Consider the following 56909-nt stretch of genomic DNA (forward strand, 5'->3'; position numbering starts at 1 on the left):
TCACCGACGGAACCGTCTTGATCAATGTTTCATTCCGGTTGGAGAAGGACGGCACGGAAGCACTCAATGAGGTGCGTAACGCGGTCGATACCGCGAGAGCCGATCTTCCTGCCCAGATGGAAACGCCGAGCGTCACCAGGGTGACGACGCGGAGCTCAGCCCTGGTGACATACGCAGTCCGCTCATCCCACCTGAATGAGACGGAGCTTTCCTGGTTCATCGACAACGATATGTCCAAGGCATTGTTAGCGGTACCGGGTGTCGGTCAGGTGGGCCGCATCGGAGGCGTGGATCGACAGATTCACGTCGACCTCAATCCGACCACGATGGCCCAATACGGCGTTACCGCGGCGACGGTCTCGGCGCGCTTGGGAGCAGTTCAAGCCAACACCTCGGGCGGGATCGGAGAAGTCGGAGGTAGCCGGCAGTCCATACGCACACTTGGAGCCGTCGCGTCCGTCGAAGAGCTCGGGGCGCTCCGGATACCTTTGCCAAACGGCGAGGAAATCCGGCTCGACGAGGTTGGAACTGTCTCGGATAGCTTCGCCGAACGATCTTCAAGGGCATACTTCGACGGTCAATCTGTCATCGCGGTCGAGATCAAGCGATCAAATGGTTTTTCGGATACCGGCGTGGCCGCCGCCCTCCAAAGTGCAATCGAAAAATTCGCCATCGCTCATCCCGAAGTGCAGATTGACGAAGCTTACAGCGTCACTGGGCCAATCCTGGAAAATTACGACGGTTCGATGCATATGCTGTACGAAGGTGCAGCTCTCGCCGTGGTCGTTGTCTGGCTTTTTTTGAGGGATTGGCGAGCCACCATACTGTCTGCCGTGGCTCTGCCCTTGTCAGTCATTCCGACGTTTCTCGTCATGTACATGGCGGGATACAGCCTAAATACCTTCACGCTTCTCGCCTTGTCACTTGTTGTCGGCATCCTGGTCGACGACGCCATCGTCGAGATCGAGAATATCGCCCGTCACCTCAAACAGGGAAAACCACCTCTTGAGGCGGCACTCGAAGCGGCAAACGAGATCGGTCTTGCTGTCATTGCCACCACGTTCACTTTGGTCGCGGTGTTCTTGCCAACAGCCTTCATGGGGGGGATTCCAGGCCTTCTTTTCCGCCAGTTTGGCATTACCGCAGCCGTGGCCGTCCTGGCCTCGCTCGTCGTTGCCCGTCTACTGACCCCAATGATGGCCGCATACTTCATGAAGGCGCATCCGGCCCTAGAGAGGGATGGAGGTGTCATGCGGGCCTACATGGGCCTCGTGAAGGCTTCCCTGACCCACAGAAAGACGGCCATTCTGCTGACAATTGTCGCTGTCGCACTATCGTTTGGCTCAATTCCCTTCCTGACGACGGGCTTCGTTCCCGCTTCCGACGACGCTCGTGCACAAGTGACACTGACCTTGCAGCCGGGTGTGACGCTCGACCAAACGGACGCCATTGCGAGGAAGGCGGCAGATATTGTGCGCGATCTTCCGAACGTGACGCATGTCTTCTCATCCGTGGGGTCGGCTTCGTCTGGCGGTGGGCCAAATACCACCACAACGAGCGATGTTTCATCCGCCGTACTGGTTGTGACGCTAACGCCCATCGCTGAAAGAGATCGAAAGCAATTTGAAATCGAAAATGAAATTCGACAGGCTCTTACTTCGCTTCCAGGAGTAAGGATTGCGGTTGGCAGCGGCGGCAACGGAACAAAGCTCGATATCACGCTCGCCAGTGACGACGCGGGCGCCCTCGATTCCGCCGCGTCGGCTCTCGAAGATCAACTTCGTACCCTGAGTGGCGTTGGAGCTGTGTCGTCCACAGCCTCTCGGCAGGCTCCCGAGATCCAGATCATCCCCGATTTGTCGCGCGCGGCCGCTCTCGGAGTCACCTCAAGCGCCCTCGCGGAGGCGGTACGTGTGGCGACCGGCGGCGACTATTCTTCTGCCCTGTCAAAGCTGAACTTGTCACAGAGGCAAGTCCCCATTGTCGTCCGCTTCGATTCCGGAACGCGCACCAATCTCGACGACATGAAGAACATCAGAGTGGCCGGTACGAACGGTAGCGTCGATCTCGGGTCTGTCGCCGATGTCCATATCGGCGGCGGCCCCTCACAAATCGACCGCATTGACCGGATGCGCAACGTGACTCTGTCGGTCGAGCTGAACGGCCGTATCCTGGGCGATGTCTATCGTGAAGCGCAAGCACTACCGGCATTTCAACATCTGCCACCCAGCGTAACGACAGTCGAACAGGGCGAACTCCAGCTCAGTTCCGACCTTTTCGAGAGCTTTGGCGTCGCCATGGCTATCGGCGTTCTCTGCATCTACTCTGTGCTTGTGATGCTCTTCCACGACTTCCTTCAGCCCTTCACCATCTTGATGGCGCTGCCACTTTCCCTGGGAGGCGCACTGGTGCCGCTCGTGATTACCGGGACCAGCTTTTCGCTGCCGGTCGTCATCGGCCTTCTCATGCTGATGGGGGTGGTTACGAAGAACTCCATCTTGCTTGTCGAGTACGCCATCATGTCACGGCGAAGAGGCCTGTCGAGGTTCGACGCCCTCATCGACGCATGTCACAAGAGAGCCCGCCCCATTGTGATGACCACGATCGCCATGGCATCGGGCATGCTTCCGATCGCGCTCAACCTAACGGGCGGAGACCCGAGTGTTCGGCAACCGATGGCAATCGTCGTCATTGGTGGCGTTATGACCTCTACCTTGCTGAGCCTCGTCGTCATCCCCGTCATCTTCACGTTCGTCGATGACCTGCTCAACGCTCTCAAGCGACTCCTGCACTTGATGGATACTCAAAGGACAACGGATCCGATGGTGCCGACGTCCCAAAGTGACGAGCGATCCTCGATGCAACATGGGGCCGAACTCGGCGGACGCTAACGCACCTCATGCAAGGTAAACGTTGGCTAGGATAGGACGCTTCGTTATGTACCAATCGTCATCGCAGCGCATCGTCGTCATGACCGGGGCAACAAGCGGCTTCGGCGCACACACCGTGAAGCACATCGCCGCGCAGCCGGACACGATGGTCCTTGTTGGAGCAAGAGGAAGCGGTCGAAGCTCACCATCGGGTGTGCAAATCTTGCCGCTCGACTTAGCGTCTCTTACGAGCGTCCGAGAGTTTGCCGAGACCGTTATTCGTAAGATCGGCGACGCCCAGATCGACATTCTGATCCTCAACGCCGGTATACACGGATCGGAGGCAGATCAACGAAGTGCTGACGGCTACGGCCTCACGTTCGCCGTCAATCATCTTGCCCACTATCTGCTCGCTCGCCTACTGTTGCCATACATCGCCGATCAGGGCCGACTCGTCATCACATCGAGCAACATGCACAATCCTCCACTGAAGCGGATCGCCCCCAGGAAGCTCGATCTGCAAGAGTGGGCCTATCCCACAAAAGATGGCTCCGGCACAGGGATCCGTTCCTACACGGCCTCAAAACTCTGCAACCTCATGACCGCCATCTCGCTGTCCCGGCTAGAAGACGTGAGAGTTCGTCGGCTTAGCATAGTTGCCTTCAATCCCGGTCTCACCGGCGGCAGCTCCGGACGTGATGCATCGCCTCTGCAGCACGCACTCGTCGCACTTATGATGCGCACGATTTTCCCACTGATCGGTCTGTTTCGCCCGGAGTTCGTGATGAATAGTCCCGAGCACTCGGGAAAAATGTTGGCAGACGTCGCGTTGGGTTCTATCGCCCCGCCTCGTGACAAGATCTATGTTTCCCTGGTCAAGGGGAAGCCGACGTTTCCGGACCCATCAGAACTGGCCAGAAGCCGGTTTGACCAGGAAAGGCTCTGGCGTGAAAGCGCAGCTATGGTTGGGCTTACGGAAGACATTTGATGCAAGGTGAGGTGGTTCACAAAGCTGTTCTGGCCTGCGCGCCCAGGCGCTGACGCCTCAAGCCAGACACTGCGCTCCGCTCAATAAATCAACAGAGGTGTTCGGCCCACAAACTGAGGCTGGGTGACCTGTGAAAGGATGAAATCCGCAACATCCTCACGCGAGATTCGACCGCCATGAACCCCCTGCAAGTCCGTCAACGCACGATAATGCCGCGTCCTTGGTCCGTTACCCAGAAAACCCGGTCGAACAATGATCCAGTTCGCAATGTCGCGCGTGATGATTTGTTCCTGACGGTCTTTGTCGTCATACATTCGCCGAAGCACGAGTGGCATAAAGAGATAATCATACAGTACCCCTCCATGGCCTTTGCTGTCTCCCGCGCCGATGCCCGTCACCGCGATTAAAAGCTGCTCAGGCTTGAGCGCTTTCGCGAGATTTTGGGCGCATTGGGAGAACATGGTGAGCTTCTGCGTTACGTTTGTGGTTCCCAGGCAGTCGCACACCACCGCCTGCCCAGCCGTGACTTCCAAAACCGAACTCGGATCCAGGGCGTCGCCTGCAACAATGTGCAGGTTTGGGTTGCTAATCGTCATTCGCCCCGGGTTGCGAGCAAGCACCGTCACTTCATGACCATCGGCCAGCGCCAGCCGGGCTAGTGCCAATCCAATTCCTCTTGTCGCACCTATAATTGCGATTTTCATGTTGCCTCCAGTTAACCTATCTGCAGGCCGAATGATGGCCGGCGGAGAGCTTCTTGCGACCTATGCGCCACTAGATCTTGGGCTAGTACTTTCTATGGCAGGCGAGCTCGTGGGCGCGTCTCCAAGGTATGAAGCCGGTCTTCGTAGATGTTCATTGTGCAAGCGCGCAGATTGTTCTCTTTCCCGCATTGGTTCAGACGCACGCGCCATGCTCGATGCTCGGCCAGCAAATCGACGACTTCGCTTGCATTTGCCTGAGCTAGCAATTGGGCAAAGGTGCTCGCAAGCCGCATATCGAGCGAGGCGAGCAAGTCATCCCCACAGATGAGACTCTCGACAGAGGACAGAGTGCGATCGCAATCGAAACTTGGCGTCGTGGAGTTGGCCGGCGTCGTCATGATGGCGATGCAAAGAGTGGTTCTCACGCCGGGGTTTCCGGTCATTACATGCACCCCTGATCGCCAGCTCGCTTTGTGCCTAAGGACACAGTGGGACGTCGGCCGTTCCGAACGGGCATCCCTTCCCCGCGACCGCGCAGGTGGGCATTAGAGATGACAAAACACGCAAACACGAAAAAGCGTGTTCCGGCAGCACGGCCAAGAAAAGTGTCCACGGTGAGTTCTGCCCCGCCTCGCTCACAACTCAGATTAGGTTATGCGTTTTTGGTAGCGCTCAGGCTATAACTACCAATCCAAGTGTAAAGCTCGGTCAAGTTAGCGTTAACTTCCGTAAATCTGATCCCTTTTCAGCACTAATGGCGCTAATATCAAAGCTGTGGTGACGCCCTCTCTGGAGCTGCAGGAAGCAATTTGTAGGCTTGACCGCATCGGCAGACCGTCCTCGCACATTTTCTCAATTAGCAATCGAGAGAAATACGGCATGTTCGATCTTGAGAATCGCGTCGCGTTGGTAACAGGGAGTTCGCGCGGCATAGGCGAGGGAGTTGCATTGGCACTTGCGGAAGCAGGTGCGGCGGTCGCCGTGAATTATCGCAGTCGAGCCGCCGAGGCAGAGGCTGTCGTCGATACCATAAAGGCAGTAGGTGGCCGCGCTGCGGCTTTCCGCGGCGACGTATCGCTGCACGACGACGTGCAAGCGATGGTTCGGGCAATCGAAGAACAGCTCGGTTCGATCGACATCTTGGTCAACAACGCCGGCATGGTTATGATGCGCGGGCTGGACAATGTGACAGAAGAAGATTTCGATCGCGATCTCGCGGTCAACCTAAAATCAGCCTTTCTATGTACGCAGGCTGTCCTACCGGGGATGCGTGCAAGGAACTGGGGACGCGTCGTATTCATATCTTCCATTGGAGCACATACGGGCAACGGCCCTCCGAGCCTAGGATATGTCGCATCGAAAGCAGGGCTTGAAGGATTAATGCGTGGTTATGCTCAGCGCCTTGCATCGGAAGGTGTGACTGCCAACGCGGTTGCACCCGGATTAATCGAAACGGAAATGGCGAAGCCGCTGATTAACGAGAACCTAATCGCTCACATACCTGTAGGCCGTGCGGGGCAGCCTGAGGATATCGCGCTGGCCGTCTTAATGCTCGTACACAATGGCTACATGACCGGACAGACCATAGCGGTGAACGGTGGGGTGCTGCTTTCATAGAAGCGAACTAGCTCGTTCCTTTCTCGAGGATCATTATTAGGCTGGCCCGAGCTTCACTTATGGGCAATCATGTATAGAAGAGCCGGGATAGCACCGAAGCCATCCCGGACTTTTTCCTTTCGTCGCTTTATCAACCCGCCTTGCGGAGCATCTGGCCACGTTCGGCCGAGGCCTGGGCGAACTGATCGTCCAACTCACCAGCCCGAACTGCCTCGATCAGCTTGTCGATGATGCCGGGCAGGCTCGCGAACTCGCCGACGGTGACGGCATTCTTGTCCTTGGCGAACTCGATGGTCTTACCCGCATAGCGAAGGCCGAAGAAGAACTGACCGCTGGCGTCGGTGAACCATCCGGCACGCAAACGCTTCGGCGCTTCGACCTGAACGCGCTGGCCATCTGCATCCTTACGCCACACCTTGTGCGTCGGTGCGAAATGCTGACCGGCAATCTTGGCTTCGGCCATAGCCTTCTGTTCGGCGAGGGCAGAAATCACCTTGTCGCGGGCACGTTCGACGGGGTTGTCGCTCGTGCGCACGGGCTTGGCATTGGTCAGCTTCAGGCTCTTCAGGATGCTCATTGTCGGGACCTCCATGTGTAAAGTCCCATCCCATCTACAGCCGTTTTCCAAACTCGCAACCAGAACTACCAACAATGCGAATGCGAGAACGCACCGGACCGTATTTCGGTTGTTGAGCGAAATAGAAACGGCGAACAAGCTCATTCTCTTCTGTTATCTCCTGCAACAATTACTGCCGTCAAAATCGAGAAGAAATTTAGCACAGACTTAGCACGAATAATATTGACGCTTTGATTTCATTAATGTTATTATGGATTACCCAGTCTTGGTAAGGGAGAGGTCGAGAGTTCAATCCTCTCTCGCAGCACCATTTTTCCTCAACAAATCGGTCGGCGGCTGAAGCATCAGTTTCGATGCCTTGCGCTGCATCATGCAGGGCACAGCATGAACATGCGGGCAGTTCGGCACGATAGGGACGTGTCGATTCCCGCTCTGTTCGGTCAGGGTATCTGCAGCTCTTCCCGAAGTACCGAGGCGATCATAGGTAGCCTCGACGGGTTCCTGGCCTGCTTGCGGATCTCCGCTCCACGATGGCGATGGCCGGAAGCTGTCGCTTCCCTCCATCCTCAGGCATGATAGACTGCCGAGCACCGCGTTCCCGACGCACGACCGATGCGGGCGTGGTCCCGAGGAGAGCGACCTGCATGGGAGGCGCCGTTGCCATCAGCTATCTTGGCGGGAACCGCAATTGCCAGCCGGCAACCGCTGCGGCGGCCTTTCTCATGGGCCGTCGGACTGACGGCGCTGGGGCTTCTGGCGCTCGTAGGCGCCGCCGCTGCGGACGATACAGCTTCGGCGAATGGCCCCACCGTCGTCCCACTTCTTGATGCCGTCACTCACGGTGACGGCATCCCGCTTGCCTATCCCTCGGGCAAGCCGGAGGTAACGGCGCGCCTCATCGAGATCAAGCCCGGCGTGGAGACCAATCATCACCGCCATCCGGTCCCGCTGTTCGCCTATATTCTGGAGGGAGAGTTGACGCTGCACGATGAGCGTGGAGGCATACGCAAGGTGAAGGCTGGCGATGCTTTCATGGAATCGAGTGGCTGGCATTTCGGGCGCAACGAAGGCAGCGAGACCGTGCGCTTGCTGGCGGTATACCTCGGCGCACAGGGAACCCCGCTATCGGTGCAGAAGCCGGACTGACCCGGTACGCAGGTATCCGCGTTAGCGCCGCGCTCGTGCGACGACCGGCCCGGGAGCGTCAAGCTGCTCGCTCCACCTTGGCTCCCCCACTCGTCAGCGCCGGTGCGATCGGCGGATCGGGACGACGTGTTCAGCGGGATGTCCCTCACCGACCCGATGCTGGCAGCATCATGGCCCCATGTCCCATGCGCGCCATTTCTTGCGACAAAGGTCGTAGCTCCGAAACGGCCCTTCGGGGCATATGTCTCGCTAAATGTCCCATCCCTTCCAGCCTCTCAACGCGCCACGAGGCCTAAACAATCCCGATCAGCAAATCGATGGTCGCATTTTTCTAGGTTCAATGAGCACCCCTCGGGTAAGGTTCCAGAAATGCCCATCTCAGGACGCCGGGATGTCGGCATTCGGATAATTGTCCTTTCAGGACAAAGTTCATGTCACAGACGTTAATTTCGAGACATCTCCTGTCCCGGCGTGCAGGCCCGATTGGTTGACAGGGGCCAGATGACCGGCAATCCTTGCCCGCGAACGGAGGCCGAAGCGAGCCCCGGAGGGCGGGTAAGTGGTCACGCTGAGAGACATTGCGAACGAGGTTGGTGTGTCCGCCAAGACCGTGTCGCGCGTGGTCAACCACGATCCGGCGGTCAGCGATGCCACGCGCGATGCCGTCATGGCGGTGGTGCGCCGCCGCCGCTATCTGCCGGACAACGCCGCCAAGGCGATGCGGGCGGACGTGGCGCCAGCCGTGGGCTTCATCGCCGATCGCATCACGACGACCCCCTTTTCGGTCGACATCATTCGTGGCGCCCAGGCTGCGCTGAAAGCCCAGTCCCGCAGCATGGTGATCATGGATCACGAAGGCGACCGCGACACCGAGGAGACATCCTGGCAGATGTTCCGCTCCTACAACGTGTCCGGCGTCATCTATGCCACCATGTTTCACCGTCCGGTCGAATTCGACCAGCCGGCCTACTTCCGCAACATCGTGCTGGCCAACTGCTACTCGATGAAGCGCAACCACCCATCGGTCTTGCCGGACGACGAAGGCGGAGGCTATCGCCAGGCCCGACATCTGATCGAGCTCGGCCACCGGCGCATCGGCGCCATCACGCTGAACCCGGCCATCCGGGCGACAGTTCTGCGCGGCGGCGGCTATCGCAGCGCCTTCGCCGAGGCGGGGCTCTCGTTCGACCCGTCGCTGGAGGTCCCCGGCTCGCGGGGGCCGGTCGGCAACGACCACATGATCGCCACCGAAGTAGCCACGGCGATGCTGTCGCAGAAGGACCGGCCGACGGCCATCATCTGCGGCAACGATCAGACCGCCGTGCAGGTCTACGCGGCCGCGGCCAACCTCGGCCTTTCGATTCCCGACGATCTCTCCGTCATCGGCTTCGATGACATGCAGGTCATCTCGACGACCCTGCGCCCGATGCTGACCTCGGTTGCGCTTCCCTATTTCGACATCGGTCGGATCGCCGCCGAGGTGATGGCCATGCTTGGCGAGGAAACCGAAGGACCGATGGCCCGACAGATCCTCGTCCCCTGTCCGCTCGTAGAGCGGAAGTCCTGTCGCCCTCTGGTCTAGGGACGGCAGCCAAAGTCCGTATCGCAGGGAGCGAGGCGGGCACCGAGATCGCCGCCGGGAGTGTGTTTCACGGCGACGATCCCTTGAAACGACGTCTGACTCGCCAGACCCGGCAGCGCAGCGCTGCCGGGATGGGTTGATCATTGCCTTGAAGAACGAGGCCGGCCGCGTAGCAAAACCTGCGTCAGGCCCGCCGACAAAGCGGAGGAGAAACTATGGGACGGTTCGCAAAACTAACTGGGATTCTAGCCCTGACGACGGCTCTCGCCGGACCGGCGCTGGCCGCCACCGAGCTGTCGATGTGGTATCACGGCGCGGGCGGCGACAGCGCCGAGCGCGATACGTTTGCCCGCATCATCAAGGAGTTCAACGAGTCCCAGAGCGACTGGGAAGTGAAGCTGCAGGCCTTCCCCCAGATCGCCTACAACGACGCCATCACCGCCGCCGCCGTTGCCGGCAAGCTGCCCGACATCATCGACGTCGATGGTCCGATCATGCCGAACTGGGCCTGGTCGAAGTACATGCAGCCACTGCCCATTCCCGAGGAGAAGTTCGCCAAGTTCCTGCCCGGCACGCTCGGCCACTGGGACGGCAAGCTCTACTCGGTCGGCCTGTGGGACGCCGCCGTTGCGATGTATGCCCGCAAGTCGGTGCTCGAAGAGAATGGCATCCGCATTCCGACGCTGGACAAGCCCTGGACGCTTGAAGAGTTCGACGCCGCGCTGGTCAAGCTCAAGGACAGCGGCAAGTTCGACTACCCGCTCGATCTCGCCATGAACGACAAGGGCGAGTGGTATCCCTACGCCTTCAGCCCGTTCCTGCAATCCTTCGGCGGCGACATCGTCGATCGGTCGACCTACAAGACCGCCGAGGGCGCCCTCAACGGCGAGGCTGCCGTGAAGTTCGGCAACTGGTGGCAGAGTCTGTTCGAGCGCAAGCTGGCGCCGGGAACCTCGCAGGATACTGCCGACCACGACACCGGCTTCCTCGAAGGCAAATACGCGCTGCAGTGGAACGGCAACTGGGCAGCGCTGAAGCCGCTCGACAAGTTCGGCGACGACATGCTGTTCCTGCCGGCCCCTGACTTCGGCCACGGCCCGAAGATCGGCGCGGCGTCCTGGCAGCTCGGCATCTCCGCTTCCAGCGAGCATGCCGACGGCGCCGCCAAGTTCATCGAGTTCGCGACGCAGGACAAGTATCTCGCCGCCTTCTCCAACGCCATCGGCCTGATCCCGGCCACCGCCGAGGCGGCGCAGATGACCGAGAACTACAAGGACGGCGGCAAGCTCGCCGTGTTCTACGACCTCTCGGCCAAGCAGGCGCTCGTCCGACCGGTGACGCCTGGTTACGTCTTCGCCGCCAAGGAGTTCCGCAAGGCGCTGAGCGACATCGCCGACGGCGCCGACGTGCAGGACACCCTCGACGCGGCCGCTGACGCCATCACCGCCGACATCGAGAAGAACAGCGGCTACGGCCACTGACAGAACGACCGGGGCCGGCATGTGCCGGCTCCGGCACCCCACCGTTCGACAAATGAAGCGCCCGTCGGGCGTCTCCAGCAAGGCCGAGGATCTTGACCCAACGATCTCAATCCCGGTTCGGCAGGAACACGGTGGCCGGTTGGCTGATGGCCGGCCCCAGCCTCGCCATACTCGCCATCTTCCTCATCCTGCCGTTCTTTCTGGCCTTCGGGCTGTCGTTCACCAACCAGCGGCTGATCTCGCCCAACCCGACCGAGTATGTCGGGATGCGCAATTTCGAAAGCCTGCTCGGCGTCGGGACGCTGACGCTCGAACCCTTGCGCGGCGAGAATGGCGACCTCATCCTCGAGGACGGCGCACCGACCTATCCGCGACTGCGCGGGTACACGCGCAACAACCCCGACTATCCGCATCTCAACGGCATGCGCGAATGGATCTCTTGGACGTGGGGGGAGAACCGCGTCTACGTGCTCGCCTCGGACGTCGTGTTCATGCGGGCGCTCGTCAACACCTTCATGTTCGTGCTGATCGTCGCCCCGCTCCAGGGCGCCCTTGCACTCGGCCTCGCTCTCCTGGTCAACCAGAAGCTCAAGGGCATCAACGCCTTCCGGGCGATCTTCTTCATGCCGGTCGTGGTGTCGATGGTGGTGGTGGCCCTGTTGTGGCGCTTCATCTACGACGGGCAGAACGGCCTGCTCAACACGCTGCTCGCCTTCCTCACCTTCGGCGGCTTCAAGCCGGTCGACTGGCTCGGCAACACTTCGACCGCCTTCGGCGCCATGATCGCCATGTCGATCTGGCAGGCCGTGGGTTTCCACATGGTGATCTGGCTGTCGGGTCTTCAGACCATTCCCGAGCATCTCTACGAGGCGGCGCGCATCGAAGGCGCCAGCCGATGGCAGACCTTCGTCCACGTCACCTGGCCGGGCCTCAGGAACACCGCCGTGCTGGTGCTGATCGTCATCACCATGCAAGCCTTCGCCCTGTTCACCCAGGTCGACGTGATGACCAACGGCGGACCGATCGACAGCACCCAGTCGCTTGTCTACCAGGCCGTCCAGCGTGGCTACGGCCAGCAGGATATCGCCGGCGGTTCGGCCATCTCGGTGCTGCTGTTCCTCATCGTGCTCTCCATCTCGCTGATCCAGCGCTATCTCACGAGGGAGCGGACCTGATGCCATCCCGCACGCCCGAAACCCGCGCGACGTCTCTGTTCATGCGCTATGCCATCCTCGTTCTGGTGGCGTTGATCTTCGTCTTCCCGCTGGTGTTCATGCTGGTATCGTCGCTGAAGCCGTCCATGCAGCTTCTGTCCGACACCTCCTCCATCCGCGCCTTCCTGCCGGTGGGCGACATCTCGCTCGACAATTACACGGCAAGCTTTGCCCGCGCGCCGGTGGCTCTCTTCATCTTCAACTCGATCTTCGTCACCTCGGTAACGGTGGTGCTCAACCTCGTCATCTGTTCGATGGCCGGCTTCTCCTTCGCTTTCCTGGACTGGAAGGGCAAGGACGTGATGCTGTCGATCGTCATCGCCACGCTGATCGTTCCGCTCGAAACCATCGCCATCCCGCTTCTTCTGGTGGTCAACAACCTGCCCTGGATCGGCGCCGACGGCATCGAGTGGGGCTGGCTCAACAGCTACCGCGTCCAGATCGTGCCTTTCCTGTCGGATGCGCTCACCGTCTTCCTGTTCGTGCAGTATTTCCGCGATCTGCCGCGCGACCTGATCGAGGCGGCCCGGATCGACGGCGCCTCCTGGTTCCAGATCTACGCCAAGGTGATCATGCCGATCTCCGGCCCGGTGATCGCCACCGCCGCCATCCTGCGCTTCCTCGCCATGTACAACCAGTATCTGTGGCCGCTGATGGTGACCCAGTCGGAGCAGTACCGGCCGGTGATGGTGGGCCTGCAGTACTTCTTCCAGCTCAACACCGACTGGGGGCAGGTCATGGCCTACCTGTCGATGATCACCGTGCCGGTGCTGGCCTTCTACCTCGCCCTGCAACGCGCCTTCATTACCTCGATCGCCTCCACCGGCATCAAGGGATGACGTGGCGCGCTTGACCCCTCCCGCCGACCCGGCCTCTGTCGGATCGGCTCAACATGGAACACTGACTGTGACTCTTTCTCTCGACGATAAATGGATCTGGGACTTCTGGCTGGCCAGGGATGGGGACGAGTGGCACATCTTTCACCTGCAGGCCCCGAAGTCGCTGATCGACCCGCACAAGCGCCATCGCAACGCCAGCTATGGCCACGCCACCTCGCGGGACCTTCGCAACTGGATCCACCATGGCACCTGCTTCGGTCCATCGACCGACGGGCCGGCCTGGGACGACCTCTGCACCTGGACCGGTTCGGTGGTGAAGGGCGACGATGGCCTCTGGCACCAGTTCTACACCGCCAACCGGCGTGACGAGGACTGCATGTACCAGCGTATCGGGCACGCCATCTCGCCCGACCTCTTTACCTGGACGCGCGTCGGCAACGGCCTCATCCTCGACATCGACACCCGCTGGTACGAGGAGTGGGAGCCGGGCATCTGGGGCGACCGGGCGATGCGCGACCCCTGGGTGATGCGCGACCCCACCGGCGAGGGCTGGGTGATGTACTTCACCGCCCGCGTGCCGATCGGCGACGAGATGAACGCCCGCGGCGCCATCGGCTTTGCCCGCTCACCCGATCTCTTCACCTGGACGCTCGAACCGCCGATCTACGCCGGCGGCGACTTCGGCCAGTTGGAGGTCCCGCAGGTCTTCGAGATCGAAGGCAAGTGGTACATGCTGTTCTGCACCGCCAGCGTGCACTGGTCCAAGGCCTATGCGGCCGGCGCCCCGACTGCTCCGGTCAGCGGCACGCACTATCTTATCGCCGACAGCCATCTCGGCCCCTGGACGGTCGCACCCGGTCCGTTCCTCGACGGGGCGACGAACAGCGGCCAGCGCTATGCCGGCAAGATCGTGGTCGCCGACGAGGGGCTGCTGTTCATGAGTTTTGCCAACCATCCGACGCCGGACACGTTCGGCGGCTACGTCGGCGATCCCGTACCGGTGACACGCGATCCGAAGACCGGCCTCCTCCACGTCGAAGGCTGAGGCGGCAGGGCGGCCGGCCAAAGGATCGGCCGGTTGCCGCAACGAACGGACATTCCAGGGAGACTATCGCATCATGGCCAGCCTCAGCATGAAGTCGGTGCGCAAGAGTTATGGTGCCGTCGAGGTCATCAAGGGGGTCGATCTCGACATCGCCGATGGCGAGTTCGTCGTGTTCGTTGGCCCGTCGGGCTGCGGCAAGTCGACGCTCTTGCGCATGGTGGCGGGGCTAGAGGAGATCACCGCCGGAACGATGGAAATCGGCGGCCGGGTGGTCAACGACCTTGAGCCCAAGGATCGCGGCATCGCCATGGTGTTCCAGTCCTACGCGCTCTATCCGCACAAGACGGTCTACGACAACATGGCCTTCGGCCTGCATATCGCCAAGGCGCCCAGGGCCGAGGTGGACGCCAAGGTCAGGAAGGCCGCCGAGATCCTGAAGCTCGAGCCCTATCTCGACCGGTTGCCGAAGCAGCTTTCCGGCGGCCAGCGCCAGCGGGTCGCCATCGGCCGCGCCATCGTGCGCAATCCGGAGGTGTTCCTGTTCGACGAGCCGCTCTCCAACCTCGATGCCGCCCTGCGCGTCAACACCCGCGCCGAGATCGCCAAACTGCACCGCGACCTCGGCGCGACGATGATCTACGTCACCCACGATCAGGTGGAAGCAATGACCCTGGCCGACAAGATCGTCGTCCTGGAAGGCGGCTACGCCCAGCAGATCGGCACGCCGATGGAGCTCTACCATACGCCGGCCAACCTGTTCGTCGCCGGCTTCATCGGTTCGCCCAAGATGAACTATATCGAGGTGACGGTGGCGGGGGTGTCGACAGACGGTGTCAAGGTGGCGGCCCCGGACATCGGCGAGGCTCTCCTGCCCATCGACCCCGGCAAGGCAGCGGTCGGCGACCGGGCGACGCTTGGGATTCGGCCGGAGGACATGCGCCACGGCAAGACGGACGGCATCACCGTCAGCGGTAACGTCGAACTGGTGGAGCGGCTTGGACACGAGACGTTGGTCGAGATCACCACCACCAACGGCCTCGACCTCAAGGGCATCATTGACGGCACGACACTGATCTCGCTGGGCGACACGACGGACCTGAGCTTTGCCGCCGCGTCCTGTCACCTGTTCGACAGCGCAGGCAAGGCCTTCACGCGGCGCGAGGTGCCGGAAGTCGTGCGAGCCCGACGCGGGACCTGACGGACGGGGCGCGCATCGCCGTTAGGTTGTCCAGCCGCGCCCTGCCCCGCTGCAAGGTAATCTGTCCTTCTGGAGCAATTTCAGCGCCGAGCCGGACAGCTGTCCGAAGAAATGGCTACATCTTCATCAATACGACCATTGCCGCTGAATACATGAAAAGGCCGCAATGGTAGGATAAGTTATTCGCGGACTGCGATGCCGTACCGGAAGCGGCGATACGATTGGCGCTTGGCTCGCATTCATCGCTGTCAATCATCCCGAGAGACCAAACTTCGAGGAGCAAGCCATATCGAGGGCTTGAACTATTATTGACCTCATCACGCCAAATCTTCCGCTCAGCCCGCAAGCGTACGAGCGGGGTCACGGCCGCGCCAAACACGACCTCCGACAGCCCAAAACGCCGATATGAGCAGTATGTGCGGCTCGCCCGGCAAAGCGCCCAGGCGGGCGACGAGATCGAGGCGGAAAATCTCCTTCAGCATGCCGAGCACTATTATCGCGTGGCAGCCCTAGGGAAGGCAGGTCACCAACCATGACCGCGGATACGATCTCCAAAATCCCCGATGGGTCGGAGAAAGCCTGGCTCAAGCGCCTGTCGAACTACCGCACGCCCCATATGGGCCGCAGCATGTTCGAACTGGCCGTGACGGCCCTGCCTTTTGTCGGCCTGTGGCTGCTGACCTGGGCCGCTGTCCATTACGGCTACTGGTGGGGGCTGATCCTGATCGTTCCGGCGGCCGGCTTCCTTGTGCGTCTGTTCATGATCCAGCACGATTGCGGCCACGGCTCCTTCTTTGCCAGGCGGAGCATCGATGACTGGACGGGGCGCATCCTCGGCGTCCTCACGCTTACCCCTTATGATTACTGGCGAAGGGCCCATGCAACGCATCACGCCTCGGCCGGCAATCTCGACGAGCGTGGCGTCGGCGACATCACGACCTTTACCGTGAGCGAGTATTACGCGCGGTCCCGCTGGGGACGGATCGGATACCGCCTTTATCGGCATCCGATCGTGATGTTCGGCATTGGGCCCGCTTGGCTGTTCCTGATCCAGCAACGCCTGCCATTGGGCATGATGCGCTCCGGGGTTCTGCCTTGGGTGTCGACCATGGCGACCAACGCCGCGGTCATCATGGCCGCCTTGCTGGTGATCTGGGCGATCGGGCCCGTGTCCTTCTTCGTCGTTCACCTGCCGATCGTCTTGCTGGCCGGATCCATCGGTGTCTGGCTTTTCTACGTGCAGCATCAGTTCGAAGAAACGCACTGGTCGAAAGAGCCGGAGTGGCAGTTTCCAAAAGCCGCGCTGCACGGGGCCTCCCATTACGACCTGCCACCCGTGTTGCGCTGGATGACCGCCAATATCGGCATCCACCATGTGCATCACCTCTCGAGCAAGGTTCCCTATTATCGCCTACCGGAGGTTCTCCGAAACCATCCCGAACTTGCTGAAATCGGCAGGATCACGCTCCTGCAGAGCCTGAAATGCGTGAAGCTGGTCTTGTGGGACGAGCAGAGCCGAAAACTGATCTCGTTTCGCCAGGCCGCCGGTGTTCCAAGGGCTGCCTAGGGGATACGCCATGAGCCATTCTTGAGGGCGGGCATCCCAATCAAGCAGCGTGCGAGGCCAGCCGACACCGCGATTGCACTGCCGAAGGAGGTATCCGGATTGCTACTTTGAACTGCATTGGCATCCCTCTTGCTCTGAATGGGAGCATGACGTGTCCATGTGTTTCAAAGAAAGGCATTTCCAATGCTTGATCGACGCAGAGAGCATCGGGGGCGTACCTATTTGGGAGGTCAGGTCGCCTTCAACAACCGCTGGTGTACCATCGACTGCCTCGTCCGGAACATGTCGGAAAGCGGAGCGAAGCTCGATTTCTCCGATCCTGTGCAGGTTCCCAGCGAGTTGGATCTGCTTATCCCGCTGAAGGGACACAGTCGCCGGGTGAAGGTGGTCTGGCGGCAGGCAAAGTCGCTGGGCGTGTCGTTCGTTGAGAAAAAGGACACCGGCACGGTCGTTCCTATCGAAGTCGCACGCCAGGTACGGAAGCTGAAAGAGGAACGCGACATGCTGGCCCGACGGGTCAGGGAGCTGACCGAGCCGGTGATATGATCAGGTGGCTTCTGACACTCGTCGTCAACCGACTCATTCTGATGGCGGTCTTCCTGTTCGCCCTGAACGCGTTCTCGCAAAACGCCAGTGGTCCGAATGGCGTTAACGCGCAAGAGCTTCTGCGGACGTTGTCCGGCTTGCCCGAAGCGCTGAAGACCCTTAGCAACTCATTCCGCTGATGGCGGCCTTCTCCGGCAAAACCGAGTGGGTCGCCGAATGGCCTCGAGGCGCTGCGAGCGGGAACTACTCGTGGAAATGGCGGATCGCGTATTTCCGAAGGTCCCGGACGCTCAGCGGCAGATCCAACTTCTCACTGATACGGGCATAATAGGTCTCGACCGTTCGCACGCTGATGCCGAGCGTTGCCGCGATGCCGATGTTGCTTTCCCCCTGCCCCATCAAGGCCAGGACTTGCCGTTCGCGTTCGCTGAGCTCCTTACCTTGCGTTGCCCCGTCCGCTTCGCGCAGCGCACCGGCTGCCCGGGCGGACAGGTAGGTCTCGCCACGGCGAACCCGATCCACAGCTTCGAGAAGACAGGCAGGATCGTCGCGCTTGGTGACGTAGCCGAGAACTCCATATTGGAGCGAACGCCTGATCGTCCGCGCATCTTCGAACATCGAGTAGACAATCACCCGAGCGCCGCGACCGGCAAGATCCGGGACGAGATCCAGGCCATCGCCACGCTCGAGCGAGAGGTCGATGACGGCGAGGTCGATCTCGGTCTCGCGGGCAATCGCGCGTGCCTCCTCCATCGTCGAAGCTTGAAGAGGAGGTGGGAGCCCGCTCGATGCAAGAAGGGCTGCGAGCCCTTGCAGAACGGCGGGATGATCATCGACCAGCAGAACCGTGCAGGCAACGGATGCTTCCATCACGGCACTCCCTGTGAACCGGTGGCATCATGGCACTGGGCGCAACATCTGACGACCGTTCCGCCGCCAGGCGCATCGTCAATCGAAAACTCCGCTCCGATGGCACTGGCCCGATGACGCATGATCCGAAGTCCAAGGCCGCCAGGCCCGGCGGGGGCCACCTCAGGCGGTCGGCCCGCACCATTGTCCCTGACCTCAAGCCTGGTCGCACCGTTCTTGCAGGCCAGTGAAACGTCGATGCGCGTCGCGCCGGCATGCCGCACCGCATTGGCAAGCGCTTCCTGGGCAATCCGCTGCAAAACACCGAGGTTCTCGCCTGCACAACTCGCGCAGGGCCAGTTCTGGCTGAGGTTGATCTCTATGCCGCTCGCCCGCCTCGCGCTTTCCACCAGTTCGCCGATTGTCGGACCGGTGAGAGCGGCGTCGTGCTCGACCGGCCACATCCCTCGCGACAGGGCATAGGCATCCTCGGCTGCGGCTGACAGAACCCGCCCGAGCTCGACCATTTGCGGAGAGTCCTTCACGGAGGAAAGACCGGACAACATGGAATACCTAAGGCGCGCCGCCGTGAGCTGCTGACAAAGGCCGTCATGGATCTGGTAGCTGACGCGGCGACGCTCTTCCTCGCTGACCCTGACGACTTCCGCTTCGAGTTCGCGACGCCGGCTCATTTCCGCCTTGAGCGCATGGAGATTGCGGTGAAGGTCTACGGACAGCCGCTCGACCGTCTGAAAGCTGTGCGCATATCGCAGAGCCAATGCCGACGACTGAAAGAGGACGAGCGCGAACAGCCCATGGAGGATCATGTACTCGCCTTCGACAGCGTCGACATGAACGAGTACGTCGTGGATGCTGGCGGTTGCCAGCAAGACCGCGCCGGAGAACAGCAAGATCGCACCCGGTCGCCGCTTGATGACGCAGACGGACAACCGGGCAAGGAAGTAGGCCGTGAACAGCAAGCCGGCCAGCATCAGCAGCACGATCAGCCAGGACCGCCAAACCGGCGGCAGCGCGAGTTCGGCCAGCAGGAACACGACGGCACGCAGATCGGAAACGACTTGCAGGCGTCGGGATATGTCGGATGGGAAAAGGCACCGATAGAAGCGATAGATGATCGCGCCTGAAACGGCATAGCAGACAAGGGCAAGCTCATCGAGAGTGGCGGGATTGATCCACCCGGGTACGACGGCGCGCGAAAGCCAATAGGTCGAGTTCGAGTTGGCCGCATATCCGAAAATCAGAAGGCAGTACGTTCCGAAGTAAAGGAAGGAAATCTCCCCGGGTCGCAGGAAATGGATCAGCAGGTGATACGTGCCCGCGACAAGCAGAACGCCGCAGAAGAAGGCAGAGAAGATCCATACCCGGTCACGCGCAGTCTGAAGGATGCCCGCCTTGGCAAGCAGGATGGGATCGCCAACGCCTCCTTCTCGAAATCCATGGTTGGACATCTGAAGAACGAGGTCCACCGGCTGCCCGGTCGTCTCGACGGGAGCAAGGACGAGCGACCGGTCGGGCTGCTCCGTCGCAGCATCCAGTCCAGGCTTGCCACTTTCGGCAACAAGCATCCCGTTGGCCCACAGCCGATAGGCAAGGCGCAGATCGAACAGGCGAAGCGTCAGCGTTCGCTTGCCCGCGGGAGGGTCAAGGCGGAGGCGAAACGTGGCCGCTCCCGTTCCGCCCGCGACATCATCGCCGAAACGATGCCCACGCCAGGCCCCCGGGAATCGGAGTGTCCCGTTCGGCTTCGGCGCGTCCGGACCCAGAAGCTCCTCAGGCGTGAGCAGATGCCCCCAGTAAACCTGCCACGGGCCACTTACGACAAAGATCGCGCCATGATCGAAGAGCTCTTCCGGAATGGTCGCCACTCCGCCCTTGGCATCGAGTTCGGCGACGGTCCGATTGTCGGTTGCGCTGAATATCAGCCAAAGGATGGCACAGAAGAGGAGGACAACGCATGCAAGTGCAATCTCGAGTCGCCTTTCCCCTTGCACCAGGTTCGCCCCGTCTTTCATGCCGCCCGCCTCGTCACCGTCGCCAAGCCATAGGACGCAGGTTGCCGGCCAACAAGAGCCGAGCGGCAGAATAGCTTAAATATTTCATCGTGTTGTCCGCCAACTCCCGGACAGACAACGGCGCATCCATCGGTCTAGGTGTCGTCCGCGACGCGTCGATGGAATTGCCACCATCGAGAGGGCGCTGGCTTGGGTGGCCTCATGAAAGGCTTCGAAGGTTCTGGCCAGTGCTGTCCAAACTGGAGAAGAATATGAAGACCATCATGATCACGGCCGTCTCGCTGGCCTGTCTGGCGACCCTTCCGACCATCGCTTATGCCGGGCAGAAAGTGGACATGGCCGAGCTCACCTGCAAGGAGTTCATGGCCGATCCCGACGGCATCATGCCGACCATTTTCTGGATCGACGGCTATCTCAGCAACGCTTCCGGCAACACCGTCATCGATCCGGACCAGATGGGCCAGAACGTCCAGGACGTGGCCAAGGAATGCAACGGCAACCCCGACCAGAAGATTCTCGACCTCTTCAACTGAGCCGAAGACTCTGAGCGAGACGGCTGCCTCGACGGGGCGCCGTCTCCTTTTGCCGGAAAGGGCTGGATGTGGCCATTCGCTCTCTTACGATACTACTGCCGGTCGCCCTGTCGCTTGTTGCTGGAAGCGCCGCGGCGGCAGACAGACATGTCACCATCATCAACTCGACATCGACGACCATGAAGATGTTCTTCGCATCCAATGTCGACACGAAGAAATGGGAGGAGGACATCCTGGGCGACGAGGTCGTTCTGCCCGGCGACTCCATCGATATCGACATCGACGATGGAACGGGACACTGCGAATACGACTTTCGAGCTTTGTTCAACGATGGCGTTGAGAGCATCAAGCACAGCGTGAATGTGTGCAAGGTCGGCAACTTCTATTTCAACGACTGAGCCCTTGGCTCGCAATCGCGGATCGAAAGGCATCAACGCGACGCGCGCCTGGAACGAGATGTCCGCCGTTCGCTCGCTCGTTGCAGTCGAGCCATTGTCGTCCGCCGCCTCCTGGAGGCGGCTCGAACCTCGGCATCTGGCGGCTCCAGCCCGACGCCGACTTCGGCTCGCAGCATCGGCAATTGATGCCGGCCGGGCCCGCCTCGTCGTCCCCCGACGAGATCCTCTCCTTCCTGAACGCAGCCGCGAAGGGGCCGAAGCGCCTGGCTCGGCCCGGACCGTCCTGCCCATCATTGGCGTGGGCTGGCCGGCACTCGTTTGAGCAACCGGCCCGCCCCCCCGAAGCGGCACGGTTGGACATCACCTCCCTGCACCATCAAAGATCCTGCTTTCATAGAATTACGCTTTTTAGGCGAACCCTAAGTTCACTCTTTTCCATCATCGTCATTATGTGTTTGTCTGGATCGAAGTTATGACCATTCCCTCGGCCGGGGGACCTCGAAAACCGGACCACCAACGCCGAGCCAGAAGCGCGTCGCGGCCTGCCTCCCCCGTTTGATCGGTTCCACTGGAGAAGCACGAGTTTGTCGAGATGAAGTCACGTCGTATCGGATAGGACCCAGACGCGATGCGCGCGTTGATCATTGATGACAGCAAATCGGTCTTGATGTGGATGGGCGCGGCATTGACCGAGGTGCCAGACCTGATCCTCGATCTGTGCGACCGGCCGGAAGATGCGTTGACCCTCGCCTCGACGCGGCAATACGATCTTGTGGTCGTCGACTATCTGATGCCGAACCTCACTGGCATCGACGTGACCGAAGCCCTTCGCCTTCGTCCGGACTATCACGCCATTCCCATTGTCATGATCACCGCCGAACGGGATAGCGAAATCAGGCTCAAGGCGCTGCTTGCCGGCGTCAACGACTTCCTCAACAAGCCCTTCGACCCGATCGAGCTGCGGGCCCGGATCACCAACCTGATGTCGCTGCGGCGCACCCAGGTGGAGCTGGCCACCCAGGCCCACCGGCTGGAAGAAGCGGTGAGCCAGGCCACCGCCGATCTGGTTTTGCGCGAGGAAGAAATGATCTGGCGGCTGGCGCGGGCCATCGAGATGCGCGACGGCGGCACCGGCGCCCATATTTCACGCGTGGCGGCAATCAGCAGGCTGATAGCGGAGGGGCTGTCGCTCGATCCGCACTTCTGTCGGATGATCTACCTCGCGGCGCCGCTGCACGACATCGGCAAGATCGGCGTCCCCGACGCGATCCTGAACAAACCGGGCCGGCTCACCGCCGAAGAGATGACCTCGGTCCGCGAGCACGTCAACTACGGCGCAAGAATGCTGGAAAACGGCACCTCCGACCTCATACGGGTGGCGGCGGCAATCGTCGGCGGGCATCACGAGAAATGGGACGGCAGCGGATACCCGCGTGGTTTGTCGGGCCGAGCCATTCCCATCGAGGCGCGCATCACCGCCGTCGCCGACGTGTTCGACGCCCTGAGTTCGGCAAGACCCTACAAGGAAGCCTGGAGCCCGGAGCGGGCGTATGACGAGATCGTCCGAGGTTCGGGAAGTCATTTCGATCCGGAATGCGTGCGCGTGTTCCGCGAGAAATGGCAGGATATCGAGGAAGTGGCACGCACCCTCCGCGACGAGGAGGAAGGACCGGCGGCTTGGGCCAAAGAGAGCGAGGCTCCCATCGCCGGCGGATAGGTTCTTCGGAGAGCGGGTCGGAAAGGCACCCGTCAGATGCGTCGCCCGCTCAGGCCCGGAGCGAGAAATAGCGCCGCCGTCCATCGGGTTAAATACTTACGTATTTGTACTTAAAATAACAGCTTTCCTCGGAAAATCTGCGGTGGGGGCCAACAACTCTCACGAGTCGGGATTCCAATGAGGCGCGGATTCTAGTGAGTGTTGCGCGCGATTCCGGCAATTTGACGCAAGTCCAGTACTCGCAGAACGAGTCTCGTGACTCTTGAGTATTAACATCTCAGCCCGCTCTTTACTGAATTTATTTCATGCCTTTTGAATCAATTTTACACTGTAAAAATGCAGTTTATGGAAATTTAGCATTTGTCTTACAGAACTTCATGGCCAGCAGGAGCTGCTTCCATGGAGAACTCAATCGTCATTCGGATGCACTCAAATCTATGTGTTTCTGACATCAAGACGTCTTACTCTACCTTGGTCGAAGCGATGGATAAGTTTCCGAGTATTCGCCTCGCCATCCCGACCGACGCAATCGTCGATCTCAGCTTTCTGCAGCTCATCGAAGCCGCCAGGCAACGAGCTGCCGAACAGGGCAAATCCCTGTCTCTTCTTGAACCGGCCAACGGCGAGCTTCGGCGCGCGCTGGACCGAAGCGGCCTCATGACGGCCGCGACAGTTGCCGATCGTTCATTCTGGCTCCACGAGGAGACCGCCCAGTGACCGCGAGTATTCTGACCGTCGACGACTCGGTTTCGGTGCGCATGACGACGCGTATCGCTCTGACCGGCGCCGGCTACAAGGTGACGGAGGCCGTCGACGGCCTCGACGGCCTCAACAAGGCCAAGGCGACCCGCTTCGATCTCGTCATCACCGATCTCAACATGCCGAACATGGACGGCTTGCGCATGATCGAGGAAGTTCGGCGCCTGCCGAACCAGATCGGCGTCCCGATCCTGTTCCTGACCACCGAATCCGATGCCGCCCTCAAGGGGCGCGCCAAGGCCGCCGGCGCCACAGGCTGGCTGACCAAGCCCTTTGAGTCCGACCAGCTGGTCCGCCTCGTACAGAAGGTGCTGGCCAAATGAGCACTCCCGACCCAGCAGACATCTTCCGCATCGAAGCGGCCGAACTGCTCGAGCAGATGGAACAAGGGCTGCTCGACCTCGAACATCGCCTTGATGACCGCACGTTGGTCGACGCCGTGTTTCGTGCCCTTCACACCCTCAAGGGGTCGGGCGCCATGTTCGGCTTCGATCGTCTCGCCGCGTTCACCCATCATTGTGAAACCGCTTTCGACCGGGTTCGCAAAGGAGTGGCCGACGCGACGCCGGACCTTGTTTCCGCGGTGCTCGATGCCCGCGACCATATGCGCGCCCTCGTGGAGGATCCCAGCGGCGATCATGCCGACGAGGAGCGCTATCTCCTTGAACGCCTCCAGGCAGCCGTTTCGGGGGCGCCGACTTCCCCGGTCGCGACAATCATCGAGGCTCCCAAGCCCGCAATTCCCGATGCGCCGACGACCTGGCACATTCGGTTCGGTCTGCCGGAGAACACCTTCGTCAACGGCACCAATCCCCTGAGCTTCCTCGACGAACTGAGGGACATGGGCGAATGCCGTGTCGTGCTCGACAGATCGGCCTTGCCGCCCCTGGAAAAGCTCGATCCGACGGCTCTCTACTTCACCTGGGACGTGACGCTGACCACCAGCAAGAGCCGCGCCGACATCGAGGACGTGTTCCTGTTCGTCATGGACGACATGACTCTGACGATCGAAGAGGTAACCGACGGCGAATCCGTCGTCTCGGTGCCCCCGCCCGTCGCCGGACCGGACGCGGCGCCGGCCGCGCCCCCCGTGAGCGAAGCGCCGACGGAGCGTCAGGCAGCGGACGCATCGAGCCGTCCGGTCGCCGAAGTCGCGGATCCCAAGCTGAGACGCAAGGTGGAGAGCGTTCGCGTTCCTGCCGAGCGTCTTGACGAACTGATGGATCGCGTCGGCGAACTGGTGATCGTCCAGTCCCGCTTGCAGCAGATCGCAGCCAGCGGCGCCGACATCGCCCTCCGGACCGTCAGCGAAGAAATGGAACGCCTCTGCAGCGAGCTGCGCGTCACGATGATGGTGCTGCGCATGGTGCCGGTCGCCACTCTGTTCGACCGCTATCGTCGCCTCGTGCACGATCTTCAGCGCGATACGGGCAAGAAGATCGAGCTGTCGACCGACGGCGAGAGCACCGAGATGGACAAGACCGTGATCGAGCGTCTGGCCGATCCGCTGGTCCATCTGGTGCGCAACTCCGCCGATCACGGCCTTGAACCAACCGAAGAGCGCATCGCAGCCGGCAAGTCGGAAACGGGCAGCATCCGCCTGTCGGCCCGCCAGACCGGCGGCGAAGTGATCATTTCGGTCACCGACGACGGCCGCGGCATCGACAGGGCCAGGGTTCGCGCCAAGGCGGAAACTGCGGGCCTGATCCAGCCGGGAGCGACGATTCCCGACCAGGAACTGCTTCAGCTGATTTTCCAGCCGGGCTTCTCGACGGCCTCGTCGGTCACCAACCTGTCCGGACGCGGCGTCGGCATGGACGTCGTCAAGAAGGCCATCGAGTCGCTGCACGGCTCGATCGACATCGCCAGCCGTCCCGGCGAGGGCTCCACGGTTTCGCTTCGCATACCGCTGACGCTGGCCATCATCGACGGCCTGCTCGTTAGGGTGGGCGAAGGTCATTATGTGATCCCTCTGCCCGCCGTCGAAGAATGCATCGAGATCAGCCAGGAGGAAGACCTGCGCTCGCGCGGTCGCGCCTTCCTGTCGCTTCGCGATGCCTTGGTGCCGTTCATCCGCCTTCGCGAGCTGTTCGCCACCGGGACCAAGCCGGATCTCTATCAGAAGATGGTCGTGGTCTCGACCGGCGAGGAACGCGTCGGCCTGATCGTCGACCAGATCATCGGCCACCACCAGACCGTCATCAAGTCGATGTCGAAGCTGCATGACGACGTGACCACCTTCTCGGGGGCCACGATCCTCGGCGACGGCTCGGTCGCTCTCATCCTTGACGTGGCCAATCTGGTCTCGCTCGGCCAGGAGCAGGAGGCGCGGCTGCGCGCAATCGCATGAGTGACCTAGCCCTTAAAATCAAGGCCGGCCGGGACGTGCCCGCCGGCGAGATCGAAGTCCTGACCTTCGAGATCGGCGGAGAGACCTTCGCCCTCGAGGCCGCCATCGTGCGCGAAATCCTCGATCTTCTGCCGGAAACCATCGTTCCCGGCAGCCGACCGTTCGTCAACGCGGTCATCAACTTCCGCGGCAAGGTCATCCCGCTTGCGGATATCCGTGTCGCCATGGGAATGCCAACCGCCGCCACCACTATCGATAGCCGCATAGTGGTCGTCGAGCTGGATCTCGACGGCGTCCCCTCGCTCATCGGCCTCAGAACCGATCGGGTGAACGAGGTCACCACCTTGTCGAAGGCGAACGGCGAGCCGCCGCCGCGCGTCGGTCTCAAGTGGCCGGCCCAGTTCATCGAATGCCTGATTCAAAGGGAAGGTGCCTTCATCATCTTCCCGAACCTTAAGGCCATCTTTGCTTCCAAGGGCAAGTCGAGCCAGCCGAGCTGAGTCGAATACCCGAGATCCCAAATCAAGACCCACAAGCCCGGACGGGAACCCGGACATATCGACGGAAAGTTCAGTAAATGCGTATCACAATCAAAATAAAGCTTGCGCTGTCCTTTGCCTTGGTCGTCGCCATGCTCATCAGCCTGGCTGTCCTAAGCACATTCAGCCTCGCCAACCTCAACGACACGCTCTCCAACCTCGTCAACGGCCCGGTCGTCCGCCTGCAATACGCATTGGAGGCCAAGGGCGCGCTGGCCGAGTCTGTTCGCCAGCAGAAGAATGCCTTGCTTGCCACCGAGACAGACAAGGTCAACGAGTATTACAAGAAGTCCGAGACCTCGCTTGCCACTGTTCTGGATCTCGCCCAGAAAGGGCTCGATGGCGCCAGTGACGATCGGAAGCCTGCTTGGGAAGTGCTCAGGGCGGCCGCCGACGATTTCTCAAAGGCGGCGTCGAAACTCCCCCAGGTACAGGCGAGCAGCGGCCAGATGGCAGCTATCAGCTTCTCCCAAGGCGACGTCAGCACGACTGCGAACGCGACCTCTGAAGCCGCGGACGCCTTGGTTGACGGACAACAGAATGTTCTGCAGGCCGCGACCATTGCCGCGGAGAGCACCTACCAGTCGATCAGGACGCTCGTGATTGCTCTTGCGGTGGCCGCTGCATTGGTTGCCATTGTCGCCGCGACCTGGATGTCGCTGTCCATCGCTCGCGGTCTCAAGCGGGGTGTCGATCTCGCTGAGGCAGTCGCCATCGGCGATCTCAACCAAGAGGTTGTGCATAAGGCCAACGACGAGATCAAGGATCTGATCTCGGCCATGCAGAAGATGACGGCCAACCTGCGCGAAACCGCCGGCATGGCCGCGGAGATCTCCAACGGCAACCTCACCGTGACGCCGAAGCCGCTGTCCGACAAGGACACGCTGGGCAAGTCGCTGCTCGATATGGTCGAGCGTCTGCGGTCGGTGGTAAGCGACGCGTTGGTCGCCTCGGACAACGTGTCGGCGGGTAGCCAGCAGCTGTCGTCGGCCTCCGAGCAGATCGCCCAGGGCGCCACCGAGCAGGCTTCGTCGGCCGAGGAAGCCTCCTCGTCGATGGAAGAGATGGCCTCCAACATCAAGCAGAACGCCGACAACGCCGCCCAGACCGAGAAGATCGCCCGTCAGTCCGCCAAGGACGCCGAGACCTCCGGTCAGGCCGTCACCCAGGCCGTCGCCGCCATGCAGACGATCGCCGAGAAGATAGGCATCGTCCAGGAGATCGCCCGCCAGACCGACCTCCTGGCACTCAACGCCGCCGTCGAGGCGGCCCGTGCCGGCGAACACGGCCGCGGCTTTGCCGTCGTCGCCTCGGAGGTGCGCAAGCTCGCCGAGCGTTCGCAGGCCGCCGCCACCGAGATCTCGCAGATGTCGGTCGACACCGTCGCGTCCGCCCAGCAGGCCGGCGACATGCTGAACCGTCTGGTGCCGGATATCCGCAAGACCGCCGAACTGGTGTCGGAGATCTCCGCCGCCTGCCGCGAGCAGGACATCGGCGCCTCCCAGATCAACCAGGCGATCCAGCAGCTCGACAAGGTGACGCAGCAGAACGCCGGCGCCTCCGAAGAGATGTCGGCGACCTCCGAGGAACTGGCCGCCCAAGCCGAGGAACTGCAGGCCTCGATCGCCTTCTTCCGCGTCGACAACGCGGTCGCCGGTTCCAAGGCCGCCCAGCGCAAGGCTTCCGGACAGGCATCCAGGCAAGCCGCCAGCCATGTCCCCGCCCGCGCCGCGCAGCCGGCCGTGCCGGTCAAGAAGGCCGCCACTGCCGGAAAGCCGCAGCGTCCGACCGTGAAGGCTCAGCAGGAAGCCGCACGCGGCTTCGCGCTCGACCTCGACATGGGCGGACCGGACGATGACGATGCCGACTTCAGGGAAAGCGCCTGACCATGACGGCTCGTTCCTCGGAGACCCAGTACGTCACCTTCGCCCTCGGCAGCGAGGTGTTCGCGGTCCCCGTCGCCGTGGTGCGGGAGATCCTCGACCATGAGGAGAGCTTCCGCATCCCGAACGGACCGGACTATCTGATGGGCCTGCGCGACGTGCGCGGACAGGGCGTGCCGGTGATCGACCTCAGGCTGAAGCTCGGCCTCAGCCGCACGGTCCCGACCCCCAACACCCGCGTTCTGGTGGTCGACATCACCCTGGGCGAGCGCCAGCTGACGCTCGGTCTCGTTGCCGACCGCGTGTTCGAGGTCGCCGCCTTCCGCGGGGATCAGTTGGAGGCGGCGCCGGACATCGGCGTCCACTGGAACTCCGACTACATCGACGGTGTCGTCCGCCGCGATCAGGGCTTCGTCGTCGTCATCGACCTCGCAAGGCTCCTGACAGCCAAGGACATCACAGCTCTCGGCGGCAAGGACCAGACCAAAGCCGTCGCCTGAAAAGCGGAGCGGCGTTTCTCGCCGCCCGCCAACTTGCCTACAAGCAGCATGGTTAGCTCGCCCGGTACCAAGCCCTATTTCGCGCTGACGCCGTCGACACCGAAAGGGACTGGGGAGCTCCTGCCGACCGAAGTGACCAAACCGAATTCGCCCGAGCGAAATAGGGGATCAAGTTCATGCGTATCACCATCAAAACGAAGCTGGGCCTCGCCTTCGGGTTCGTGATCGTGCTGACGGGGGCCATGGCGGGGCTCGCCGTCAAGGACCTGGCGGGCCTCAACACGGCGATCGCTCACATCGTCAACGGACCGACCGTCGATCTCGACAACATTCGCGTGCTCACGAACGAGTTCAACACTGTCGTTCGCAACGAGAAGAACGCGGTGATGAGCAGCGACTTCGGTCAGATCACCTCCTTCCGGGAGAAGATCGAGCAGGGCAACCAGAAAATTCGCGAGGCGAGCGACAGGATCGCGACCTCGACCAATCCGGTGGTGGTCGCCGAAATCGCCAAGTTCAAGCCGCTGTTCGAAGAGCGTGCGCCTTTGTCGGGCCAAATTCTCGATCTTGCCGCCATCAACACCGATGAAGCCGACTTGCGCGCTTCGACGATGAGCATGGGCAAGGCTCTGGAACTGAGTTACGACATCTACGATCTGCTCGATGAAATGGCGACCGACATCGGCACAAACCTCCATGCGACCGACGAGGAGGCCACCGCCGACTATCTGGCCTCGCGCAACCTGCTGCTTGGTTTCATCGGCTTCGTCGCGTTGTTTTCCCTGGCCGTCGCCGTGCTGATGTCGATGTCGATCAGCCGCAGCCTGCGCAATGCGGGCAACGTGATGGGCCGGGTGGCCGATGGCGATCTGACCTGGAAGGCCGAGAAGCTTCCCAATGATGAAATCGGCGACATGCTGCGCCTTGTGGACATCATGGTTGAGCGTCTCCGGTCCGTGGTGAGCGATGCCTTGGTGGCCTCCGACAACGTGTCGGCGGGTAGCCAGCAGCTGTCGTCGGCCTCCGAGCAGATCGCCCAGGGCGCCACCGAGCAGGCTTCGTCGGCCGAGGAAGCCTCCTCGTCGATGGAAGAGATGGCCTCCAACATCAAGCAGAACGCCGACAACGCCGCCCAGACCGAGAAGATCGCGCGTCAATCCTCCAAGGACGCCGAGACGTCCGGTCAGGCCGTCACCCAGGCCGTCGCCGCCATGCAGACGATCGCCGAGAAGATCGGCATCGTCCAGGAGATCGCCCGCCAGACCGACCTCCTGGCACTCAACGCCGCTGTCGAGGCGGCCCGTGCCGGCGAACACGGCCGCGGCTTTGCCGTCGTCGCCTCGGAGGTGCGCAAGCTCGCCGAGCGTTCGCAGGCCGCCGCAACCGAGATCTCGCAGATGTCGGTCGACACCGTCGCCTCCGCCCAGCAGGCCGGCGACATGCTCAACCGTCTGGTGCCGGATATCCGCAAGACGGCCGAACTGGTGTCGGAGATCTCCGCCGCCTGCCGCGAGCAGGACATCGGCGCCGCCCAGATCAACCAGGCGATCCAGCAGCTCGACAAGGTGACGCAGCAGAACGCCGGCGCCTCCGAAGAGATGTCGGCGACCTCCGAGGAGCTGGCCGCCCAAGCCGAGGAACTGCAGGCCTCGATCGCCTTCTTCCGCGTCGACAACGCGGTCGCCGGCGCCAAGTCCTCCCAGCGCAAGGCTCCGGGACGAGGCAACCGGCCGCTGGCCTCCCGCGAGGCTGCCGTCGCTCAGAAGCCCGCGCCGGCCGGCAGGAAGATCAACGGGTCCGGCATGCCGCGTCCGACCGTTAAGGCCCAGCAGGAAGCCGTACGAGGCTTCGCGCTCGACCTCGACATGGGCGGACCGGACGATGACGATGCCGACTTCAGGGAAAGCGCCTGACCATGACCGCTCGCTCCTCGGAGACCCAGTACGTCACCTTCGCCCTCGGCAGCGAGGTGTTCGCGGTCCCCGTCGCCGTGGTGCGGGAGATCCTCGACCATGAGGAGAGCTTCCGCATCCCGAACGGACCGGACTATCTGATGGGTCTGCGCGACGTGCGCGGACAGGGCGTGCCGGTGATCGACCTCAGGCTGAAGCTCGGCCTCAGCCGCACGGTCCCGACCCCCAACACCCGCGTTCTGGTGGTCGACATCACGCTCGGCGAGCGCCAGCTGACGCTCGGCCTCGTCGCCGACCGCGTGTTCGAGGTCGCCGCCTTCCGTGGCGACCAGTTGGAGGCGGCGCCGGACATCGGTGTCCACTGGAACTCCGACTACATCGACGGCGTCGTCCGCCGCGATCAGGGTTTCGTCGTCGTCATCAACCTCGCAAGGCTCCTGACAGCCAAGGACATCGCAGCTCTCGGCGGCAAGGACCAGACCAAGGCCGTCGCCTGAAAAGCGGAGCGGTGCTTCTCGCCGCCCGCCAACCCATCCAATACGTGAGGACCGAACTTGTCGTCTGTCGAGGCCCTGCACTTTGATCGTTCGGCCGACCGCCTCAGCGCGAAGAACTTCCGTCGGCTGTCGGAGTTCGTGAGCTGCTACAGCGGCATCAAGATGCCACCGGGCAAGCAGACCATGCTGGAAGGCCGCCTACGCCGGCGCCTGCGCTCGACCGGATTCGCGTCGCTCGACGACTACTGCACCTATCTCTTCGACAACGACGGGCTGGAAACCGAGGCGGTGGCGCTCATCGATGCCGTCACCACCAACAAGACGGACTTCTTCCGCGAACCCAAGCACTTCGAGTTCCTGAAGCGATACGCCTTGCCGGCGCTCGTGCGGAATGGCCGGACCTCGCTCCGGCTGTGGAGCGCGGCCTGTTCGGTGGGAGCGGAGCCCTACACGGCGGCCATGATTGTCGCCGATTTCGCCGAGAGCTCGGGGCCTCTCAACTACTTCGTCCTTGCGACCGACTTGTCCACCGACGTCCTCGCCGCCGCCCGCAAGGGGATCTATCCCGCATCCATGCTTGCTCCGGTGCCCGACGACTACATGCGGCGTTTCGTTCTTCGCTCGAGCGACCCCACAAGCAATCTCATGCGCATCGCGCCGGCTCTCCGGTCGAAGGTCGGTTTTGCGCGGATGAACTTCATGGACGAGACCTACCCGATCGGCGAACCGGTCGACGTCATCTTCTGCCGCAACGTGCTCATCTACTTCGACAAGCCGACGCAGGCCAAGGTTCTGTCGCGTCTGTGCGACTGCCTGGCACCGGGCGGGTATCTCTTCATCGGTCACTCGGAGTCCATCACCGGTTTCAACCTGCCGGTTCGAACCGTAGCCAATACGATTTTCCAGAAAATCTGAAGCGCTGCAGCCGGCTATCGCTTGCTCCAGGGCACCCGTGTCGCTGCTTCCAAAGCCGACTTGCCGCCTCGATCACCCCCATGTTAGGCCAAACAGGTCGAGCGTGGCGTAGCCAGGAAAAGGCGTCGCCGCCGAGTGAGGCCCACCGCCCGGAGCGAGATGACGTTGCCCCCTCAGAAACGCGTCCGCGTCCTCATTGTCGACGACTCCGCGTCCGTTCGGCAGACGCTGTCCACCATCCTCGGCAACGATCCTGAGATCGAGGTGATCGGCGTCGCGGCCGACCCCTTCGTCGCCGCCAAGCGCCTCAGGGACGACATTCCGGACGTCATCACCCTTGACGTCGAGATGCCGCGCATGGACGGCATCACCTTCCTCAAGAAGCTGATGGCTCAGCACCCCATTCCGGTGGTGATGTGCTCGTCGCTGATCGAAGAGGGCTCGGAAACCCTGATGCAGACGCTGGAGGCCGGAGCAGTCGACGTCATCCTGAAGCCGAAGATCGCCGCCGCCGATCACCTCGCCGAGCAGGCCATGCTGATCTGCGATACCGTCAAGAGCGCTGCCCGCGCCCGCCTGGGGCGGCGGAAGAATGACAAGCCGGCAGCGGTGTCCGGGGTGAAGACGTCCGCCCCCAAGCTGACGGCCGACGCCATGCTGCCTCCCGCCGCCCATCGCGCCATGGCGAAGACCACCGAGATCATTGTCGCGGTCGGCGCTTCGACGGGCGGCACCGAGGCCTTGCGCGAGTTCCTGATGGCCCTTCCGGCGAACGCCCCCGGCACCGTCATCGTGCAGCACATGCCCGAACACTTCACCGCCGCCTTTGCCAAGCGGCTCGATGGATTGTGCCAGGTGAGCGTCAAGGAGGCCGAGGACGGCGACCCGGTGTTGCGCGGGCACGTGCTGATCGCACCCGGTGGCCGGCATCTTCTTCTGGAGCGCCAGGGCGCCCGTTACCACGTCGCGGTGAAGGACGGACCGCTGGTGTCGCGCCACCGCCCCTCGGTGGACGTGCTGTTTCGCTCAACCGCCAGGGCGGCCGGTCAGAACGCCATAGGGGTCATCATGACCGGCATGGGCGATGACGGCGCGCGCGGAATGCTCGAAATGAAGGAAGCCGGCGCCTACACCATCGCGCAGGACGAGGAGAGTTGCGTGGTGTTCGGCATGCCGAAGGAGGCCATCGCCCGCGGCGGCGTCGACACCATCCTGTCGCTCGAAGACATCGCACCACACGTCATGCTGCAGCAGTCGCGGCGGTGACGAAGGCATTGGCGCAAAACAGGCACTTTGCCGACCTTTACCTTGCAGGCGCTCCGCTTTCCAGTTCGCGAGCATAGCTTAGGACGTCGGCGCGGCGTTCGGGCGTGTCCGGATGCGTGGACAGAAAGCTGACGTCGCCCCGCTTGCCGGAAACCGCCTCGATACGGTCAAAAAAGCGGACGAGGGCCGTCGGCTCGTAGCCGGCGGCGCGCATGATCTCGACGGAGCGGCGATCGGCTTCTGTCTCGGCAGCGCGCGAATAGGACAGGGCGAGGATGGCGCCGCCCTGGGTCAGCATGTCCTCCAGCCCCGAACCGACATCGCCGGCAATCAGCAAGATCATCGCCGTCACGCCGGCGACGCGGTAGATTTGCCGAAGGCTGTGCTTGCGCTCGACGTGGGCGATCTCGTGCCCAAGCACACCGAGGATCATCTCCCGATCCCCGTCGGCCAGCTTCACGAGATCGTCGGTCAGGATGAGGTTGCCGTCCGGTAGCGCGAAGGCGTTGGGGCCGATCGATCCGCCGTCGCGAAAGTTGAGTTTATAGGCCGTTGGCCCGCCTTCGGACGCGACGGCCAGTCTCGCAAATCCGTCGCTGATCGCCTGCTTCTCGTCCTCGGGCAGCTGGGAAGGCTCCAGAACGGTCCGGTCAAGCGAAGCCAGCGCGCCAGAGCCGATCATTTCCGGCACGAAAGGGGGCGTCGCGAACACCGCGACTTCGACCAGCGCCGGAACCGCGTAGCGATAGATCGCGAAGGCGAAAAGAATGACGGCGACGACGAAGACGAAGAGCCGGGGACGGAACGCCTCCAGACCATGGATCAGGCCGGACCTCGCTCCCCTATGCCGGCGAAGCCAGGCGTCAACGCCGTCGTTATCGGCTGTTTCGAAGACGGAGCCGTCCGGAAAGGTCAGCCTGCGGGGAATCGAGCCGACACGCGGGCTGATCTCGACCCCCGTCTCGGACGCAGCGGCGCAAATGGCACCGTCGGCGATGACCGACAGACCATCTCCGTCTTCTCGGAGATCGGCGGAAATCGAGCGGCTGGTGTTTGGCGGATGCCACTCGCCAACCGCGACCGGCTCATCAGAAGCCAAAATCGAAGCCTTCCATGTCAACGTATTCGGCAGAGATCGCCGATCCGCTCGCCTCGATTTGCGACATTACCTCGCCGGGGTCTCCATTGATACGGATGCCGGTATGCTCGTTCGTGAAACGCGCCATGCGCACCGCGGCCCAGGGACGCATCAGGCCAAGCGTCAACACGGTGACGAGAATGTTGGAGGCGGCGATCCAGGCATAACGCAGCCGGGGGATATCGCTCAGCAACTCGTGACGGCCATCCAGAAGCGCTGCCGACAGCACGACGTTCCGTACGCCCGTGCGGTAGACAAGTACGGCGAGACCGTAGATGAGCACCACAACGTAGGGAAGGAACACCATGAAGAACGCAAAGCCGCCGATATCTTCTCTTCCGCCTCGTTCCATCTCAAGGGCCGCCGCGATGATCACGCCGACAATCATGCCGCCGAGAACGAACAGCAGGAACGGAAGCAGCCAGATACGATAGAGCGCCCCGAGACGCGGCTCGGATGAAAAGCTCCGGTCGCCATAGCGGAGATTGTTGAGGATGTAGCGCCAAAGCCAGCGGCTCGCCAACGGGGCCAGAACGCCAATGGACAGGAAAGCAACGATACCCCCCAGCGTCACAGCGACGAAAGCGCCACCGGTCGACCCCACGAAGTCGAAGCGGACGTTGCGATAGCTGGTCACCCGCGCATTGAACCGCAAACTGCGCTTGATGATCCACGGCAGCCCGATCACGATGACCAGCCATGTCGCCAGCGCAAACAGTGGATGGATGATGCTGAGAATGTTGATGGCAATCAGCGCGACGATGACGATCACTCGGCCGATGAAAATCTGGAGTCCCTTGGCATGATATTCGAACGTCCGGCCGAGAAGGACGGTGTTGCCGTAAAAGTAGCGCTTGCGGCGCACCTTGGCCCAGGCGGAGTAAATGCCGAGCGTCAGGATGGTCAGCAGGACGTTGACGATCCAGATGCCGAAATACTCCGAAGCGCTGCCTGTGAACGAAGCGCGCGAGAAGCTATCCGCCGAGGCCGGCGGCGTATCAACCAAAGCCATGATTCTGTCCCCGTATGCCCAAGGCAAAATGCCGACCTCGGTAGCACGGAGCAACCAGAAACAATCAGAAGATTTATTCAACCTTAACGTTCATAACGAGCGCAGCATTCTCCACTTGGGAGAGACAGGCTTTCGCGATCTCCTCGCCAAGCCCCTCAGCCCGAGGCAATCGCCAACAGGGCCGGCACCAAGTCCCGGATCGCCGTGGCCGCGTCGCGATCGAGCGCCTTCAACCAGCGCCTCGGGATGGCTTCGAGGCCATATGTCGCGCCGGCCAAGGCGCCGACGATGGCCCCGGTGGTGTCCGCGTCGCCGCCATGATTGACGGTGCGGATCAGGCAATCCTCGAAAGTATCGGTGGCAAAGTAACCATCGAATACGGTCTGAAGCGTATCGACGACATAGGCCGACGACAGTCCCCGATAGGGAACAAAGCGGAAGGTCGGATAGCGGCCGACCAGACCGTCCGCCAGTCGCGCGGCCGCGGCCCGCCCTCCTCCGGAAATCAGCGCGGCCAGCATGCCGGCCAGCGCGCCGCAAGCGGCGTCCGACAGCGGATGGTTGTGAGTGACATGCCCCTGCTCCACCGCCCAGCGGCGGGCCCGGGCCGGATCGCGATAACTGGCGATCGCTGCCGGCAGAACGCGCATGGCGGCGCCGTTTCCCGCATCACCCTCATTCGGCGGACCGATGACGATGCCGCGCTGGATGTAGCGGCGGATACCGCGTCGGCAGGTGTTGCCGACGTCGGGCGGCCCCGACTTGAGCCAGGCGGCGAACTCCTCGCAAAGATCGGTGAGGTCGAGTTCGCCCTTGCGGGCGAGCGAACGCCCCAAGGCCAGCGACATCGCCGTATCGTCCGTCACCGCGCCGGCCTTGAGGTGCAGCCAGCCACCACCGACGATGTCGCACAACAGGCCATGCTCGGCGGCAATCTCTCGCGGCGTCATGAACTCGACGGTGGCGCCGAGCGCATCGCCAATGGCAAGGCCGAGAAAGGCGGCGAGCGCCCGGTCGGCAGCGCCGACATCGATCATGCCGGCCTCCCGTTGCCGACCGAAATGCCCGTGAGAACGAGCCAGCTCATCGCGACACGCCAAGTTCGTAGTCGCCGCCGATCACCAGATACTCTCCCTCACCCTTGAGAGGGTGCGAGGCCATCAGCGTGTTGAAGAACAGGATCTTCTCGCGGGGCACCCGTGCCGTGAGAATGACATCACCGAAGCAGTCCGCGATGTCGCGCTCGGCCGTGAAGGACGACAGGCTGTTGAGGCGCATGACGATCCGGCGTCGATCGATCCGCTGCCGGATGGGATGCTCATCGAAGTCGTTGACGCCGCGATAAAGCGTCAGGTGGGTCTCCGCCGGAGAGGCGAAACGGAGAAGCGCCCACTGGCAGAACTCGTAGAGCAGGTCGAGCTGGGCCATGATCGCGTTGTTGTGGAAGCGGCTCGACATCTTCTCGGCCACATAGGCCGCCCAGGCGGCTGGCGCCTGCCTTACCAGACGTTCCTGATGGAAGGTCGGAAAGATGCCGAAGCGGCTTTCCACCCACCCTTTCAGCACCGCGCCCTCGGGGCCGTTGCTGTCGTAACCCCAACCCTTGATCAACCGCAGATAGGAAGACCGATAACGCCGCCGTCCCGCCGCGTTGCCCGGTTCGCGCTGCTCGCGATCGATGCCGAACATCGCCATCATGTAGGCGGCGAAGGCATCGCCTGCCTCGGTCAGGTCCGCGGCAAGCCCGAGCATCTCGAACAGTCCTCCGTTCATTTCCCGCACGCCGGAGACATGGACGGGAACCGGCCGGGCGTTGAAGGCGACGTCGGCAAGAAAAGCCGTCGACAAGCCGACCAGGTTGGTCGAATGGCCAATCAGACCGCCATCCGGCGTTCCCTCCTGGGTGACCGTCGCTTCACTCACGATGAAGACCGCTCCAAAGCCCTGGGGATCAGCCGCCGTCGATCGGTCGCAGGGCATCTCCGAGCGACACGAAGGGACGGCGCGGCGGTGCGGCTGGCCGGGCGGGGTCGCGGTCCTTCAACACCTTGAAAAGTCGCTTTTCCAGCGGCGAAGCGCCGGAGAACTCCCGATAGGCTCGCTCCAACATGGAGCGGGCGCGCGCGGCGGCAACGGCATCGGGCAGATCTTCGAGGTCGTCGCCCGCCAGCATCTCGCCCATGCGCTTCATGACGTGGAGGCGGCAGACGGCGAGGCGCTCGGGCTCGAAGCGAACGCCGAGGACATCGAAGAAGTCCTCGGCCGAGGAAAGGCGCCTCATCCTCTCAAGGATGTCGGCGGCGTCGGGAACGGGGCGATCGATGGGACAGGACATGGTGCCTCTCAGCAGAAGGACTTGCCGCAGGAACAGCGGGACGCGGCGTTCGGATTGTCGAAGACGAAGCCCGACTGTTCGACGCCATCGACGAAGTCGACGACCAGTCCGTCGACGTGGCGCTGGGTCAGCAGATCGAGATAGAGCCGGACGCCACCTTGCTCCACCACGAGATCGCCGGGGCGTTCGTCCGTCTCCAGGCCCATTCGATACCGGAGGCCGGCGCAGCCTCCGGCCTCGACGATGATGCGCAAACCCTCGGCTTGTCCGGCGGCGCCGGCAAGAGCGGTTCGCACGGCGTCGGCAGCGCTTTCGGTGAGTTCGATCATGATCATGTCCTCACAACCCGGAAACGAAGTGGTCGAAGCGGAGATTGCATGGCTCATGCCACATTCTAAGTATCTGAAATTCAAAGGGCCTGAGTGGCTTGTCGGAAATCCGACATGTTGTCGGGTGCGGTTCACGCAGCCTCGTCCACGCGCCTGCGGAGACCGGCAAGCCGGCTGAGGCCATCTTCGGTGCCGAAGCATTCGTTGAAGTCGGTGCAGACGGAACAAGAGGGCGCCGCGCAGAGCGAAAAGCCCTCGGCCTCGCAAAGCAGGCGATAGAAGTACTTCTTCCAGCGCATGTTGCCCGTATTGCCGGCATGCAGGGAGCGAAAATGGCGGGCGAGCAGACGGTTGAGCTCGCCACGGTCGTTCAGCCCCAAGTCCTGCCAGAGATGATCCGGCCGCATGGCCCTTCGGGCGATCAGGGCGGCCAACCAGGTGGTCATGGGTTCGGGCCCGGAGCGGTGCGCCAAGAGGAGATCGACAAGGAGCGCTTCCTCTTCCGCCGGCTCACTTGGTTCAAAACCGGCAAGCTCAGTGGCGGCATAGCCTGGGAAACAGTGACAAACGAGCCGACCGAGTTCGGTCTGCGACAGACCGAGACCGTCGATGGTGCTGATGCCTGACGTCGCCGCCTCGGTCAATGCCGCAGCGAGAATCGAGGCGAGCACATGGTTGTCGAACGCCTCCGCGTCATCCCGCGCCGGGCGGGCCGCGTCGCTGAGCGTCGAGTAGTGGCGCGCAAAGATCGAGGCCGGCATGTGTCACCTCCGTCAACTCTGTCGGAAAACCGACAAGACGAAACCGTCTTGTCGGACTTCGGGAGCGTCTGGAGGGGATCAGCGCAAGGGTCGTGCCGGTTCAGTCGGCAAACAGTCGGACCGCGACGTCGCGAGGCCGAGCGGTGTAGGGCCAGGACGTGACGATGAAGTCGGCGCCGGCCGCGACATAGGCGGCCGCATTGCTCGGATCGATGCCGCCGGCCGCGCCGATGCGCGCCCGCTTGCCTCTTTCCGGCAGCCGACCGACCAGTTCGGCCACCGCCTCAGGCTTGAACTTTTCGAGCTGGACCACGTCGAAGCCGGCGACTGCCGCCTCGACTGCCTCGTCGATCGTGCCGACCTCGACTGTCAGCGCCTTCTCCGGCTGGGTCCGCCGGAGGCGAGCCGCGATGTCGGACAGGCTCTCGCCACCAAGGAACAAGCGGTGCTCCGGAAAGACGAGGATGGTCTCCGACAGACCATGGCGGTGAAGAATGCCCCCACCGGCCCGGACGGCCAGTTGCGACAGGGCACGGGCGCCGGGCACCGTCTTTCGCGTGGTGGCGACCGGAAGCGGGGCCGCCGCCTCGACCACGGCACGGGTTGCCGAGGCGATGCCCGACAGGATTTCGAGAAGCGTTTGCGCCGCCTTCCAGGCACGGTGCAAGCCGGAGGCCTGTCCACGCGCCTCCAGGATGGGCGTCCCGGCAGGCAGCCAATCGCCGTCCTTTGCGTGAACATCGACGACAAGGTCGTCCATCATTCTCGTGGCAACCTCGATGCCGGCAAGCACCATGTCATGGCGCGCCGTGAAGGTCATACGACCGGGCCGGTGCCCGAAGCCCAGAGCATCGGTGGTCAGATCACCGGCGGGCACATCCTCGGCCAGCAGGCGTTCGATATCGCTTGCGGAAATCATAGGTCGACACCGATCATCACGTCGGATGCCTTGATGATGGCGGCGGCATCCGCGCCGACCATCAGCCCGAGATCATCGGCCGCCTCATTGGTGATCGCAGCCGTGATGACCATACCCTCCACGATCTCGACCTTGACATGCGTGGTGGTCGCACCACGGGTGAGGGCCACCACCTTGCCCTTCAGGATGTTACGCGCCGAGAGCCGCATGGCCTTCTCCGTATCTGCGTGAAGTCTCGCCTCGTTATATATCCGAAACAATAACGATCAAGACATTTGGCCCGGCGCTTGCGAGGCGCCCTCCATCGCCGCTCGCGTCCGACAAGGAACCTCCCATGACCCGTCGCCTGCTCGACCGCTTTCCCACCCTCGACCCTGCCGCGATAAATGCGTCCGAGCTGGCGGCAATCGTTTACGAGGAAGGTGCCTCGGTGGACCACCTCATCGCCTTCTTCGCCGACGAGCTCCAGACGGCATGGCGTCGAGTGGGCGGCATCGTCCACCTCCCCGATGACGAGGAGCCGCCGAGCAGAGACGTGACACTGGTCGATCTGGTCGTCGGCGATCGCTGGCGGCAATTGCATGCGCGCCACTCTCAGGCAGAGGCGGTCGCGGCGACACGGCGCATTCTCGCGGCCATCGAGGCGCGGGTCGACCTTGTCATCGTTCCGCGCTTCGGCGCGGCGGAAATCGACGGCGGCGGCCATGCCGACGCCTTCGGCACGCTCGCCGCCTTTGGCCTGCCCGTTCTGACGGCGGTCCTCCGGGAAGACGTTGAGGCCTGGTTGCGGTTTACCGGCGGGATCGGCACCCTACTTGCCTGCCGCCTGCGTGTCGTACGCGCCTGGTGGCAGGAAACCGACGACAGGCGACAAAAGCTGCTTGCCCGACAAAACGCGAGAAGCGGCAATGTCGTGCCGCTTCTGCCAAGTTTCTGACAATGGAGGAAGGCGTTACGCCGCCAGCTTGTCGGGCGGGGCGTGACTCTGGCAGTTCTTGGGACAGACCCGGGCGCAGGCGTTGCAGCCGATGCAGGCGCCGTCATTGTCGGCGACCATGATCTTGCGGTTGAGCTCGCCGTCGAAATCGTCATCGTCGTCCTCGACGACCTTGCCGAGGATCTCGCCCTCATCGTCGACACCGTAGAGATGCATGACGTCGCGGTCGCAGACCTTGAAACAGCGGGCGCAGCCGATGCAGGCGCCGCCGTCGATCGAAACGAGAAACAGCGGCGTCCAGGGGCTGCCGTCGCGGGTGGTGTAGTCGGCCATCAAATGTCTCCAGCTCGGATGGTTCGAGAGAACTCAGAAGTCGGCAACCTCGGGAAAGCGACCGATCATGGCGATGGCCTCATCGACCAGCTTGCTGCCGGCAGCGGCCAGCGCGGCGAAGTCGTCGAAGCCGAAGCGGTGGACGTCACGCAACGTCCTTGAGACCACCACCAACCGGCCGGCTGTGAGAAGCACGCGGCCGAAGCCCTCGTGGTTCAGCTTCAGGATGGGCGAGGCGACCCGACCCGTGGCCTGCTCGACGGCGAGACTGACCGCGCCATAGAAAGCCTCCACCCGGTCGATGATGTCGGGATCCGGATCGTCGATGATCGGCCTCGACCGACGCTCCTCGCGGCTGACGATGAAATCGGCGAGCACCTCACCGTCGGTCTTTCGCTCCCAGACGCCGTAGCTGTCGGCGGCGCGGACGAGGCGGGCCAACGTCCTGACGAAGGGATGGTCTAGGTCGGGAATCGGCGGGGCGATGTCGCTCATCGGTTCAATCATCCTCGAAATCGGGACGCGGGGCACCAACGCCAGCTGCCTGCAGCACCTTGCGCAGCCAGGGCGGCGGGCTGCCGGTCAGCATGGCGCGCACCTTTTCCAGCACGTCATCGATGGGGGCAGCTTGCGCCTTGATCGGGTGAATCCGCTGCGCCACCGCCTTGGCGGCGGCCGGGCCGCCAATGGCCAGGCAGAACAACAGATGGCAGCCGGCGAGCGCGTCGACCTTGGGCGTGATGCGGTCGTCGCCATCGGTCCGGTGGTTGCCGTCGCCCTCAGTGTTGCCCTCGAACTCGACGGCTTCGACAAAGCTCCAGCCAGAGGGCGTCACGTCGTAGACGGCGAACTTGGGCGCCGATCCGAAATGGGCGTTGAGCCCCTTGAGATCGGTTGACGCGATGGCGACCCGCACCGAGCCGGGCGGTGGCGCGGCATCGGTCACCTCGTCAGTGTCGACGAGGCTCAGGCGACGGACGGCTGTCATGGAGTGTCTCCCGGTTGCGGAGCGGATCGAGGCTTTCGGGTGTCGGGTGATGGTGGTCGGCGGCGATCAGGGTGTTCGCCACCTCGAAGATCAGGTCGCGCGTGCCCTCGTAGAGCGCGCTTCGGCGATGCTGGGCGCCAAGACGGTCGAAAATAGGAAAGCCGACGCGGAACAACGGTATGCCCAACCGTTCCGACGCCTGTCGACCGTGGGCATGACTGACCAAGAGATCGGCGCCGACCGCACGTTGCTCAAGGTCGCCGAGATCGCCGACAACCACCTCGGCCGGCACGGCGTCCAGGATGGCGCTGTCCGGCGTCGATGCGATTGCGACGCTGGTCTCCGCGCCCATTTCGGCGAAGAAGCTCGCCATCTGGTAGAGAAGATCCGGTTCGGCAGCGATGGCCATCTTGCGGCCACCGAAGTGGAAATGACCGTCGAGCATGGCATCCTGAAGCTGCGACCGACGACGACGGATCGAAGCGGGAACCGGACGGCCGGACAGCCGGGCGAGCAAGGCCACGAACCGATCGGCAGCGGCGAGTCCGGTCAGCGTCGGCAGAAGCGTATAGGCGAGACCGGTCTTGCGCTTCAGGGCCTCGGCCGGGCGGCGCATGTGCTCGCCGATGGCGACGCAATGACAGGCGGCGCCCAGCGTCTCGATGTCGGCAACGGTGGTGCCGCCGTAGGCGGAGGGTATCCAGCGATCCGGGACCGTGCCGTCGAGCGAGCCGGAGATGTCCGGCAAGACCACAGGCGCGAAGCCGAACAGCTCGGCTGTCTGCCGCACGACTTCGATGTCGCCGACCGTGAAGTGGCTGGGTGCGAGGATGACGAGGCGCTCGGGGTCGCGCCGCGCGGCAGGCTGGGTCATCGCCTCGATCATTGCCGCGACGGCGGCGCTCCAGCCATCCTCGATCGAGCCGCGAAAATCTGGTGTCTCAGCCAGCACGACGCGGCAGTCGCCAAGCGCGTCGGCGCGACGGTCGACGATGGAGGCGATATCGGCGGCAAAGTCCTCGCCGCGCGTTTCGACCAGCGCCGTGGTGCAGACGCCGATCAGCTTGGGGTTGGCGCGCGTCCGGATGTTGAGAATGGCTTCCTCGAGATGATCGGCGCCGCCGAGCACCGTCGAGATTTCGTTCATGGCCGTCGTCTGGATCGGGATGGTTTCCTTGAAGTGGCGAACGAACAGCACCAGCGCGAAAGCCGTGCAGCCCTGGCTGCCATGAAGAAGAGGCATGGCCCCCTCGACGCCAAGAAAGGCATAGGCGGCGCCAAGCGGCTGCGAAGACTTCAGCGGATTGGTGGAGAGGGAGCGAACTTCGGTCGCGGACATCGCCATCTCCTCAGCAGTCGTCGGCGTCTTCGAGGACGCCGCCGGCGAATTTGCGAAAGCTATGGGTGACCTCCACCGGCATGTCGGGGGCGTCGAGCAGTCGTCCAGCCTCGTCCCATGGCGCCGGTGCGCGCAAGGCCGGGAACACCGGGCTGTTGACGGCAAGATCGATCCGCTTGAGCAGTTCGACGAAGCCTTCGTAGCCGGCGTAGGGGTGATGGCGCTCCTGGTTGACGTCGAGCCAGGGCGTCTTTGCCTTCAGCGCGATAAACTGGGTGCGGCTGCCCGACAGCATGATGTCGGCCTCTCCATCGGCCAGCATCCGGTAGATCTCGCGCGGTGGCAGGCGATCGAATAGATGCTTCTCGTCCTTCAGGGCGGCAAGCGCCCGGGCCTTGTCCTCCTCCGTCGACTTCTTGATGGACGTGCGGATCACTTCCATGCCGGCCTCCTGCAACGCATCGACCATCGACCAGCTCTTGACGCCGCCGGTGTTGAGCAACACCCGCTTGCCGGCGAGCCGGGGCTTCAGCGGAGCAATGCGTTGCCAGGCGATCGCCTCCTCGCGAGCGATCAGCGCCTCGGCCCGGTCGAGAAGGTCGGCCGGCGCGCCCCCTTCCACCAGCAAACCGCAGATGCCACGGATGGCGGCCGACGTGTCGGCAATGCCGTAGAAGGATCCTTCGAAATAGGGGATGCCCCAGCGCTCCTGCATGCCGCGCGCGAGGTTGATGAGGGCCGACGAGCAGACCATCATGTTGGCCTTGGCCCGATGGGCGGTGGCGATGTCGCGATAGCGGGCGTCGCCGGGAATCACGGCGCGCAGACGGATGCCCAGCTCTTCAAGGAGCGGCTTCACGAACCAGAACTCGCCAAGCAGATTGTATTCGCCGAGGATGTTCACGTCGTAAGGCGTCACGTCGTCCGGCTCGACAGTGCCGATGACATGGTCGAGAAGCGTCTGGCCGGCCAAGCGGTTGCCGAGGTTCTTCGAACCGGCGAAACCGGGCGCCTCGACAGGGACGACAGGACGGCCGAAGCGCTCGCCGGCGCGTTCGCAGACGGCGGCGATATCGTCGCCGATCAGCGCCGCGACGCATGTGGAGTAGACGAAGATGGCGGGCGGATCGTGCCGTTCGACGATGGTCCGGATCGCCTTGAACAGCTTCTTCTCGCCATTGCCCATGACGATGTCGAGCTCGGAAAGATCGGTCGTAAAGGAGCGCCGCCACAGGTCGGGGCCGGACGAGACCGAATGGCGGTTGTCCCAGGAGTTGCCCTCGCAGGCCAGAGGGCCGTGGATGAGGTGGGCAACGTCGGTCACCGGCTGCAGCACGATCTTGGCGCCATCGAAGGCACACCCGCCGGCCGCGGCGCCGGGCGTCAGAGGCTTCGAACAGCCCTTCTTGCGCGTCGTCTCGGACTTCTCCCGATTGGTCGGGCAAGCCGGCTCGTCGAACACACTGGCAATCCTGGCCTTCAGGGACATGGGCGCCTCGTCGCTTGCGGTCACAGACCTTGTTTCGCAAGCGACGTGCCAGTGAGGCCCTGCCTACCAACAGATTGAAATCGCTGACTCCTTTCAACAGACACCGGGATCTCGTGCGTTCGTTCCCCGTGGCGGATAGGCTTGCGACACACCATTGTCGGATTTGCGACGCACCGATCACCGTCACGGGCGGTGCGCCACCTGAGACGAAGGGCGACAGCGTTCAGAGGCCAGCGCCCCCGCTGCAAAGCAAGATCGAAGTAGCAAAGCAGCAGGTCCCGCCCGTACCGCCTTTCGTTCGGCATCCACCCCTTGACGACCAGGCCTTGGCCTGTCCCAACGAGCAAGGGCCGGCTCCGTTTCCGGGCCGGCCCTCGTCATGCGTCTCGATACTGTTTTCAGCGCGTCAGATCGAAGGAAATATCGGTCTCGCCGGCAATGTTGGTCTCGGCGTCGAGCTTGTCGAACAGCTTGTCGAGGATGGTGATCAGCACCCTGAGGCCGCCCTGATAGCCCATCACCGGGAACCGGTGGTGGTGGTGGCGATCGAAGATCGGGAATGTCAGCCGGATGAGCGGGGTCTTGGTATCGCGCTCAAGGTACTTGCCGTGGCTGTTGCCGATCAGGAAGTCCACCGGCTCCGTGAACATAAGCGAGCGCAGGTGCCAGAGATCCTTGTGCGCATAGGCCTTGCAGTCCTTGCCGAAGGGCGAGCTGTCGAACAGCGCCTGCATGTTCTCCGCCCATTCCTTGCCGCCGTTGGTGGACAGGCAGTGGACGGGCTCACCACCGGTCTCGAGGATGAAGCGCGCCATGGCCTGAACGAAGTCGGGATCGCCGAAAATGGCGTAGCGCTTGCCGTGCAGATAGGCCTGGCTGTCGGCCATGGCATCGACGAGGCGTCCACGTTCGAGACGAAGCGCTTCGGGGATGGTCTTGCCGCTGAGCGAGGACACCTTCATGAGAAGCTCGTCGGTCGCCTTCACGCCGAGCGGATAGTGGAAGCTCGCCGTTTCCTGGTTGACGCTCGCCGCGTATTCCAGTGTCTTGCGGCTGTTCCAGTGCTGGAGCGCGAGGGTTGCCTTGGCGCCCTTGGCGGCCTTCAGGTCGTCGATGGTGGTGCCGCCGTCATACATGCGGTACTCGCCGTCCGACGGGGTGTCGAACTGGTCGGCGGCGTCGCCAATCAGCTTGTAGCTGACGCCCATCATGTCGAGCATGCGACCGAGTTCGCGGTTGTTGCCGACGCAGAAGCCATCGAAGCCGGGGACGATGTTGATGGTCTCCGTCGAGCCGGCGACCACCGGATTTTCCTTCCAGAAGTGCTCGAGAATGCCCTTGATGGCATTGTCATAGCCATCGATGTGGCTGCCGACGAAGGACGGCGTATGGGCGAAGGGAACGTCGAAATCCTCGGGCACCGAGCCCTTGGCCTTGGCGTTTCCGATGAAGCCGTGCAGGTCGTCGCCGATCACCTCGGCCATGCAGGTGGTGGAGACGGCGATCATCTTCGGCTGATAGAGCGAGTAGCAGTTGGCGAGGCCGTCGATCATGTTGTTGAGGCCGCCGAACACCGCCGCGTCCTCGGTCATCGACGAGGAGACCGCCGTGCAGGGCTCCTTGAAGTGACGGGAAAGATGCGAGCGGAAATAGGCGGCGCAGCCCTGCGAGCCATGGACGAAGCTCATGGTCTTCTCGAAGCCGGCAGCGGCGAATACCGCGCCGAGCGGCTGGCAGGCCTTGGCCGGGTTGATCACCAGCGCTTCACGGGCAAAGTTCTTTTCCCGATACTCCCAGCCCTTGGTGTATTCGGACTGGAGCGCGGTGGCGTCGATGCTGGCGGCGCCGTCGCAGGCCTTCTTGCGAGCGAACATTTCCTGGTATTCCGGCTCGCGGAACAAGGGGCCATGATCGAGGATCTTTTCGGCTGACTGGGGCATGGTCTGACCTCATCGCCCGCGCCGCGCCATACGGCGGCCAAACGGGCACAGGAGTATCGGTCACGCGGCAAGCGTGTGGTGAAAGGATTGGCTTTGGGGAGCCCCCTCCCCTTACGGGGAGAGGGAAACAGATCATTCGGCCGCTGCGAGCAGTTCGCCGCCGTCCGTCCAGGGGGCGTCGAACAGGTCCCAGACCGGATTGTTGATCGCGAGATCCATGTCGCGGGCGAAAATGGCGAAGCCATCATAGCCGTGATAGGGGCCCGAATAGTCCCAGGAGTGCATCTGACGGAAGGGGATGCCCATCTTCTGAACGGGATACTTTTCCTTGATGCCCGAGCCGACGAGATCAGGGCGGATCTTCTCGACGAACTTCTCCAGCTCGTAGCCGGTGACGTCGTCGTAGATCAGCGTGCCCGGCTTGGCGTAGTGACCGGTGCGTTGGTAGTCGTCGTTGTGGGCGAACTCGTAACCGGTGCCGGCGATCTCCATGCCGAGATCCTCGTAGGCGGTCATCACGTGACGTGGTCGGAGGCCGCCGACATAGAGCATGACCTTCTTGCCCTTGAGGCGCGGGCCGTATTTCTCGGTGATGCTGTCGACCAGCGGCTTGTACTTGGCGATGACCTCCTCTGCCTTCGCCTCGATTTCCGGGCCGAAGTGCTTGGCGATCTTGCGCAGGCTGGCGGCGATCTGCGAGGGGCCGAAGAAGTTGTACTCCATCCACGGGATGCCGTACTTCTCTTCCATGTGCCGGCAGATGTAGTTCATCGAGCGGTAGCAGTGGATGAGGTTGAGCTTGGCCTTCGGCGCGCGCTCCATCTCGGCCAGCGTGGCGTCGCCCGACCAGTTGCCGCAGATGCGAAGCCCCATCTCCTCAAGGAGGCGCCGCGAAGCCCAGGCGTCGCCGCCGATGTTATAGTCGCCGACGATGTTGACGTCGTAGGGGCCGGCCTCCCATTCGGCTTCGGCGCTCTTGTCGAGCACCCAGTCGCGGATGGCGTCATTGGCGATGTGGTGGCCGAGCGATTGCGACACGCCACGGAACCCCTCGCAGCGGACGGGAACGATGGTCTTGCCGATCTCCTTGCCCTTGCGGCGCGAGACGGCCTCGATGTCATCGCCGATGAGACCGATCGGGCACTCCGACTGCACGGACATGCCGCCATTGAGCGGAAACATCTGTTCGATCTCGTCGATCACCTTGTCGAGCTTCTTGTCACCGCCGAAGACGATGTCCTTCTCCTGGAAGTCGGACGTGATCTGCATGGTGCCGAAGGCGTCGATGCCGGTGGTGCCGACATAGTAGTTGCGACGTTGCGACCAGGAATACTGTCCGCAGCCGACGGGGCCGTGGCTGATGTGGACCATGTCCTTCACCGGTCCCCACACCACGCCCTTGGAACCGGCGTAGGCGCAGCCGCGGATGGTCATGACGCCGGGGATCGACTTGATGTTCGACTTGACCTCGCATTCGGTGAGCAGCGGGCCTTCCTCGCCGACAGGCGCATCCGGCTCGACTTCAGCCGCCTTGGCGACGGAAAGATGCTTCTTGCGCCGCTTGGCGAACTTCTCGGGATACTGGGCGAGGACCTGGGTGATGTATTGCTCGTGGGCCTTGCCGTCGTTTTCGTAACTGTCGCTCATGAAAGTGTCCTCGCGGAAGGGGACGGGAAAGGCGCGGACACCGGGGTCAAGGCCCGGCACCCACGCGTCCTCCCGGAGATCAGGCGGGAACCGCGGCCTGGCGGGCGGCTTCCTTGGCGGCAAGCTCGGCGATCATCTGCTCGTCGGTCTTCATGATGCCGAAGGCGAGCAGCATGTCTTCCAGCTCTTCCATGGTGATCGGCGTGGGTATGGTGCCCTTGCCGCCGTTCTCGTGGATCTTGGTGGCGAGCTGCCGGTATTCCTCGGCCTGCTTGCTGTCCGGCGCGTACTGGATGACCGTCTGCTTGCGCAGTTCAGCGTGCTGGACGATGTTGTCGCGCGGCACGAAGTGGATCAGCTTGGTGTTGATGCGCTTGGCCAAGGCCTCGGCAAGATCGAGTTCGCGGTCGGTCTGGCGCTCGTTGCAGATCAGGCCGCCGAGACGCACGCCGCCGGTGTTGGCGTATTTCAGGATGCCGCGCGAAATGTTGTTGGCGGCGTAGAGCGCCATCATCTCGCCGGACATGACGATATAGATTTCCTGCGCCTTGTTCTCGCGGATCGGCATGGCGAACCCGCCGCACACCACGTCGCCGAGAACGTCGTAGGAGACGTAGTCGACGTCGTCATAGGCGCCGTTCTCCTCGAGGAAGTTGATGGAGGTGATGACGCCGCGACCGGCGCAGCCGACGCCCGGCTCCGGGCCGCCGGATTCGACGCACTTGATGCCCTTGTAGCCGACCTTCAGCACATCTTCGAGTTCGAGGTCCTCGACCGAGCCGTGCTCGGCGGCGAGGTGCAGGACAGTGTCCTGCGCCTTGGCGTTGAGGATGAGGCGAGTCGAGTCGGCCTTGGGATCGCAGCCGACGATCAGGATCTTCTGCCCCATCTCGACGAGGGCAGCGAGCGTGTTCTGGGAGGTGGTCGACTTGCCGATGCCACCCTTGCCGTAGAAAGCGATCTGGCGGAGTGCAGCCATGGTGATGGTTCCTTGTCTTCTCGAAGGCACCGGGAGGGGATGCCAATTCGGTCGGCAGCGGAAAGCCGCCTCACATCCAGCTATTTTCAAGGGTCGTGCCAACTGTCGAGAAACGACAAAAATCCATATAAATCAGATATATGTCGACTCTTGCCCGATAAGAACCACGGCAACAGGCGCTGTCGCGGGTCCGACAAAAGTCGACAGTCCATGTCGGAAGAGCGGGAATGATCGTACGAAAAAGGCCGCCCCGAAGGGCGGCCAGATGGGCGGACGGAGGGGAGATGGAGTGAAGTCCGCCTGAGAGATCATCCGGCGAGGATTTGCGCTGCCTCGGCGAGCGGTAGGTCGATCAGGGCGATGCCCTCGGCTGCCAGGAAGCGGCGCTCGTTGACGGTCAATGTCGCAAGATCGGCCACGCAGGCATGTGGCCCCGCCGATCGCTTGACGATCTGCCGCGCGTAGGTCCGGAGCATCTGGTCGTGAAAGCGACAACCGAGGAACAGGAAGCCACGTGTCGACCGCCGTGTGCGAACCTCCTCGGGGATCGGCGTCTGGATGTCGATCTCCGTCAGGGCCTCGACGTAGTCGCTGTCGGAAACGAGCACGTCGCCAATCGGACGGATGCCGCCATGCGGCCTGTAGAGCAGAGTCCGCGCGCCGCCCGGCTCGGCATCGGTCCCAGCAAGATCGATGGCGCGATACCAGCGATCCTCGCCGATGGTCGCGCGCGACTGTCCTTGCACGTCGACAACGTCGGTCCGCCCAGCGTCCGCCATGGCGGCAGTTAGCGTGCCGTCGTACCAGCTGTCGACCACGAGGCCGAGAGGGAGTCCGGCCAGATAGCGGTGAAAGGCAGAGGGCCGGGGCTCCCCGGCAAAGACATCGGCCATCAGCTTCTTCAACGTGCGTCGATGACGACGGCTTTCGATGTATTGCGCGACGGCCCACATGTTGCCGCGGATACGGCCAGGAACGGGTACCCTCTTCTGCAGCGCGGCGGCGACGTCCTCCGGCGATGCCGGGACGGGCGATGCCCCTTCGAGCGTCAGAAGGCCGGGGCCTAGGTAGGGCACGAGACGATCGGTCATAAGGCCGACGCGCAAATCGGCCAGCGCGGCGGTCGCCGCCTCGCCGCAGAAGATCTCAGGGTGGTCGTCGGCGAGAAGCGCGCTCATGTCAATCGTCCTCGCCGCGCCGGCGAGCGTTGACGGTCACCGGCAGGCGGGTTTCGGCCGGCATATCCGGGAGGTCCAGCACCCAGCCGTTCTTGAGAGTGACGGCGCCGCCCCAAAGACCGTCCCTCTCCTGCGAGACGATGGGCTCCTCGAGATCTTTCTTGGCGACGTAGGCGGACAGTCCCTTTGCAGACTGGCGGATCATCACTTTCATTGCGCTGAACGCTCCGTCCTCTCAAGGGCATCGGGCGCGCCAAGCTCGCGCGCACGCATGCCGACCAAGACCCCGCGATCGACCCATTCGACCGCATAGATGTAGAACTGCTGAAGGAAGGTGCCGATGTCCCTGACGTAGCCGACATCGCCCTTGTGCACGAGGCGCTCGCCGATATCGCGTCCGGGAAAGGTGCCGTCGTTCTTCACATTGAGGCGCGCGACCACTTTGTCGCCGGGCTGAAAGCGGGGCGGGCCATCGATTTCGACTTCCGGCTCTCGCTCGACGAAGGGCATGTCAGGCCGCCTTGGCGATCGCGCCGGACGGGCATACGTCGTCGCACTGAGGCGCGGCGGCAACGCCCTCGCATTCCGTGCATTTCTGCGGGTCGATGACGTAGACGCCCCCCTTCATGCGAATGGCCTTGGAAGGGCATTCGCACTCGCAGGCGCCGCAGGTGGTGCAATCGTCGGCATTGATGGACATGGCCATGGCGGGATCTCCGTGACAGGTTCGTCATCGACGTCGCAAGCCATGTGCCAGAAACAAATACCTTTACTATCAGTCTGTTACGAGACCAGAGCTCCAGAAGCGCCGTGATGCGACACACCCTTGTCGGACTTCCGACAAGGGCGATCAGAACCTCTTCAGCTCGACGCGATGCTTCTTGAGCGCATAACCAATCTGGCGGGGCGTCAGGCCGAGGATGCGGGCGGCCTTGGCCTGCACCCAGCCGGACTTTTCCATGGCGTCGATCAGCCGCTCCTTCTCGCCGGCCCGATGACCGATGGCAGGGCAGTCAGGGCCGGCGTGCTCGCACAGCGGACCTTCGGCGTGCGTCTCAGAGTAGGCCGCCGCGTCCTGTGGCCGCGCCGTCGGCGGCAGCGGTGGCCTGAGGCCGGGCACCAGCACCTCGCCGTGCTTCAAGGCCGTGAGCTGTTCTTCGGCGGTCACGTGGTGGGCGCCTGTCCACAAGGTCGCCGAGAGGCATTCGCCGTGAGCGCAGGCAAAATCCTCGCGGCGGATGGTATCGCTGCGGGAGAGTGTCGCCGTGCGGCGGACGCAGTTCTCCAGCTCGCGCACATTGCCCGGGAAGTAACACTTGCCGAGGAGGTCGAGCGCCTTGTCGGTGATCGCAAGGCGGCGGCTGTTCTCGCGGTTGAAGCGGTCGAGAAAGGCGCGGGCGAGCAGCGGAATGTCGCCCGGCCTTTCGCGCAGGGGCGGCAGAAACACCGGAACGACGTTGATGCGATAGTAGAGGTCGGCGCGGAAGTCACCTTTCGCCACCGCCGCTTCGAGGTCGCGGTTGGTGGCGCAGATCAGACGGACGTCGACCTTCAGCGTCCGGGTACCGCCGACGCGCTCGAACTCGCCCTCCTGAAGAACGCGCAGCAGCTTCGACTGGAAGGCCGGCGAAATCTCGCCGATCTCGTCGAGCAACAGCGTGCCGCCGTTGGCAAGCTCGAAGCGGCCTGGCTTCAGCGCGATGGCACCGGTGAAGGCACCCTTTTCATGACCGAAGAGCTCCGATTCCAGCACGCTCTCGGAAACGGCGGCGCAGTTGAGCTTGACGAAGGGCTTGGCCTTGCGGCTCGACAGCTCGTGGATGGCGCAGGCGAACAGCTCCTTGCCGGTACCGCTCTCGCCGCGCAACAACACTGTGGAGTTGGAAGGCGCGACGATGGAGATGGTCTCCATCACGCGGCGCACCGACGGACTGTCGCCGACGATGCCGCCGATGCTGACCCGGACGCGAGCCGGCTTGGGCTTCTCGTCCAGCGCCTTCTCAAGACGGGACCGCTCGTCGATCAGGCGCTTGCGGTCGGCAGCGACGATACGGTGGAGACGCACCGCCTGCCCCACGAGATTGGCGACCATGGCGAGGAAGCGGAGGTCTTCATCGATGCGGATGTCGGTCGATCCATCCCATACGCGATCGATGCTGAGCGTGCCGATCACCTTGACGTCGTCCTTGATCGGCACGCCGACGAAAGAGACGCGGCTCGGATCATGGGCAGCTGGCGTGTCGGCGAACAGCGGGTCGGTCGCCGTATCCTGGACGACGAGCGACGTCTGTGTGGCGACGATGCGGTCGATGACCGCCTGCGGCAGGCTGTCGATCGGCCGCCCCTTCACCTCGCCGGCCCAGCCGGCCGTGGCGACGATCTCAGGCTCTCCAGCCTCGTCGATGACGACGATCATGCCCCGCCGCATGGCAAGGAAGGACGTCAGGATGTTGACGACGCTCGCCAGCATGCTCTCGAGGCGGACGGGCGCGTTGAGAATCTTCGATATCTCGTAAAGGCCGAACAACGCCATCTCGGCGCTCTGACGGCTTTCACGACGAACGACAGGTGACGTCTCGACAGGGACGAGGCGCGGCGGTTGGCGGACTGCCACGATCATGCCATGGCTCCTCAGGTCGGGGCCGGCAGGGAGGAAACCGGCTTCCCACCTCTGAAAGGTCGAGGCAAATCGCGCTTTTGTCACGCATGAATTGCAGTCAATCCTGACACCATCGTGCATAATACTAAAGCATATAAGTCTATATACTTAAAACAGACTAGCGAAAGGAATGTGCAGTTGTGGGGCGATGGCTTTGCAAGTCCTTGCGCCGTCTTCATTCGGCACCCTGGCGGCGACCTCGGACGAGTGCGTCGCATATGAGCAGGCGACCATCGAGTTTGTCCTAATCGTCGTGATGATGGTCTCCGCCCGCCTGGCCGCGTCGCCAGTAGGAGGCGAGGCGCAGGCGATCGCGCGACAGGCCCCAGATATCGATCGCCCTGCGATAGATGGCGCGGCGAGCGGTTTGCTCCATGCCGCCCCACACGATGACACCCGGCGGCAGATCGCCGGGTTCGATGGTAGCGGCCCCCGTTTCCAGTCGCGCGCCGTCCCGACGATGCAGCCAGACGATATCGGTCCTGGCCGCGCTCGGAAGCGTCTGCCTATCCCCCTGATCCTCGGTTTCCAGGATGGCTCGAACGCGGCGACCGGCCGGCATCTCGGCCAGCATGCGGGCGACGGCCGGCAGGCCCGTCTCGTCGGCGAAGAGCAGATAGTCGTCGGCCTCGGGCAGATCGCCACCGCCGGGTCCCGTCATGCCGATCACATCGCCCGGCCGCGCCCGTTCGGCGAAGGCGGCGCCCGGCGCGTCGTGATGATCGGCGTGCAGCAGCATGTCGATCTCCACCTCGCCGGCAGCGACATCGATGCGGCGTAAGGTGTAGACGCGCGCCGGCGGCGGATTTCCATCCGGCCAGAAGGGGCGACCGTCATCGCCAGTCACCGGCCAGCGCTGGCGCACGCCCTCCCCCGGCAACAGCAGGCGGATATGCAGTCCGCCTTCAGCAAAGCGACCGAGATCGCTGCCCTTGAGGGTCAAGCGCCGGAAGCGACCGATCGTCGCCGCGGCGACTACGGTCATCTCGCGAAAGAACGGCAGCGGCGAACCGGCCTCACCCGCTCCCGTCCAGCGAAGGGCAACATCAGCCTCGCCGAACTCCAGCACATGGTCGGCCATGATCATCTTGATATAGGCGAGACCGGCGGAGTCGCGACTTTCGGCAGCGATGCGGAGGCCGCCGACATCGAGCGTCAGCCGAGACAGACCCAGCTCGCTCGACAGCAGGACATCCCCTCCCTCGACCATCTCGACGCGCGCGTGCCGACCGACGTGATCGACGAGACGAGTCCGGAGGGTCGCCGGGTCCCGGCTAGGAACAAAAAGAGTGGCAGCGAGACGGCCAGACGCATGCGTACTCATCGGGACGAACTCCGAAAAAGCGAAGGGGACGGATTCAGGGCTGGCCGAAAGCGGCGATGAAGCTGTCGGCGATCGCCTGTTCGGCACGCAGGCCGGAACTCGTCAGGTACATGCCGACCGGGTCGAGGTAGATGATGTGGCCAGCCGTGGCGGCGCGGGTCCGGTTGACAAGCTCGTTGTCCAGCAGCGCGCGAGCCGGCGTCTCGGTATTGCCGATGGCCGCGTCGCGATCGATGACGATCAGCCAGTCCGGATTGACCTTGAGGATGTACTCCCACGAGATAACCTGGCCGTGGGTGGTCGCCTTGATGGTCGGGTCGGCGGCGGCGAGACCGTAAAGGTCATGTACCTCTGAGAAACGCGAGCCGGGGCCGTAGGCACTGATCTTGCCGCCGGTGGTCAGCACGACGAGGCCTCTGCCCTTGTCGGCGGTCATGTCTCTGAGGCGGGTCGTCGTGGCATCGAGTTTCAGAAGCCGTTCGGCGACCTCGGCCTCCTTGCCGAACAGCTTGCCGATCGCCTCCGCGTTGCGCTTCACCGATCCACGGAAGTCACGGTTGTCGGGCGTCAGGTCCAGGACCGGCGCGATAGCCGACAGCGCCGCGAAATGCTTCTGGCTGCGGCTGCCGATGATGATCAGATCGGGCGCGAGCGCCGCAACCGCCTCGAAATCCGGCTCGAACAGTGAGCCGACCTTCGCATAGGTGTCGGCGCGATACTTCTCAAGGTCGCCGGACATCGCCCAATCGGGAACGCCCTGCACCTCGAGGCTCAGCGCATCGAGCGTATCGAGTGCCGCGAGATCGAAGACGGCGACGGTCTGAGGCCTGTTGGGAAAGTCACGTGTCCCTTGCGCATCGGTGATCGTGGCGGCTTCGGCGGAGCCAAGGCTGATCGACAGGACGAGCGGCGTCAGCAAGGCGGCGAGGCGGTGAAATCCGTTCATGGCTTTTCCTTGGAATTTGAGGTCGAACCGCGCCCGAACAGCGCGAGAAGACCGTCGGCGAGCGCCCCCCGCCAGACGAAGTAGTCGTGGCCACCGGCATATTCGCGGGCGGTGACCTGGTAACCGCGCGCCATCAGCACGTCGCGCAAATGGCGATTGGTCTCGAGGATGCCGTCGGCACCGCCATGCTCTCGCTCAAACAGACCGGCCGACAGAAAGACGCGCACGGGCCGTCGCTCCATGGTGGCGACGCGATGCGCTACGACATTGGAGATGGAAGCCGGCGTGTCCGGCGGACTCCACCAGTAGGAGCCCGACAGCGAGAGCGCGTTGCCGAAGGCGTCGGGACGACGGAGTGCCACCGTCAACGACGCAAGTCCACCGTAGGACGAACCGGCCAGCACCGTACGGGCGGACGATGGTATGAACCCGGTTCGCGCCCGCACCTCCGCCAGCAAATCGTCCGCCAGAAAGCTGGCGAAATCCGGATTGTCGGGCAGCTCGCGCGAGCGGGTCGCCTGATCGGGATTGTCGACAAAGACGGCGAGAGTCGGCGGCAGACGACCATCGGCCATGAGCGTATCCAGGATCGCCGGTGTCGGCACCTCGCGCTGGTAGTTGCGGCCGTCGAAGACAACGAGAAGAACGGTGGTGCGGTCGGCGGGGTCGAAGCCCTTCGGCCTGTAGATCGCAACGTCTCGCGTGTTGCCGAGACGATCCGAAGCGAGGCGGAAGCGGATGAACTCCCCTGTTGGCGCATGCGCGCTTTCCATGCCCGGCTGGACCGGCGCCCCCGGCAGCGTCACCGTCGACTTGGTGTTGAAGCGATCGGGGGCATCGGTCGGCCAGGGTTCCTTGTTGAGCGGATCGGCGGCGGCCGTGGCGAGCAACGCGACTCGTCGTTCCCGGGCGCTTCCGGGCAAATCGGGCACATCGGGAGCGAGCTGGTAGGAAAAGCGCGTCTCGGGCGGTACGCGGAAGCTCTTGAACCAGATGTCGGAGCCGTCGAGCCGGTCGAGCCATTCGTGATCGCCGGATGGCGCTCCGACCAGACGGACGTTTCGATCAGCGCCACGATAGACGAAGGTGAGCAATGTCTCGCCATCCGCCGTCCGCTCGACGAGCGGGGC

Annotated in this window: 58 protein-coding genes (2 of these 58 cut by a window edge); 28 read left to right on the forward strand and 30 right to left on the reverse strand. The window is 63.0% G+C overall.

Annotated elements, in window-relative coordinates; translation table 11 throughout:
• Both M4J39_RS09215 and M4J39_RS09220 read left to right on the forward strand, forming a co-directional pair.
• Window positions 1-2891 carry the 3' portion of an efflux RND transporter permease subunit gene (locus M4J39_RS09215; protein ID WP_251727505.1) on the forward strand. Its footprint begins 250 nt before the window's first position, so the window shows 2891 of its 3141 coding nt (coding positions 251-3141); its start codon lies beyond the left edge, outside the window; it ends in the stop codon at window positions 2889-2891.
• Window positions 2892-2937: 46 nt separating this feature from the next.
• Entirely contained in the window at window positions 2938-3858 is a 921-nt protein-coding gene (locus M4J39_RS09220; RefSeq protein WP_251727506.1) for an SDR family NAD(P)-dependent oxidoreductase, read from the forward strand.
• A gap of 80 nt (window positions 3859-3938) precedes the next feature.
• Here the strand turns inward: M4J39_RS09220 and M4J39_RS09225 are convergent, their stop codons facing one another.
• Both M4J39_RS09225 and M4J39_RS09230 read right to left on the reverse strand, forming a co-directional pair.
• Window positions 3939-4562 (reverse strand): NAD(P)-dependent oxidoreductase, encoded by a 624-nt coding sequence (locus tag M4J39_RS09225; protein ID WP_251727507.1) that lies wholly within the window; start codon window positions 4560-4562, stop codon window positions 3939-3941.
• 92 nt (window positions 4563-4654) lie between these two features.
• A complete protein-coding gene (locus tag M4J39_RS09230) occupies window positions 4655-5005 on the reverse strand; it encodes a lysozyme inhibitor LprI family protein (RefSeq protein WP_251727508.1) in 351 nt (116 codons plus the stop codon).
• Between the two features lie 436 nt (window positions 5006-5441).
• On the opposite strand from M4J39_RS09230, the gene M4J39_RS09235 reads away from it, so the two are divergent.
• Window positions 5442-6179, forward strand: coding sequence for an SDR family NAD(P)-dependent oxidoreductase (locus M4J39_RS09235; RefSeq protein WP_251727509.1), 738 nt, complete (start codon window positions 5442-5444; stop codon window positions 6177-6179).
• Window positions 6180-6309: 130 nt separating this feature from the next.
• Here M4J39_RS09235 and M4J39_RS09240 read toward each other — a convergent pair whose 3' ends face one another.
• The gene (locus M4J39_RS09240; protein WP_251727510.1) at window positions 6310-6756 is read right to left on the reverse strand and encodes a DUF6641 family protein; all 447 of its coding nucleotides are present in this window, start codon (window positions 6754-6756) and stop codon (window positions 6310-6312) included.
• A gap of 657 nt (window positions 6757-7413) precedes the next feature.
• Between M4J39_RS09240 and M4J39_RS09245 the strand changes: the two genes are divergently transcribed.
• From M4J39_RS09245 to M4J39_RS09285, 10 genes are all read left to right on the forward strand, one after another.
• Window positions 7414-7902 carry a cupin domain-containing protein gene (locus M4J39_RS09245; RefSeq protein WP_251727511.1) on the forward strand — a complete coding sequence of 163 codons (489 nt, stop codon included), beginning with the start codon at window positions 7414-7416 and terminating at the stop codon, window positions 7900-7902.
• A 559-nt stretch (window positions 7903-8461) separates the two neighbouring features.
• The gene (locus M4J39_RS09250) at window positions 8462-9484 is read left to right on the forward strand and encodes a LacI family DNA-binding transcriptional regulator (RefSeq protein WP_371875426.1); all 1023 of its coding nucleotides are present in this window, start codon (window positions 8462-8464) and stop codon (window positions 9482-9484) included.
• Between the two features lie 215 nt (window positions 9485-9699).
• Window positions 9700-10965: a sugar ABC transporter substrate-binding protein gene (locus M4J39_RS09255; RefSeq protein ID WP_251727513.1), complete on the forward strand. Its 1266-nt coding sequence runs from the start codon at window positions 9700-9702 to the stop codon at window positions 10963-10965.
• A 92-nt stretch (window positions 10966-11057) separates the two neighbouring features.
• Window positions 11058-12140 (forward strand): carbohydrate ABC transporter permease, encoded by a 1083-nt coding sequence (locus M4J39_RS09260; RefSeq protein WP_251727514.1) that lies wholly within the window; start codon window positions 11058-11060, stop codon window positions 12138-12140.
• The gene (locus M4J39_RS09265; protein WP_251727515.1) at window positions 12140-13018 is read left to right on the forward strand and encodes a carbohydrate ABC transporter permease; all 879 of its coding nucleotides are present in this window, start codon (window positions 12140-12142) and stop codon (window positions 13016-13018) included. The genes M4J39_RS09260 and M4J39_RS09265 overlap by 1 nt, the downstream gene beginning before the upstream one ends.
• Window positions 13019-13085: 67 nt before the next feature.
• The gene (locus M4J39_RS09270) at window positions 13086-14063 is read left to right on the forward strand and encodes a hypothetical protein (protein WP_251727516.1); all 978 of its coding nucleotides are present in this window, start codon (window positions 13086-13088) and stop codon (window positions 14061-14063) included.
• 73 nt (window positions 14064-14136) lie between these two features.
• On the forward strand, window positions 14137-15261 hold the full coding sequence (locus M4J39_RS09275; RefSeq protein ID WP_256469715.1) for an ABC transporter ATP-binding protein: 1125 nt from the start codon (window positions 14137-14139) through the stop codon (window positions 15259-15261).
• Between the two features lie 416 nt (window positions 15262-15677).
• Window positions 15678-15797, forward strand: a complete 120-nt coding sequence (locus M4J39_RS23050) for a DUF4167 domain-containing protein (RefSeq protein WP_371875438.1) — start codon at window positions 15678-15680, stop codon at window positions 15795-15797.
• Window positions 15794-16828: a fatty acid desaturase gene (locus M4J39_RS09280; RefSeq protein WP_251727517.1), complete on the forward strand. Its 1035-nt coding sequence runs from the start codon at window positions 15794-15796 to the stop codon at window positions 16826-16828. Before M4J39_RS23050 ends, M4J39_RS09280 begins: the two co-directional genes overlap by 4 nt.
• A 183-nt stretch (window positions 16829-17011) precedes the next feature.
• Entirely contained in the window at window positions 17012-17374 is a 363-nt protein-coding gene (locus M4J39_RS09285) for a PilZ domain-containing protein (RefSeq protein WP_251727518.1), read from the forward strand.
• 243 nt (window positions 17375-17617) lie between these two features.
• Here M4J39_RS09285 and M4J39_RS09290 read toward each other — a convergent pair whose 3' ends face one another.
• The gene (locus M4J39_RS09290) at window positions 17618-18244 is read right to left on the reverse strand and encodes a response regulator transcription factor (RefSeq protein WP_251727519.1); all 627 of its coding nucleotides are present in this window, start codon (window positions 18242-18244) and stop codon (window positions 17618-17620) included.
• Window positions 18244-19650, reverse strand: coding sequence for a 7TM diverse intracellular signaling domain-containing protein (locus M4J39_RS09295; RefSeq protein WP_251727603.1), 1407 nt, complete (start codon window positions 19648-19650; stop codon window positions 18244-18246). The genes M4J39_RS09290 and M4J39_RS09295 overlap by 1 nt, the downstream gene beginning before the upstream one ends.
• On the opposite strand from M4J39_RS09295, the gene M4J39_RS09300 reads away from it, so the two are divergent.
• From M4J39_RS09300 to M4J39_RS09365, 14 genes are all read left to right on the forward strand, one after another.
• The gene (locus tag M4J39_RS09300) at window positions 19537-20289 is read left to right on the forward strand and encodes a hypothetical protein (protein WP_251727606.1); all 753 of its coding nucleotides are present in this window, start codon (window positions 19537-19539) and stop codon (window positions 20287-20289) included. The two genes, M4J39_RS09295 and M4J39_RS09300, sit on opposite strands and share 114 nt — an antisense overlap.
• A 218-nt stretch (window positions 20290-20507) precedes the next feature.
• Window positions 20508-20789 carry an HdeA/HdeB family chaperone gene (locus M4J39_RS09305; RefSeq protein ID WP_251727520.1) on the forward strand — a complete coding sequence of 94 codons (282 nt, stop codon included), beginning with the start codon at window positions 20508-20510 and terminating at the stop codon, window positions 20787-20789.
• Between the two features lie 68 nt (window positions 20790-20857).
• A complete protein-coding gene (locus tag M4J39_RS09310; protein WP_251727521.1) occupies window positions 20858-21187 on the forward strand; it encodes a hypothetical protein in 330 nt (109 codons plus the stop codon).
• A gap of 628 nt (window positions 21188-21815) precedes the next feature.
• On the forward strand, window positions 21816-22904 hold the full coding sequence (locus M4J39_RS09315) for an HD domain-containing phosphohydrolase (protein ID WP_251727522.1): 1089 nt from the start codon (window positions 21816-21818) through the stop codon (window positions 22902-22904).
• 399 nt (window positions 22905-23303) lie between these two features.
• Window positions 23304-23621, forward strand: coding sequence for an STAS domain-containing protein (locus M4J39_RS09320; RefSeq protein ID WP_251727523.1), 318 nt, complete (start codon window positions 23304-23306; stop codon window positions 23619-23621).
• Complete coding sequence (locus tag M4J39_RS09325) at window positions 23618-23986, forward strand: response regulator (protein ID WP_251727524.1); 369 nt, start codon at window positions 23618-23620, stop codon at window positions 23984-23986. The genes M4J39_RS09320 and M4J39_RS09325 overlap by 4 nt, the downstream gene beginning before the upstream one ends.
• Complete coding sequence (locus M4J39_RS09330) at window positions 23983-26013, forward strand: chemotaxis protein CheA (RefSeq protein WP_251727525.1); 2031 nt, start codon at window positions 23983-23985, stop codon at window positions 26011-26013. The genes M4J39_RS09325 and M4J39_RS09330 overlap by 4 nt, the downstream gene beginning before the upstream one ends.
• Entirely contained in the window at window positions 26010-26513 is a 504-nt protein-coding gene (locus M4J39_RS09335) for a chemotaxis protein CheW (protein WP_251727526.1), read from the forward strand. The genes M4J39_RS09330 and M4J39_RS09335 overlap by 4 nt, the downstream gene beginning before the upstream one ends.
• Window positions 26514-26590: 77 nt before the next feature.
• Window positions 26591-28438, forward strand: a complete 1848-nt coding sequence (locus tag M4J39_RS09340; RefSeq protein WP_251727527.1) for a methyl-accepting chemotaxis protein — start codon at window positions 26591-26593, stop codon at window positions 28436-28438.
• A 2-nt stretch (window positions 28439-28440) separates the two neighbouring features.
• The gene (locus tag M4J39_RS09345) at window positions 28441-28935 is read left to right on the forward strand and encodes a chemotaxis protein CheW (RefSeq protein ID WP_251727528.1); all 495 of its coding nucleotides are present in this window, start codon (window positions 28441-28443) and stop codon (window positions 28933-28935) included.
• Between the two features lie 176 nt (window positions 28936-29111).
• A complete protein-coding gene (locus M4J39_RS09350) occupies window positions 29112-30848 on the forward strand; it encodes a methyl-accepting chemotaxis protein (protein WP_251727529.1) in 1737 nt (578 codons plus the stop codon).
• A gap of 2 nt (window positions 30849-30850) precedes the next feature.
• Window positions 30851-31345 carry a chemotaxis protein CheW gene (locus tag M4J39_RS09355; RefSeq protein ID WP_251727530.1) on the forward strand — a complete coding sequence of 165 codons (495 nt, stop codon included), beginning with the start codon at window positions 30851-30853 and terminating at the stop codon, window positions 31343-31345.
• Between the two features lie 57 nt (window positions 31346-31402).
• The gene (locus M4J39_RS09360) at window positions 31403-32260 is read left to right on the forward strand and encodes a protein-glutamate O-methyltransferase CheR (protein ID WP_251727531.1); all 858 of its coding nucleotides are present in this window, start codon (window positions 31403-31405) and stop codon (window positions 32258-32260) included.
• Window positions 32261-32419: 159 nt separating this feature from the next.
• Window positions 32420-33526: a chemotaxis response regulator protein-glutamate methylesterase gene (locus M4J39_RS09365; RefSeq protein WP_251727532.1), complete on the forward strand. Its 1107-nt coding sequence runs from the start codon at window positions 32420-32422 to the stop codon at window positions 33524-33526.
• A gap of 37 nt (window positions 33527-33563) precedes the next feature.
• Here the strand turns inward: M4J39_RS09365 and M4J39_RS09370 are convergent, their stop codons facing one another.
• From M4J39_RS09370 to M4J39_RS09410, 9 genes are all read right to left on the reverse strand, one after another.
• Window positions 33564-34628, reverse strand: coding sequence for a M48 family metalloprotease (locus tag M4J39_RS09370; RefSeq protein ID WP_251727604.1), 1065 nt, complete (start codon window positions 34626-34628; stop codon window positions 33564-33566).
• Window positions 34615-35676 (reverse strand): YjgN family protein, encoded by a 1062-nt coding sequence (locus M4J39_RS09375; protein WP_251727533.1) that lies wholly within the window; start codon window positions 35674-35676, stop codon window positions 34615-34617. Before M4J39_RS09375 ends, M4J39_RS09370 begins: the two co-directional genes overlap by 14 nt.
• 155 nt (window positions 35677-35831) lie before the next feature.
• Complete coding sequence (draG, locus tag M4J39_RS09380; protein WP_251727534.1) at window positions 35832-36713, reverse strand: ADP-ribosyl-[dinitrogen reductase] hydrolase; 882 nt, start codon at window positions 36711-36713, stop codon at window positions 35832-35834.
• Between the two features lie 46 nt (window positions 36714-36759).
• On the reverse strand, window positions 36760-37599 hold the full coding sequence (locus tag M4J39_RS09385) for an NAD(+)--dinitrogen-reductase ADP-D-ribosyltransferase (protein ID WP_251727535.1): 840 nt from the start codon (window positions 37597-37599) through the stop codon (window positions 36760-36762).
• 28 nt (window positions 37600-37627) lie between these two features.
• The gene (nifW, locus tag M4J39_RS09390; protein ID WP_251727536.1) at window positions 37628-38011 is read right to left on the reverse strand and encodes a nitrogenase stabilizing/protective protein NifW; all 384 of its coding nucleotides are present in this window, start codon (window positions 38009-38011) and stop codon (window positions 37628-37630) included.
• An 8-nt stretch (window positions 38012-38019) separates the two neighbouring features.
• Window positions 38020-38340, reverse strand: coding sequence for an iron-sulfur cluster assembly accessory protein (locus tag M4J39_RS09395; RefSeq protein WP_251727537.1), 321 nt, complete (start codon window positions 38338-38340; stop codon window positions 38020-38022).
• A 131-nt stretch (window positions 38341-38471) separates the two neighbouring features.
• Window positions 38472-39101 (reverse strand): nitrogen fixation protein NifQ, encoded by a 630-nt coding sequence (locus M4J39_RS09400; RefSeq protein ID WP_251727538.1) that lies wholly within the window; start codon window positions 39099-39101, stop codon window positions 38472-38474.
• A gap of 100 nt (window positions 39102-39201) precedes the next feature.
• Window positions 39202-40020 carry a ModD protein gene (gene modD, locus M4J39_RS09405; protein ID WP_251727539.1) on the reverse strand — a complete coding sequence of 273 codons (819 nt, stop codon included), beginning with the start codon at window positions 40018-40020 and terminating at the stop codon, window positions 39202-39204.
• The gene (locus M4J39_RS09410; RefSeq protein ID WP_251727540.1) at window positions 40017-40229 is read right to left on the reverse strand and encodes a molybdopterin-binding protein; all 213 of its coding nucleotides are present in this window, start codon (window positions 40227-40229) and stop codon (window positions 40017-40019) included. The genes modD and M4J39_RS09410 overlap by 4 nt, the downstream gene beginning before the upstream one ends.
• Before the next feature lie 125 nt (window positions 40230-40354).
• Between M4J39_RS09410 and M4J39_RS09415 the strand changes: the two genes are divergently transcribed.
• On the forward strand, window positions 40355-40957 hold the full coding sequence (locus M4J39_RS09415; RefSeq protein ID WP_251727541.1) for a DUF2478 domain-containing protein: 603 nt from the start codon (window positions 40355-40357) through the stop codon (window positions 40955-40957).
• A 15-nt stretch (window positions 40958-40972) separates the two neighbouring features.
• On the opposite strand, the gene fdxB is transcribed toward M4J39_RS09415, so the two are convergent.
• The 16 genes from fdxB to fes form a co-directional block, all read right to left on the reverse strand.
• Window positions 40973-41290, reverse strand: coding sequence for a ferredoxin III, nif-specific (fdxB, locus tag M4J39_RS09420; protein ID WP_371875427.1), 318 nt, complete (start codon window positions 41288-41290; stop codon window positions 40973-40975).
• Window positions 41291-41323: 33 nt separating this feature from the next.
• Window positions 41324-41785, reverse strand: a complete 462-nt coding sequence (locus M4J39_RS09425; protein WP_251727543.1) for a NifX-associated nitrogen fixation protein — start codon at window positions 41783-41785, stop codon at window positions 41324-41326.
• Window positions 41786-41789: 4 nt separating this feature from the next.
• Window positions 41790-42278, reverse strand: coding sequence for a nitrogen fixation protein NifX (gene nifX, locus M4J39_RS09430; protein WP_251727544.1), 489 nt, complete (start codon window positions 42276-42278; stop codon window positions 41790-41792).
• Window positions 42241-43623, reverse strand: coding sequence for a nitrogenase iron-molybdenum cofactor biosynthesis protein NifN (nifN, locus tag M4J39_RS09435; RefSeq protein WP_371875428.1), 1383 nt, complete (start codon window positions 43621-43623; stop codon window positions 42241-42243). Before nifN ends, nifX begins: the two co-directional genes overlap by 38 nt.
• Window positions 43624-43627: 4 nt before the next feature.
• Window positions 43628-45106, reverse strand: a complete 1479-nt coding sequence (gene nifE, locus M4J39_RS09440; protein ID WP_251727546.1) for a nitrogenase iron-molybdenum cofactor biosynthesis protein NifE — start codon at window positions 45104-45106, stop codon at window positions 43628-43630.
• Between the two features lie 398 nt (window positions 45107-45504).
• Window positions 45505-47046 carry a nitrogenase molybdenum-iron protein subunit beta gene (gene nifK, locus M4J39_RS09445; RefSeq protein ID WP_251727547.1) on the reverse strand — a complete coding sequence of 514 codons (1542 nt, stop codon included), beginning with the start codon at window positions 47044-47046 and terminating at the stop codon, window positions 45505-45507.
• Between the two features lie 132 nt (window positions 47047-47178).
• Window positions 47179-48693 carry a nitrogenase molybdenum-iron protein alpha chain gene (gene nifD / locus M4J39_RS09450; RefSeq protein ID WP_251727548.1) on the reverse strand — a complete coding sequence of 505 codons (1515 nt, stop codon included), beginning with the start codon at window positions 48691-48693 and terminating at the stop codon, window positions 47179-47181.
• Window positions 48694-48772: 79 nt separating this feature from the next.
• The gene (gene nifH / locus M4J39_RS09455) at window positions 48773-49672 is read right to left on the reverse strand and encodes a nitrogenase iron protein (protein WP_251727549.1); all 900 of its coding nucleotides are present in this window, start codon (window positions 49670-49672) and stop codon (window positions 48773-48775) included.
• 308 nt (window positions 49673-49980) lie between these two features.
• Complete coding sequence (locus M4J39_RS09460) at window positions 49981-50850, reverse strand: SIR2 family protein (RefSeq protein ID WP_251727550.1); 870 nt, start codon at window positions 50848-50850, stop codon at window positions 49981-49983.
• Between the two features lies 1 nt (window position 50851).
• Entirely contained in the window at window positions 50852-51064 is a 213-nt protein-coding gene (nifT, locus tag M4J39_RS09465) for a putative nitrogen fixation protein NifT (RefSeq protein WP_251727551.1), read from the reverse strand.
• Window positions 51061-51360, reverse strand: a complete 300-nt coding sequence (locus tag M4J39_RS09470; protein WP_251727552.1) for a nitrogen fixation protein NifZ — start codon at window positions 51358-51360, stop codon at window positions 51061-51063. Before M4J39_RS09470 ends, nifT begins: the two co-directional genes overlap by 4 nt.
• Window position 51361: 1 nt before the next feature.
• Window positions 51362-51556 carry a 4Fe-4S binding protein gene (locus M4J39_RS09475; RefSeq protein WP_251727553.1) on the reverse strand — a complete coding sequence of 65 codons (195 nt, stop codon included), beginning with the start codon at window positions 51554-51556 and terminating at the stop codon, window positions 51362-51364.
• 144 nt (window positions 51557-51700) lie between these two features.
• Window positions 51701-53470: a nif-specific transcriptional activator NifA gene (nifA, locus tag M4J39_RS09480; RefSeq protein WP_371875429.1), complete on the reverse strand. Its 1770-nt coding sequence runs from the start codon at window positions 53468-53470 to the stop codon at window positions 51701-51703.
• 283 nt (window positions 53471-53753) lie between these two features.
• Entirely contained in the window at window positions 53754-54833 is a 1080-nt protein-coding gene (locus tag M4J39_RS09485; protein ID WP_251727554.1) for a siderophore-interacting protein, read from the reverse strand.
• Window positions 54834-54867: 34 nt separating this feature from the next.
• A complete protein-coding gene (locus tag M4J39_RS09490) occupies window positions 54868-55779 on the reverse strand; it encodes a siderophore ABC transporter substrate-binding protein (protein ID WP_251727555.1) in 912 nt (303 codons plus the stop codon).
• Window positions 55776-56909: the 3' portion of an enterochelin esterase gene (gene fes / locus M4J39_RS09495; protein WP_251727556.1), read on the reverse strand. It continues 492 nt past the right edge of the window; 1134 of the gene's 1626 nt are visible here — the last part of the coding sequence; its start codon lies beyond the right edge, outside the window; its stop codon occupies window positions 55776-55778. Before fes ends, M4J39_RS09490 begins: the two co-directional genes overlap by 4 nt.

Origin of the sequence: Pleomorphomonas sp. NRK KF1 (assembly GCF_023721755.1) — a bacterium.
Classification (GTDB): Bacteria; Pseudomonadota; Alphaproteobacteria; order Rhizobiales; family Pleomorphomonadaceae; genus Pleomorphomonas.

Bases quoted from the DNA above. Each gene is read 5' to 3' on its own strand.
- M4J39_RS09220 (WP_251727506.1), top strand. From the start codon at position 2,938: ATGTACCAATCGTCATCGCAGCGCATCGTCGTCATGACCGGGGCAACA.
- M4J39_RS09225 (WP_251727507.1), bottom strand. From the start codon at position 4,562: ATGAAAATCGCAATTATAGGTGCGACAAGAGGAATTGGATTGGCACTA.
- M4J39_RS09230 (WP_251727508.1), bottom strand. From the start codon at position 5,005: ATGACCGGAAACCCCGGCGTGAGAACCACTCTTTGCATCGCCATCATG.
- M4J39_RS09235 (WP_251727509.1), top strand. From the start codon at position 5,442: ATGTTCGATCTTGAGAATCGCGTCGCGTTGGTAACAGGGAGTTCGCGC.
- M4J39_RS09240 (WP_251727510.1), bottom strand. From the start codon at position 6,756: ATGAGCATCCTGAAGAGCCTGAAGCTGACCAATGCCAAGCCCGTGCGC.
- M4J39_RS09255 (WP_251727513.1), top strand. From the start codon at position 9,700: ATGGGACGGTTCGCAAAACTAACTGGGATTCTAGCCCTGACGACGGCT.
- M4J39_RS09265 (WP_251727515.1), top strand. From the start codon at position 12,140: ATGCCATCCCGCACGCCCGAAACCCGCGCGACGTCTCTGTTCATGCGC.
- M4J39_RS09275 (WP_256469715.1), top strand. From the start codon at position 14,137: ATGGCCAGCCTCAGCATGAAGTCGGTGCGCAAGAGTTATGGTGCCGTC.
- M4J39_RS09280 (WP_251727517.1), top strand. From the start codon at position 15,794: ATGACCGCGGATACGATCTCCAAAATCCCCGATGGGTCGGAGAAAGCC.
- M4J39_RS09285 (WP_251727518.1), top strand. From the start codon at position 17,012: ATGCTTGATCGACGCAGAGAGCATCGGGGGCGTACCTATTTGGGAGGT.
- M4J39_RS09290 (WP_251727519.1), bottom strand. From the start codon at position 18,244: ATGGAAGCATCCGTTGCCTGCACGGTTCTGCTGGTCGATGATCATCCC.
- M4J39_RS09300 (WP_251727606.1), top strand. From the start codon at position 19,537: ATGGATCAGCAGGTGATACGTGCCCGCGACAAGCAGAACGCCGCAGAA.
- M4J39_RS09305 (WP_251727520.1), top strand. From the start codon at position 20,508: ATGAAGACCATCATGATCACGGCCGTCTCGCTGGCCTGTCTGGCGACC.
- M4J39_RS09315 (WP_251727522.1), top strand. From the start codon at position 21,816: ATGCGCGCGTTGATCATTGATGACAGCAAATCGGTCTTGATGTGGATG.
- M4J39_RS09320 (WP_251727523.1), top strand. From the start codon at position 23,304: ATGGAGAACTCAATCGTCATTCGGATGCACTCAAATCTATGTGTTTCT.
- M4J39_RS09330 (WP_251727525.1), top strand. From the start codon at position 23,983: ATGAGCACTCCCGACCCAGCAGACATCTTCCGCATCGAAGCGGCCGAA.
- M4J39_RS09335 (WP_251727526.1), top strand. From the start codon at position 26,010: ATGAGTGACCTAGCCCTTAAAATCAAGGCCGGCCGGGACGTGCCCGCC.
- M4J39_RS09340 (WP_251727527.1), top strand. From the start codon at position 26,591: ATGCGTATCACAATCAAAATAAAGCTTGCGCTGTCCTTTGCCTTGGTC.
- M4J39_RS09345 (WP_251727528.1), top strand. From the start codon at position 28,441: ATGACGGCTCGTTCCTCGGAGACCCAGTACGTCACCTTCGCCCTCGGC.
- M4J39_RS09350 (WP_251727529.1), top strand. From the start codon at position 29,112: ATGCGTATCACCATCAAAACGAAGCTGGGCCTCGCCTTCGGGTTCGTG.
- M4J39_RS09355 (WP_251727530.1), top strand. From the start codon at position 30,851: ATGACCGCTCGCTCCTCGGAGACCCAGTACGTCACCTTCGCCCTCGGC.
- M4J39_RS09365 (WP_251727532.1), top strand. From the start codon at position 32,420: ATGACGTTGCCCCCTCAGAAACGCGTCCGCGTCCTCATTGTCGACGAC.
- M4J39_RS09375 (WP_251727533.1), bottom strand. From the start codon at position 35,676: ATGGCTTTGGTTGATACGCCGCCGGCCTCGGCGGATAGCTTCTCGCGC.
- draG (WP_251727534.1), bottom strand. From the start codon at position 36,713: ATGATCGATGTCGGCGCTGCCGACCGGGCGCTCGCCGCCTTTCTCGGC.
- nifW (WP_251727536.1), bottom strand. From the start codon at position 38,011: ATGTCCTGTCCCATCGATCGCCCCGTTCCCGACGCCGCCGACATCCTT.
- M4J39_RS09395 (WP_251727537.1), bottom strand. From the start codon at position 38,340: ATGATCGAACTCACCGAAAGCGCTGCCGACGCCGTGCGAACCGCTCTT.
- M4J39_RS09400 (WP_251727538.1), bottom strand. From the start codon at position 39,101: ATGCCGGCCTCGATCTTTGCGCGCCACTACTCGACGCTCAGCGACGCG.
- modD (WP_251727539.1), bottom strand. From the start codon at position 40,020: ATGATTTCCGCAAGCGATATCGAACGCCTGCTGGCCGAGGATGTGCCC.
- M4J39_RS09410 (WP_251727540.1), bottom strand. From the start codon at position 40,229: ATGCGGCTCTCGGCGCGTAACATCCTGAAGGGCAAGGTGGTGGCCCTC.
- M4J39_RS09415 (WP_251727541.1), top strand. From the start codon at position 40,355: ATGACCCGTCGCCTGCTCGACCGCTTTCCCACCCTCGACCCTGCCGCG.
- fdxB (WP_371875427.1), bottom strand. From the start codon at position 41,290: ATGGCCGACTACACCACCCGCGACGGCAGCCCCTGGACGCCGCTGTTT.
- M4J39_RS09425 (WP_251727543.1), bottom strand. From the start codon at position 41,785: ATGAGCGACATCGCCCCGCCGATTCCCGACCTAGACCATCCCTTCGTC.
- nifX (WP_251727544.1), bottom strand. From the start codon at position 42,278: ATGACAGCCGTCCGTCGCCTGAGCCTCGTCGACACTGACGAGGTGACC.
- nifN (WP_371875428.1), bottom strand. From the start codon at position 43,623: ATGGCGATGTCCGCGACCGAAGTTCGCTCCCTCTCCACCAATCCGCTG.
- nifE (WP_251727546.1), bottom strand. From the start codon at position 45,106: ATGTCCCTGAAGGCCAGGATTGCCAGTGTGTTCGACGAGCCGGCTTGC.
- nifK (WP_251727547.1), bottom strand. From the start codon at position 47,046: ATGCCCCAGTCAGCCGAAAAGATCCTCGATCATGGCCCCTTGTTCCGC.
- nifD (WP_251727548.1), bottom strand. From the start codon at position 48,693: ATGAGCGACAGTTACGAAAACGACGGCAAGGCCCACGAGCAATACATC.
- nifH (WP_251727549.1), bottom strand. From the start codon at position 49,672: ATGGCTGCACTCCGCCAGATCGCTTTCTACGGCAAGGGTGGCATCGGC.
- M4J39_RS09460 (WP_251727550.1), bottom strand. From the start codon at position 50,850: ATGAGCGCGCTTCTCGCCGACGACCACCCTGAGATCTTCTGCGGCGAG.
- nifT (WP_251727551.1), bottom strand. From the start codon at position 51,064: ATGAAAGTGATGATCCGCCAGTCTGCAAAGGGACTGTCCGCCTACGTC.
- M4J39_RS09470 (WP_251727552.1), bottom strand. From the start codon at position 51,360: ATGCCCTTCGTCGAGCGAGAGCCGGAAGTCGAAATCGATGGCCCGCCC.
- M4J39_RS09475 (WP_251727553.1), bottom strand. From the start codon at position 51,556: ATGGCCATGTCCATCAATGCCGACGATTGCACCACCTGCGGCGCCTGC.
- nifA (WP_371875429.1), bottom strand. From the start codon at position 53,470: ATGATCGTGGCAGTCCGCCAACCGCCGCGCCTCGTCCCTGTCGAGACG.
- M4J39_RS09485 (WP_251727554.1), bottom strand. From the start codon at position 54,833: ATGAGTACGCATGCGTCTGGCCGTCTCGCTGCCACTCTTTTTGTTCCT.
- M4J39_RS09490 (WP_251727555.1), bottom strand. From the start codon at position 55,779: ATGAACGGATTTCACCGCCTCGCCGCCTTGCTGACGCCGCTCGTCCTG.